General features: G+C 40.4%; 42 protein-coding genes (2 of these 42 cut by a window edge). 30 read left to right on the forward strand and 12 right to left on the reverse strand.

What is annotated here, in order from left to right; all coding sequences use genetic code 11:
* The 7 genes from L6494_RS08430 to L6494_RS08460 all read left to right on the forward strand — a co-directional run.
* Positions 1 to 734 carry the 3' portion of a hypothetical protein gene (locus tag L6494_RS08430; RefSeq protein WP_237993739.1) on the forward strand. Its footprint begins 640 nt before the window's first position, so 734 of the gene's 1,374 nt are visible here — the last part of the coding sequence; the start codon falls outside the window, past its left edge; the stop codon is at positions 732 to 734.
* Positions 731 to 2,080 (forward strand): DUF1822 family protein, encoded by a 1,350-nt coding sequence (locus L6494_RS08435; RefSeq protein WP_237993741.1) that lies wholly within the window; start codon positions 731 to 733, stop codon positions 2,078 to 2,080. Before L6494_RS08430 ends, L6494_RS08435 begins: the two co-directional genes overlap by 4 nt.
* A 297-nt stretch (positions 2,081 to 2,377) precedes the next feature.
* The gene (locus L6494_RS08440) at positions 2,378 to 4,783 is read left to right on the forward strand and encodes a CHASE2 domain-containing protein (RefSeq protein WP_237993743.1); all 2,406 of its coding nucleotides are present in this window, start codon (positions 2,378 to 2,380) and stop codon (positions 4,781 to 4,783) included.
* Positions 4,776 to 5,423: a hypothetical protein gene (locus L6494_RS08445; protein ID WP_237993745.1), complete on the forward strand. Its 648-nt coding sequence runs from the start codon at positions 4,776 to 4,778 to the stop codon at positions 5,421 to 5,423. Before L6494_RS08440 ends, L6494_RS08445 begins: the two co-directional genes overlap by 8 nt.
* Before the next feature lie 290 nt (positions 5,424 to 5,713).
* The gene (locus tag L6494_RS08450) at positions 5,714 to 6,379 is read left to right on the forward strand and encodes a DNA-binding response regulator (protein WP_237993747.1); all 666 of its coding nucleotides are present in this window, start codon (positions 5,714 to 5,716) and stop codon (positions 6,377 to 6,379) included.
* A gap of 53 nt (positions 6,380 to 6,432) precedes the next feature.
* Positions 6,433 to 9,459, forward strand: coding sequence for a CHAT domain-containing protein (locus L6494_RS08455; RefSeq protein WP_237993749.1), 3,027 nt, complete (start codon positions 6,433 to 6,435; stop codon positions 9,457 to 9,459).
* Positions 9,460 to 9,781: 322 nt separating this feature from the next.
* Positions 9,782 to 11,917 (forward strand): S8 family serine peptidase, encoded by a 2,136-nt coding sequence (locus L6494_RS08460; RefSeq protein ID WP_237993751.1) that lies wholly within the window; start codon positions 9,782 to 9,784, stop codon positions 11,915 to 11,917.
* Between the two features lie 329 nt (positions 11,918 to 12,246).
* Here L6494_RS08460 and L6494_RS08465 read toward each other — a convergent pair whose 3' ends face one another.
* A complete protein-coding gene (locus L6494_RS08465; protein ID WP_237993753.1) occupies positions 12,247 to 12,864 on the reverse strand; it encodes a Uma2 family endonuclease in 618 nt (205 codons plus the stop codon).
* A gap of 227 nt (positions 12,865 to 13,091) precedes the next feature.
* On the opposite strand from L6494_RS08465, the gene L6494_RS08470 reads away from it, so the two are divergent.
* The 8 genes from L6494_RS08470 (at position 13,092) to L6494_RS08505 (ending at position 27,775) form a co-directional block, all read left to right on the forward strand.
* Complete coding sequence (locus L6494_RS08470; protein ID WP_237993755.1) at positions 13,092 to 16,484, forward strand: CHAT domain-containing tetratricopeptide repeat protein; 3,393 nt, start codon at positions 13,092 to 13,094, stop codon at positions 16,482 to 16,484.
* 236 nt (positions 16,485 to 16,720) lie between these two features.
* The gene (locus L6494_RS08475) at positions 16,721 to 20,233 is read left to right on the forward strand and encodes a CHAT domain-containing tetratricopeptide repeat protein (protein WP_237993757.1); all 3,513 of its coding nucleotides are present in this window, start codon (positions 16,721 to 16,723) and stop codon (positions 20,231 to 20,233) included.
* Between the two features lie 321 nt (positions 20,234 to 20,554).
* Positions 20,555 to 22,813, forward strand: a complete 2,259-nt coding sequence (locus tag L6494_RS08480) for a caspase family protein (protein WP_237993759.1) — start codon at positions 20,555 to 20,557, stop codon at positions 22,811 to 22,813.
* A 105-nt stretch (positions 22,814 to 22,918) separates the two neighbouring features.
* The gene (locus L6494_RS08485; RefSeq protein ID WP_237993761.1) at positions 22,919 to 23,509 is read left to right on the forward strand and encodes a Crp/Fnr family transcriptional regulator; all 591 of its coding nucleotides are present in this window, start codon (positions 22,919 to 22,921) and stop codon (positions 23,507 to 23,509) included.
* 267 nt (positions 23,510 to 23,776) lie between these two features.
* The gene (locus tag L6494_RS08490) at positions 23,777 to 24,994 is read left to right on the forward strand and encodes an ABC transporter substrate-binding protein (protein WP_237993763.1); all 1,218 of its coding nucleotides are present in this window, start codon (positions 23,777 to 23,779) and stop codon (positions 24,992 to 24,994) included.
* A gap of 251 nt (positions 24,995 to 25,245) precedes the next feature.
* The gene (locus L6494_RS08495; protein WP_237993765.1) at positions 25,246 to 26,196 is read left to right on the forward strand and encodes a branched-chain amino acid ABC transporter permease; all 951 of its coding nucleotides are present in this window, start codon (positions 25,246 to 25,248) and stop codon (positions 26,194 to 26,196) included.
* 28 nt (positions 26,197 to 26,224) lie between these two features.
* On the forward strand, positions 26,225 to 26,827 hold the full coding sequence (locus tag L6494_RS08500) for a Uma2 family endonuclease (protein WP_237993767.1): 603 nt from the start codon (positions 26,225 to 26,227) through the stop codon (positions 26,825 to 26,827).
* 21 nt (positions 26,828 to 26,848) lie between these two features.
* Entirely contained in the window at positions 26,849 to 27,775 is a 927-nt protein-coding gene (locus L6494_RS08505) for a branched-chain amino acid ABC transporter permease (protein ID WP_237993769.1), read from the forward strand.
* Between the two features lie 129 nt (positions 27,776 to 27,904).
* Here L6494_RS08505 and L6494_RS08510 read toward each other — a convergent pair whose 3' ends face one another.
* Entirely contained in the window at positions 27,905 to 30,556 is a 2,652-nt protein-coding gene (locus tag L6494_RS08510; protein ID WP_237993771.1) for a DUF3536 domain-containing protein, read from the reverse strand.
* Between the two features lie 675 nt (positions 30,557 to 31,231).
* Between L6494_RS08510 and cax the strand changes: the two genes are divergently transcribed.
* Positions 31,232 to 32,320 carry a calcium/proton exchanger gene (cax, locus tag L6494_RS08515; protein ID WP_237993774.1) on the forward strand — a complete coding sequence of 363 codons (1,089 nt, stop codon included), beginning with the start codon at positions 31,232 to 31,234 and terminating at the stop codon, positions 32,318 to 32,320.
* Positions 32,321 to 32,481: 161 nt separating this feature from the next.
* Here cax and L6494_RS08520 read toward each other — a convergent pair whose 3' ends face one another.
* On the reverse strand, positions 32,482 to 32,898 hold the full coding sequence (locus tag L6494_RS08520) for a putative toxin-antitoxin system toxin component, PIN family (RefSeq protein ID WP_237993775.1): 417 nt from the start codon (positions 32,896 to 32,898) through the stop codon (positions 32,482 to 32,484).
* Positions 32,885 to 33,130 (reverse strand): hypothetical protein, encoded by a 246-nt coding sequence (locus L6494_RS08525; protein ID WP_237993777.1) that lies wholly within the window; start codon positions 33,128 to 33,130, stop codon positions 32,885 to 32,887. The genes L6494_RS08520 and L6494_RS08525 overlap by 14 nt, the downstream gene beginning before the upstream one ends.
* Before the next feature lie 1,351 nt (positions 33,131 to 34,481).
* Between L6494_RS08525 and L6494_RS08530 the strand changes: the two genes are divergently transcribed.
* Positions 34,482 to 35,084: a peptidoglycan-binding domain-containing protein gene (locus L6494_RS08530; RefSeq protein ID WP_237993779.1), complete on the forward strand. Its 603-nt coding sequence runs from the start codon at positions 34,482 to 34,484 to the stop codon at positions 35,082 to 35,084.
* A gap of 58 nt (positions 35,085 to 35,142) precedes the next feature.
* Here L6494_RS08530 and L6494_RS08535 read toward each other — a convergent pair whose 3' ends face one another.
* The 4 genes from L6494_RS08535 to L6494_RS08550 form a co-directional block, all read right to left on the reverse strand.
* On the reverse strand, positions 35,143 to 37,563 hold the full coding sequence (locus L6494_RS08535; protein ID WP_237993781.1) for a sucrose synthase: 2,421 nt from the start codon (positions 37,561 to 37,563) through the stop codon (positions 35,143 to 35,145).
* A gap of 311 nt (positions 37,564 to 37,874) precedes the next feature.
* A complete protein-coding gene (locus tag L6494_RS08540; protein WP_237993783.1) occupies positions 37,875 to 38,114 on the reverse strand; it encodes a hypothetical protein in 240 nt (79 codons plus the stop codon).
* A gap of 46 nt (positions 38,115 to 38,160) precedes the next feature.
* On the reverse strand, positions 38,161 to 38,373 hold the full coding sequence (locus tag L6494_RS08545) for a chlorophyll a/b-binding protein (protein ID WP_237993785.1): 213 nt from the start codon (positions 38,371 to 38,373) through the stop codon (positions 38,161 to 38,163).
* Positions 38,374 to 38,606: 233 nt separating this feature from the next.
* Positions 38,607 to 39,784 (reverse strand): IS630 family transposase gene (locus tag L6494_RS08550; RefSeq protein WP_237993788.1). Its coding sequence is split into 2 segments (ribosomal slippage): positions 38,607 to 39,352 and positions 39,352 to 39,784, totalling 1,179 coding nucleotides; the frame shifts between segments, so codons are not numbered across the junction.
* Positions 39,785 to 39,997: 213 nt separating this feature from the next.
* On the opposite strand from L6494_RS08550, the gene L6494_RS08555 reads away from it, so the two are divergent.
* Positions 39,998 to 40,969 carry an XdhC family protein gene (locus tag L6494_RS08555; protein ID WP_237993790.1) on the forward strand — a complete coding sequence of 324 codons (972 nt, stop codon included), beginning with the start codon at positions 39,998 to 40,000 and terminating at the stop codon, positions 40,967 to 40,969.
* Here the strand turns inward: L6494_RS08555 and L6494_RS08560 are convergent.
* Genes L6494_RS08560 through L6494_RS08575 form a run of 4 tightly spaced genes read right to left on the reverse strand, consistent with a single transcriptional unit; the run spans position 40,946 to position 43,097 of the window.
* The gene (locus tag L6494_RS08560) at positions 40,946 to 41,197 is read right to left on the reverse strand and encodes a hypothetical protein (protein ID WP_237993792.1); all 252 of its coding nucleotides are present in this window, start codon (positions 41,195 to 41,197) and stop codon (positions 40,946 to 40,948) included. The two genes, L6494_RS08555 and L6494_RS08560, sit on opposite strands and share 24 nt — an antisense overlap.
* 4 nt (positions 41,198 to 41,201) lie before the next feature.
* The gene (locus tag L6494_RS08565; protein ID WP_237993794.1) at positions 41,202 to 41,429 is read right to left on the reverse strand and encodes a DNA-binding protein; all 228 of its coding nucleotides are present in this window, start codon (positions 41,427 to 41,429) and stop codon (positions 41,202 to 41,204) included.
* A 13-nt stretch (positions 41,430 to 41,442) separates the two neighbouring features.
* Complete coding sequence (locus L6494_RS08570) at positions 41,443 to 41,982, reverse strand: DOMON-like domain-containing protein (RefSeq protein ID WP_237993796.1); 540 nt, start codon at positions 41,980 to 41,982, stop codon at positions 41,443 to 41,445.
* Complete coding sequence (locus tag L6494_RS08575; RefSeq protein WP_237993798.1) at positions 41,979 to 43,097, reverse strand: phosphotransferase enzyme family protein; 1,119 nt, start codon at positions 43,095 to 43,097, stop codon at positions 41,979 to 41,981. Before L6494_RS08575 ends, L6494_RS08570 begins: the two co-directional genes overlap by 4 nt.
* A gap of 344 nt (positions 43,098 to 43,441) precedes the next feature.
* Here L6494_RS08575 and aroF point away from each other — a divergent pair, with 344 nt between their 5' ends.
* The 12 genes from aroF to L6494_RS08635 form a co-directional block, all read left to right on the forward strand.
* Complete coding sequence (gene aroF, locus L6494_RS08580) at positions 43,442 to 44,542, forward strand: 3-deoxy-7-phosphoheptulonate synthase (RefSeq protein ID WP_237993800.1); 1,101 nt, start codon at positions 43,442 to 43,444, stop codon at positions 44,540 to 44,542.
* A 112-nt stretch (positions 44,543 to 44,654) separates the two neighbouring features.
* A complete protein-coding gene (locus tag L6494_RS08585; protein ID WP_237993803.1) occupies positions 44,655 to 45,242 on the forward strand; it encodes a chorismate--pyruvate lyase family protein in 588 nt (195 codons plus the stop codon).
* Between the two features lie 46 nt (positions 45,243 to 45,288).
* The gene (locus L6494_RS08590) at positions 45,289 to 46,827 is read left to right on the forward strand and encodes a class I adenylate-forming enzyme family protein (protein WP_237993805.1); all 1,539 of its coding nucleotides are present in this window, start codon (positions 45,289 to 45,291) and stop codon (positions 46,825 to 46,827) included.
* Positions 46,828 to 46,858: 31 nt separating this feature from the next.
* Complete coding sequence (locus L6494_RS08595; RefSeq protein ID WP_237993807.1) at positions 46,859 to 47,116, forward strand: acyl carrier protein; 258 nt, start codon at positions 46,859 to 46,861, stop codon at positions 47,114 to 47,116.
* Positions 47,117 to 47,249: 133 nt separating this feature from the next.
* Positions 47,250 to 49,841, forward strand: coding sequence for a condensation domain-containing protein (locus L6494_RS08600; protein ID WP_237993809.1), 2,592 nt, complete (start codon positions 47,250 to 47,252; stop codon positions 49,839 to 49,841).
* 114 nt (positions 49,842 to 49,955) lie between these two features.
* The gene (locus L6494_RS08605) at positions 49,956 to 51,680 is read left to right on the forward strand and encodes an NAD(P)/FAD-dependent oxidoreductase (protein ID WP_237993811.1); all 1,725 of its coding nucleotides are present in this window, start codon (positions 49,956 to 49,958) and stop codon (positions 51,678 to 51,680) included.
* A gap of 21 nt (positions 51,681 to 51,701) precedes the next feature.
* Positions 51,702 to 52,904, forward strand: coding sequence for a 4-hydroxybenzoate 3-monooxygenase (locus L6494_RS08610; protein WP_237993813.1), 1,203 nt, complete (start codon positions 51,702 to 51,704; stop codon positions 52,902 to 52,904).
* 55 nt (positions 52,905 to 52,959) lie between these two features.
* On the forward strand, positions 52,960 to 53,982 hold the full coding sequence (locus tag L6494_RS08615; RefSeq protein ID WP_237993815.1) for a cupin domain-containing protein: 1,023 nt from the start codon (positions 52,960 to 52,962) through the stop codon (positions 53,980 to 53,982).
* 87 nt (positions 53,983 to 54,069) lie between these two features.
* Positions 54,070 to 54,684 carry a glutathione S-transferase family protein gene (locus L6494_RS08620; protein WP_237993817.1) on the forward strand — a complete coding sequence of 205 codons (615 nt, stop codon included), beginning with the start codon at positions 54,070 to 54,072 and terminating at the stop codon, positions 54,682 to 54,684.
* A gap of 578 nt (positions 54,685 to 55,262) precedes the next feature.
* Positions 55,263 to 56,087, forward strand: a complete 825-nt coding sequence (gene ntrB, locus L6494_RS08625) for a nitrate ABC transporter permease (protein ID WP_237993819.1) — start codon at positions 55,263 to 55,265, stop codon at positions 56,085 to 56,087.
* A gap of 138 nt (positions 56,088 to 56,225) precedes the next feature.
* Entirely contained in the window at positions 56,226 to 57,053 is an 828-nt protein-coding gene (locus tag L6494_RS08630) for an ABC transporter ATP-binding protein (protein ID WP_237993821.1), read from the forward strand.
* A 34-nt stretch (positions 57,054 to 57,087) separates the two neighbouring features.
* Positions 57,088 to 57,671 carry the start of a CmpA/NrtA family ABC transporter substrate-binding protein gene (locus tag L6494_RS08635; protein ID WP_237993823.1) on the forward strand. Its footprint extends 706 nt past the window's final position, so 584 of the gene's 1,290 nt are visible here — the first part of the coding sequence; it begins with the start codon at positions 57,088 to 57,090; its stop codon lies off the right edge, out of view.

Raw genomic sequence — 57,671 nt, forward strand, 5'->3', positions numbered from 1 at the left:
GTGCTTTAGGTAATAGGGGAATATGCCCACAACCAACAACTCAACAACTACAGCAAATTGCTTTGAGGTTACAAAATCAAATCGGTCAAAATTTAGATAATCAAACTGTAATGATGCAATTACAGGAGTTGGCTAATTATTTGCGAGAATATCGCATTTACCATAAAAGTGGTTCTCTACCAACAGTTGCAGAATATTCCATTGACGTAGCTGATGTGAAAGACAGTGATGAAAATGAAAACAAACAAATAGAATTTTTACAGTTATATCGTTCTCAATTTTGGGTATGTTTAGATGAATCATTGGATATAGTTGTAACTAGCTGGGTGAAAAAATTACAACTGAAGAAGGGAAATAAAGCGCGAAACTTTTTAAAAGCACTGCAATTATTTCACTGTAAAAAAATGTCGATGACAGACATTGCTCGTAATTTAGGATTAAGGGCGCAAGATGCAGTTACTCGCTTACTAAACTTGAAAGATTTTCGTAGTGATGTTCAAAGAGAGTTTTTACAAAAACTATGCGATTGCGTGATTGATTTAGCAGGTAATTACTCTCACCCAGACAAACTAAAAAATCTCGAACATCAGTTAGCATCCATACTACACAGTCAAAGTTCTGCTTTATTTAGAGAGGCAGAAGTTGAAGCAAGAACCGTAAAAAATAACTCCCCAAATAGTATTTTTTCTAAAAAACTGTGTCGTTATCTAGATTCGTTAAATGTAGAAATATGAATAACTTATCAAGCCAAAATTTCCAATTACAGTCAGACTACGAAATTATATCTCCAGCAGCAATTAATCTGACATCTGAGCAGATTATGGAAGCGGCAAAACTCAGCCATCAAATTCCTAATTTATCACGACAATGGCAAACTTATATTAATAGTCTAGCTTTATTTGCCTTTGAAGCATGGCTAAAAGAAAGGGCAGATGCTTTGACTATTAAACGAGAAAAATGCACAGTTTTACAACCAGCATTAGCAAATGCGATCGCAGTTGTAGCTAACTTGCAAGTAGGGGAATTTAAAATCTGCTTAATTCCCACTGACAGCTTTGATGATTTAGCAGTAACTCTACCTCAATCAGTCATAGATTTACCAGAATACATTCCTCATTTTTATGTGTTGCTGGAAGTTCTAGAAGAACAAGGAACGGCTGTAATTTCTGGTTTTTTATCCTATAAGGAGTTTGTAGAAAATCAAGCAAAAGCAAATCTACAACCGAAATCAGACTGGAGTTATCAATTGCCGTTAAATTGGTTTAATTTTGATGCAAATACTTTATTATTATATTTGCATTGTTTAAAACCAGAAGCAATTAATTTACCAGCTATTCCTCAGCATCGCGCTCAAACTTTAGCAATCATGCAAACTAAATTAACAGCATTATTACCACAATTAAAATCACCTGAGCGCGAACTATGGGAAGTATTAACTTGGGAACAAGCAACTACTATTTTGACTAATCCAGATTTACTCAGTTGGATTTATAACTATCAAACACAAGCACCAGATTCTAGTCTCAAAACTAACTTAAAAGATTTATTTCAACTATGCACACAACCAGCATTAAATGTGGGACGTTGGCTGTGGGATGAATTGGATGAATTAGCTCAGGAATTTTCTTGGAAATTATTACCTAGTTTCACACCTGCGGTAATGATGCGAAGTCCGATAGAAGAATTTCAGGCAATTATTCACCAATTACAACACCAAGGTTTAGAAATTCCCTCTCAGGCGCGGGGTGCTTATCAAGATTTACTCTTAGCAGGAATTTCTTTACGTCTGTATGCTGTGACTTGGCATTTATTATCTGAGCATGATTCCCATTTATGGACATTGTTGTTAATTTTAGGGACAACTGCACAGGATACTTTACCAAATCATTTAAAGTTGCGAGTGAGTGACCAAAGTAGTGTTTTATTAGAACAGGGAATAAATAAAGAACGGGGTGATGCTTATTTATTTACTCGTCTCATTGGTAGTTGGGATGAAAAGTTTTTAGTGAGTGTGAGTTTAACAGATGGGGTAGAAATTAATTTACCGCCATTTACTTTTTCCCCTGGGAAATTTTGTTAGTAATTCGTAATTCGTAATTCGTAATTCGTAATTTGTAATTCGTAATACCGCTACGCGGAAGCAAGCTACGTAATTCGTAATTAGGAAAGATGTAGGTTGGGTTAAGCGCAGCGCAACCCAACATTGATATTGAAAACTCAACATAGATTTTGGTGTTGGGTTTCCTTACGTCAACCCAACCTACAATTTTTTTTGCTAAATCTTCTATCAAAGATGGTGAAATGAATTTACTTTTGGTATAGATATTTATATTGTCCGATAATACGAGCAGAATCGGACACACATCGAGTGTTATTTATGAATGTCTCTAGTTTTTATTTAAAGGTTCAAGAATTTGGACAAATTTGCTCTTTTGAGTTGTCTTGGGGGGAAAATCAACAGCTTGGGGTGACGTTGGTTTATCCTGATGCACTCAAGTTAAAATATCAAGAATGGCAGCGAATTTATTTATGTTTCTACAATAGTGAATTGCGAGGTAAAGTAGAAGAAATCGGTAGTTTCGCAGCCCCGCAGATTGATTGGCGCGCTCGTTTAGTGGAAGCTGAAGCACAACTTTTATCTGAGTTTCATCACTGGTTACGTAGTGCAGAATTATATGAAATTAGGGCTACTATAGCTAAAGCAATTAAGGCTGATATTTTTCTCACCTGCAATTCTCTAGATTTAGCTCGCTTACCTTGGGAAGTCTGGGAAATTACAGAATTTGCTCTTGATTCTCATCAGTTGCGTATTGTTCGTACACCTATAAATAGACGAGATACAATTGCTAAAAATACTCGTCGGGGTAAAGCGAGAATTTTAGCTATTTTAGGTGATGAATCTGGGTTAGATTTTGCAAAAGAAAAGCAGGCTATCAGTTCTTTAAAATCTTTGGCTGATGTCACTTTTATTGGTTGGCAACCTCATGTAAGTATTCCCGAATTAAAAGCTCAGATTGTTAGAGAAATTGCTGCTGAACCAGGTTGGGATATTTTATTTTTTGCTGGACATAGTAATGAAACTAATTTAACAGGTGGGGAGTTGGGAATTGCCCCAAACACAGCTTTATTATTAAGTGAAATTGCCTCAGCATTAACTATTGCTAAAAATAGAGGCCTGCAAGTAGCAATTTTCAATTCTTGTAAAGGTTTGAGTATAGCTAATAAGCTAATTGATTTAGGTATTAGTCAAGTAGCTGTGATGCGAGAGCCAATTCATAATTGCGTTGCTGAGGAATTTTTTATCAAATTTATCAAAGCTTTGAGTGAATATAAAGATACCCATGAATCATTATTAACGGCTGCTCAGTATCTCAAATTAGAAAAAAGTTTGACGTATCCTAGTGCTTACTTGATTCCTTCTTTATTTCGTCATCCAGAAGCAGATTTATTTTGTCTCCAGCCATCCGGTTTAAAACAATTATCTCAAGATTTAAAGCCTAATTGCTCTGAAGCGATCGCTCTATCATTTATATTAATTATTAGCCTATTCTTACCTCTACAAAGATGGTTATTACAACAGCGAGTATTGGTACAAGCTATCTATCGTCAACTGACAAATCAAGTTGCAACTGTAGCCAATACCCCTATTTTATTGGTGCAAATTGATGAAGCTTCCATTAGGAAAGCTAATATTTCTGATCCTAAACCGATGAATCGTCAGTATTTAGCCAGTTTAGTAGATAAATTGACCACAAATAACGCCAGAGTAGTTGGGATTGATTATCTACTAGATCGACCGCAAAAACAAGGCGATCGCATTTTGGGTAATTCTCTCAAAACTGCTGTCTCTGCACCCCAACCGACATGGTTTGTCATGGCTGCAACTCAAAGTCTCAAGGGTGAATGGTTAGAGGCGTTACCAGAAATTGCTAGTCTGAATTGGAGTTTGCAAGGCGATATTAAAATTTTGCCTTGGTATATGCAATTGTTTCCTTTTGATGATTGGCAATCTCAGCCTTGGACTTTTAGTAGTTTATTGGTTTTAAGTTACGAATTGCAACAAATTACCAACGTACCCCAGCCGCAATTAGATAGTCAAACAGATTTTCTGCAACAAATCAATACTTTTCTCAAAGATGGTAACAAAAGTCATCAGACGATTTTGGCACAAGAGCGATCGCACCTGCAACCGATTACAGCTTTGAGTTATTGGCTAAATCAAATGTGGATGCACCCTATTATTGACTTTTCCATTCCTCCCGAAAAGGTATATCGTTCCATTCCCGCTTGGAAATTACTAGAAAATCAAGGTATTCCCCAAAACTTACAACAGCAAATTGTCATTATTGCGCCTGGGGGATATCAAGAAGCCGGAATTAGTAAAGATGGTGAAGATAATTCCCATGCAGATTTACCACCAGCAATTAAATACTGGCGGGAGCAAAAAAACTCTAGTAATAGAAATAAGGTGATTACAGGGGGTGAAGTTCATGCTTATATGACACATCATTTACTGACTCGGAGATTAGTTATACCCATTCCTGATTTGTGGTTAGTTGGTATCGCTATTTTACTCGGTAAAAGCTTATATTTATTGCTAATTAGAAATAATAAATTTTGCTGGCAACGGTTATTATTAGCAATGATAATTACTGGCTTTTATGGATTGTTTAGTTTACAGGCTTACATTTATGCCGCCATAATTTTACCTTGGGTTTTACCATCAATTACATTCTGGATTTACTTTTTACCTACTAATTTGCAGAGGAAAACAAATGCGTAAATTAATTATGTTCATCTCATTAATTGCTGTTTTTTCAGCTATCTTACCTGATTCATTTGTGGTGGCTGAACAAGAAAAATCACCATCTATATGGGGGAACATTTACCGGAGTATATTTAAAAGAAGAGAGCCACCGATAAATCCCCGTAACGGTGGTTCGCGTCCTCCTAGTTCAGTTTGTATGGTTTCTCCAGATGCGCCATCTGTAACTAGAACTATTTGGAGCGATCGCCCTGTATTTATTTGGCAAGGTAAGGCTACAGAAATCAAAGTTCTGATAGATGGAAATACAGATATATGGCATCAAGAATTAAATCACAATCAGCAAAATATCACTTATACAGGCAAGCCATTAACGCCAGGTGAAACTTATGATTGGATAGTTAATAACAATCAGTTTGTTTCATTTAAAATTATGGAGCAGCAAGAGCGCGATCGCATTACTTTTGACTTAGGAAATATTGAAAATAGACTCAAATCAAATGGAGCAAATATTGAGGCAATCGCCTATGCTAAAGCCAATTATTTCGCGGATAAAAATTTGTGGTCTGATGTAATACAACAGATTTATTCTGTACCAAAACCTTCGCCTGAATTAAAACAACTTCGTCGAGATATTACTCAAAAGTTATGTCAATAATGAAAGGTTTGTAGTGTTCGCGGAGCGTCTCGTAGAGAGAACTTTAGTTCTCTCTGCGTTCTCTCCGTTCCCTGCGGGACGCTACGCGAACGCGGAGCGTGTCGTAGACAGACGCTCCGCGAACAAATAAGGACTAAAGTCCTTACTACGAACCCACCCTACGCCCTACCCCCTAATTTTTGCATAACCTCGCTAGCCCTGAGAACTATAGATGTAGAGAATGGGTGAGTGCATATCAGTGCATGATTTCCGTTCTCTGTTCCCAACTCTGGAAGGTTGACTAAAGTAAGATGAGCCAGAAAATTATAGTAACTGATTTTCACGAAATATGTATTAGTGGCACAGTTGCCATACTGCAATCTGAATATTCAACAGCCAAAATTGTCACAGCTACAACTGTTGTAGAAGCTTATGAACAAGTTTTAAATATACAACCTGATTTGATGATCACAGATATTTTTCTGCCAGAAAAGCAGGGAGCATCAGCGCAAATCACAATGGGTATACAGCTTTTACAGAATTTAATGCAAAAATATCCTCATTTAAATATTATGGTGCAGAGTGATTATATTAATAATTTGATTCAAATTAAACCACAAATTGATGCTCACATAGGAGGTTTTACAGTTGCCCACAAAAGTTGTTCTCAACAAGAGATGATCAACCGAGTTAAATGGACTTTACAGGGATTAACTCATGTCAAAGATATTCAGGGAATCCATAACGCATTAGAAGTTAAACCAGAGTGGTTGAAAATATTAAAATTAGCCTTTCGAGAAGGATTACAAGATAAGGCGATCGCTCAACATATCTGTGTGTCAGAACGCATGGTAAGGCATTATTGGGATGGCATACAAAATGCTTTAAATATTGACTGCGAAGAATTAAAAAAACAAGGTAAGAATCTCAGAATTATTACCCAAATTAAAGCTAGGGAAATAGGACTAATTAATTAAAAAAATTCACCAATTCATAGAAATCAATCAACTCTCAACGGGGAATATCAGCCATGCGTTATTCAAAAATCAGCACCACAGCATTTATCACCTTTATCTTGACTGTTTCCATACCTTTCCCAGCCAAATTACCTGCTTTCTTGCAAGTGTCGCAGGTATTGGCACAAACAGCAGATGCACGGAAAGCGGAAGCAGATAGACTATTGCAACAAGGTATTGAACAGTTTGAAACAAGTCAATTTACAGATGCGTTACAGTCTTGGCAACAAGCATTACAACTTTACAGGGAAATCAAAGACCGTCTGGGTGAGGGTCAATCACTAGGAAATCTCGGTGCTGCCTACTTATCTTTAGGAGACTACGCCAAAGCCATAGACTACCAACAACAAACATTAGCCATCGCCCGCCAAATCAAAGACCGTCAAGGTGAGGGTGCTGCACTAGGAAGTCTAGGTAATGCCTACTTATCTTTAGGAGACTACGCCAAAGCCATAGACTACCAACAACAAAGTTTAGCCATCGCCCGCCAAATCAAAGACCGTCAAGGTGAGGGTGCTGCACTAGGAAGTCTAGGTAATGCCTACTTATCTTTAGGAGACTACGCCAAAGCCATAGACTACCAACAACAAACATTAGCCATCGCCCGCCAAATCAAAGACCATCAAGGTGAGGGTCAATCACTAGGAAGTCTAGGTAATGCCTACTTCTCTTTAGGAGACTACGTCAAAGCTATAGACTACTATCAACAACGTTTAGCCATCGCCCGCCAAATCAAAGACCGTCAAGGTGAGGGTAATGCACTAGGAAATCTCGGTAGTGCCTACTTCTCTTTAGGAGACTACGCCAAAGCCATAGACTACTATCAACAAAGTTTAGCGATCGCCCGCCAAATCAAAGACCGTCGGGGTGAGGGTACTGTACTAGGAAATCTCGGTAATGCCTACAATGCGTTAGGAGACTACGCCAAAGCCATAGACTACTATCAACAACATTTAGCGATCGCCCGCCAAATCCAAGACCGTCAAGGTGAGGGTGCTGCACTAGGAAATCTCGGTAATGCCTACAATGCGTTAGGAGACTACGCCAAAGCCATAGACTACTATCAACAACATTTAGCGATCGCCCGCCAAATCAAAGACCGTCAAGGTGAGGGTAATGCACTAGGAAATCTTGGTAATGCCTACTTCTCTTTAGGAGACTACGCCAAAGCCATAGACTACCAACAACAAAGATTAGCCATCGCCCGCCAAATCCAAGACCGTCGGGGTGAGGGTACTGCGCTAGGAAATCTCGGTAATGCCTACTTCTCTTTAGGAGACTACGCCAAAGCCATAGACTACCAACAACAAAGTTTAGCCATCGCCCGCCAAATCAAAGACCGTCTGGGTGAGGGTCAATCACTAGGAAGTCTAGGTAATGCCTACTATGCGTTAGGAGACTACGCCAAAGCCATAGACTACCATCAACAATATTTAGCGATCGCCCGCCAAATCCAAGGCCGTCGGGGTGAGGGTACTGCACTAGGAAGTCTAGGTATTGCCTACTTATCTTTAGGAGACTACGCCAAAGCCATAGACTACCAACAACAATATTTAGCGATCGCCCGCCAAATCAAAGACCGTCGGGGTGAGGGTACTGGACTGAATAATTTAGGATTTACTTTCTATACACAAGGAAATCTCACTTTAGCGGAGAGTACCTTACTAGAAGGAATTAAAGTTTTAGAATCTCTACGCGGTCGAGAATTAAAAGATAGTGAGAAAGTTTCGATTTTTGAAACGCAACGTAACACCTACAACCATTTACAAAAAGTCTTAATTGCCCAGAATAAACCTGATGCCGCTTTAGAAATATCTGAACGGGGACGGGGACGCGCTTTTGTGGAGTTACTTGCTTCCCGGTTATCTGCTAACTCCCAAGAAAAATTACCCACCCCACCCACAATTACAGAGATTAAACAAATCGCCAAACAACAAAATGCCACTCTTGTTCAGTATTCAATTATTTATGATGACTTCAAAATTCAGGGTAAACAACAAGTCAAAGAATCAGAACTATATATTTGGGTAATTAAACCCACAGGTGAAGTCACCTTCCGCAAAGCCGATCTCAAACCCCTCTGGCAAAAAGAAAACACCAATCTTACAGAACTTGTTACCACCAGTCGTGAATCTATTGGCGCAAGAGGTATTCTTGTCAGCGAAAATCCTGATGCACCCAAAGTAAAACAAAAATTGCGCCGACTCCATGAACTGCTAATTGAACCCATCGCCGACTTACTCCCCAGCAATGAGAATGAGCGTGTAACCTTTGTTCCTCAAGACGAATTATTTCTTGTACCCTTCCCCGCACTCCGAGATGCAGAAAACAAATACTTGATTGAAAAACATACTATCCTGACTGCGCCATCAATTCAGGTGTTGGATTTAACTCGTCAGCAACAAGTCAACAGTAAGAAATCAGGGGAAGTGTTGCTGGTTGGTAATCCCAAGATGCCAAAAGTGGTATTAAAACCAGGTGAACCACCTGAACAATTATCTAATTTGATATGGGCAGAAAAAGAGGCAAAAGACATTGCTTCATTGTTTGGAACGCAAGCAATTACTGGCGATAAAGCCACTGAAACCGCAATTGTCCAGCAAATGACCAAAGCCCGAATTATTCATTTAGCCACCCACGGAATATTAGATAATTTTCGCGGTTTGGGAAGTGCGATCGCTTTAACACCCTCTGCTCAAGATGACGGTTTACTCACAGCTGAAGAAATATTTAACCTCAAACTCAATGCAGACTTAGTAGTTTTAAGTGCTTGTGACACCGGACGCGGACGAATTACTGGTGATGGTGTGATTGGCTTATCTCGTTCATTCATTACCGCCGGTGTCCCCAGCGTAATTGTCTCTTTGTGGGCAGTTGATGATAATTCCACATCTGTACTGATGACCAAATTCTATCAAAATATGGAACAAAATCTTGACAAAGCTACCGCATTACGAAACGCCATGCTCTCCACTATGAAAACCCATCCCTCGCCTAAGTATTGGGCAGCATTTACTTTAATTGGGGAAGTCGGGGAGTAGGGGTGTAGGGGTGTAGGGGAGGAAATCAGCTTTTTTGCTGCCCTCTCTTCGTAGGGGCTACGGTGTACACACAAGTTATCGAATCACTACTAGGCCTCGAATTACCCCACCCTAACCCTCCCCTTGGAAAGGGGAGGGAACTAGATTTTCCGGTTTCCCCCCTTTCCAAGGGGGGATTAAGGGGGGTAAAACCCGGATCTCAAAGTAACTCCGATTTGTGTGTACACCGTAGCCTACGAGGAAAGGGGCTGGGGGTGAGGTCAAGGGCTATCAAGTTAAATTTGCAACGCTGAAAAATAGTTTATTCAGAGGAAATACATCGATGAAACTTTTCACAACTTCTATTGTTTTAACTGGCTTTGTTTGGTCTAGTTTTGGTATATTTTCTCTGCCTAGAAATCGGACTGCGATCGCTCAACTTCAAAAACAGAGTGATTTATTTTACCTGTATAAAGGGCAACGTATACCTTTAAATCAACGCCAAGATGCGATCGCAGTATCTTTCAAAAATCTACCTACTACTCGCAGTCTAGGAGGGACAACTATACCTCTATATCAACAACTGCAACAAGATTTACAGCGTAATGTGCGATCAACTACACCACCAATAGTCAATCCCCTGGGTGATAACTATGCTGTGGTGACTGTAACGGGTGAATCAGGAAAGATGATACAGCAAAGCATTCAACAGCAACCCTATGTACAAAGCACTTTACCAGTTCTCAGTCGCAACAGTCAGGAAGATGTAATTATTTTACCTAATGAAATTATCCTCAGCTTTGATCCCAAGTTATCACAACAGCAACGGCAGACAATCCTAGAGCAAAATAATTTAGAGATTGTCAGAAAACTACGCTTTCAGCGCGATCGCTATCTCGTTAAATCTACGGTGGCTGATGGTACAAGAGTTCTCGGTGTGGCTAATCAACTTACTAATGTTAAAGGTGTCAGTTCAGTTACACCCAACTTTGTGCAATCTGTTAGCAATAGAAATCTAGAAATGACTGCTCAACAAATCCAGGGATTTGAGCAATGGGGACTAGATAAGAGTACACCAAAAACTGTAGCTCAAGCAAGCCAGAAGACTTTACCTGAAAGCAACTTATTGGCTTTTGGTTGGCATTTGAATAGTATCCCTCTCAAACAATGTTTGCAACAGGAAATATCTAGTTGGGCTGCATTACAAACTTGCTTACAGTCACCAACAGCCGCTACTAAATCTAGAATTACCCGCACCGATATCAGAGTTACAGAAGCATGGAAACATAGTAACGGTGGACGGGGTGTAGTAGTTGCAGTTTTAGATAGTTTAATTCAATGGGATCATCCTGATTTAGCAGATAGTTTATACAAAGTGCAAGCGGCTGATAAATGTCCCGATGAAGTCCACGGTTGGGATTTTTCTAGTGGTGGGAATCATGATGACCCTTGTAAAATTGGCGACTCTGATACTCGCGTTAATCCCACAGAACTCGCAATATTGGGTTCACAATTTCAAGACACCTTTCAACTATCAGATGCTAAATTAGTCCAGCAATATCCGCGAGAGTTCGCCTATTTGCGGCAAAGATATCCCCAAGCCTCACTAGAAGACATTGCTAACTACATTCGTTTTATCGTGAGAACTAACAAAATCGGCGGAGAATTTCATGGTACTTATGTTAGTGGAACGATCGCAGCCAAACCCAAAAACGGTCAAGGATTGCTAGGTGTTGCCCCTAACGCCAAAATTTTACCAGTGCGGGTATTTGGTTTAAATGGTAGTTTTATACCTTCCGCTTATATTGAAGCACTGGGTTACGCAGCCGATCGCGGTGCTGATATCATCAATCTTAGCCTGGGTAGTATATTACCCACAGAAGCAGAAGAAAGTGCGATCGCTGATTTACTCCAAGCCTATCCTAAATTAGTAATTGTAGCGGCGGCTGGCAATTCCAGCAACAACAGCGTAGCCTACCCCGCCGGCTATCCCGGAGTTTTAGCCGTAGGAGCAACCAACCTCATGGGACAGCGCGCGCCTTATAGTAATTACGGTCAAGGATTAGATTTAGTTGCACCAGGAGGCGACTTAGGGACACCAAACTTATTAGGAGGCATTCCCACTACAGGCGGTACTTGGTTGAACGCCTTTTGGCAAGGAATACCCGATCCTACATCACGGTGGTCTTATGTAGTTGATTCTAGAGGTAAATATTGGTGGGTACAAGGCACATCATTTGCTGCCCCTGCTGTGGCTGGAGTAGTGGCCTTAATGAAAGCAGAAGATCCTCAAAGACTATTGAAACGCGATCGTTTTATTAGTATCCTCAAATCCACAGCCAGTTATCAAGCGTTGACCATTACCGATGCAGAAGCCAAAACCTACAGTTCACAACCCGGAAAAATTCGTCAGCACCTCTTCGGTAGCGGACTTGTTAACGCTGATGCAGCCGTGCGCCTAGTGAAAAGAAGACGTTAAAGCAATTCGTAATTCGTAATTCGTAATTCGTAATTCGTAATAGCCTGCGGGAAGGGCGAAAGAAACAAGTAAAATCCTCTTTCCCCCTGCCCCCTGCCCCCTGCCCCCTGCCTTATTTCTTAGGAATCAATAGCATAACTCCTCTTCACTCCGCGTAACTTTGCGCTGACCTCAGCGAACCTCTGCGTTTAAAAAACTGCATAACCTCGAAGCTACTAGAGATATAGCAACTGACATATTAGTAGAGTGCGTCAGACTGCTAAAATGTTGTCAATAAATATACTTTTGATATCTGACACACCCTACAAGATTACTACTGTACAAAACTACTACAAAGCACCATTAAAAATCTGATTAGCAGTCAGTTGCAAATCTGGAAAAGTAGGAGATATAATCCGTTCAAAATTCCTAAATTGAGCGACTTGATATTCTTCATCTACTAAATTGTAGATAGAAATAGTTGGTTGCTTAGGATTACCGATAAATTTTCTTGCTCCCAAAGCCGCATAATCAACAATCCAATATTCAGGAATCTTCATTGCTTCATAACTCCCCAATTTGGTGTAATAATCATCTTCCCAATTTGTACTTACAACCTCAATTACCAAAGGGATGGATTCACTTTGAGTCACAGTAGATGCTTTTGACCATAATTCCTCATTCTCCAAATTAGCATCATTAATTAAAATCACATCAGGGGAATAACCCGATGATTTCCTCGGTGGTTTAACTAACGCTGTTTTCGGGATAAAGTATGGTAGTTGCAGGCGTTTATATTCAACAGTAATTTCCCCTGCTAAAAATCCTGTAACTTTTTCATGTTTTCCACTCGGCTGAGGCATTTCTACAATTAATCCGTCGTGTAATTCGTAACGCTTCCCCGTGTTTGACGGCAACCAGTCAATAAATTCTTCAAAGGTAAACAGTTTAGGTAAAGCTTGCGCCATATCAAAATCTCCACTTGTTACGACTTTACCATTTCCAGCATTGGGACTTTTTTAACCGGATGCGATTGATCGGTTCTCTAGCATTGATATTAACATTTTCATGATTTTCCATATTGAAAACATCTCATCAGCAGCCCAAAACCCTAAAAAATAGTAAAACTGCATAACCTCAAAACCACTAGAGATATATTAACTCGTAAGTAGAAACCAGTAGATTATCTAAACTTATGACTAAACGAGTAGAAATACTAGCAAAGGTGAGCCGCCACAGTTTAATATTCCTGCTGAGTGCGGTGTTGCTATCAGAGTCAGTGGGAGCAACCCAGAGAAATCAAAAGTTGCAGATAGCACAGCAACCAGGAAACGAACAACAAAATGCAACTCGCGCTGCTGCGGACAAACTTACACAAGAAGGGTTGAAACTTTTTCAACAAGGTACAGCAGAATCACTGCAACAGGCAAGAGAGAAATGGTTGGAAGCCTTAAAACTTTGGCAACAAGTTGATGATAAAACTTGGCAAGCCACCACCGTTGTTCTTATTGGACGTGTCTACGCCGATTTAGGAGAAAAGCAAGAGGCACTCAAATACTTCAACCAAGCCCTACCCCTACTCCGGGCAGTGGAGGACAGGAGAGGGGAAGCCACCACCCTCAACAATATTGGTGCTGTCTACTCTTCATTAGGAGAAAAGCAAGAGGCACTCAAATACCTAAAGCAAGCCCTACCCCTATTCCGGGCAGTGGAGGACAGGAGAGGGGAAGCAGCCACCCTTACTGGTATTGGTGCTGTCTACTCCTCATTAGGAGAAAAGCAAGAAGCACTAAAATACTACAACCAAGCTTTACCCCTAAGAAGGGCAGTGGGGGACAGGGGAGGGCAAGCCACCACCCTCAACAATATTGGCTTAGTCTACGACTCATTAGGAGAAAAGCAAGAAGCCCTCAAATACTACGACCAAGCCCTAGCCCTATTCCGGGCAGTGGGGGACAGGGGAGGGCAAGCCACCACCCTCAACAATATTGGCTTAGTCTACAACTCATTAGGAAAAAAGCAAGAGGCACTCAAATACTACAACCAAGCTCTACCCCTAATCCGGGTAGTGGGGGACAGGGGAACGGAAGCAGCCACCCTCAATAATATTGGCTTAGTCTACGACTCATTAGGAGAAAAGCAAGAAGCACTAAAATACTACAACCAAGCTCTACCCCTAATCCGGGTAGTGGGGGACAGGGGAGGGCAAGCCACCACCCTCAACAATATTGGCAAAGTCTACGCTGATTTAGGAGAAAAGCAAGAGGCACTCAACTACTACAACCAAGCCCTACCCCTACTCCGGGCAGTGGGGGACAGGGGAGGGCAAGCCACCACCCTCAACAATATTGGTACAGTCTACGACTCATTAGGAGAAAAGCAAGAGGCACTCAAATACTACAACCAAGCCCTACCCCTACTCCGGGCAGTGGGGGACAGGGGAGGGGAAGCCGGCATCCTCAGCAATATTGGCTTAGTCTACGCCGATTTAGGAGAAAAGCAAGAGGCACTCAAATACCTAAAGCAAGCCCTACCCCTATTCCGGGCAGTAGGGGACAGAGGAGGGGAAGCCAACACCCTCAACAATATTGGCTTAGTCTACGCCGATTTAGGAGAAAAGCAAGAGGCACTCAAATACTACAACCAAGCCCTACCCCTATACCGGGGAGTGGGGGACAGGGGAGGGGAAGCTACCACCCTCAGCAATCTTGGCTCTGTCTACAACTCATTAGGAGAAAAGCAAGAGGCACTCAAATACTACAACCAAGCCCTACCCCTAATCCGGGCAGTGGGGGACAGGGGAGGGGAAGCCACAATCCTTTCTAATCTAGCTAAATTAGAACGTGACAGAGGCAACCTGGAACAAGCCCGCACACACATTCAAGCAGCTATCAATATAATTGAAGATTTACGCACCAAAATCGATGACCAAAAACTGCGTACTTCCTACTTTGCCTCAGTGCAGAACTACTATAAATTCTACACCGACCTGCTGATGCAACTGCACAAAAAAGACCCATCTAAGGGCTACGACGCATTAGCACTGCACATCAGTGAACGTTCCCGCGCCCGTAGTTTAGTCGAACTGTTAACCGAAGCCCGTGCAGGTATTCGTAAAGACATTGACCCCAAACTATTAGCAGAAGAACAGCGTTTACTGCAACTCATCAATGCCAGAGAAAAACAACGATTTGAAATCCTCAATAGTCCCAAAATTCAAGAATTGCCTTATAAAAACCTCGCAGACAAACTACAAACACAAATCACAGACCTCCGCCAACAATACCAACAACTACAAACCAAAATCCGCACCACTAGCCCCAAATATGCCGATTTGATATATCCCCAGCCTTTAACCCTGCCCCAAATTCAGCAACAATTAGATAAAGACACCCTATTACTGCAATATTCCCTCGGTGAAGAACGCAGCTATTTATGGGCGGTGACTCCCGACTCTATCAACACCTACGAACTCCCCAAACGAGCAGACATAGAAGCCGCCGCCGAAAACTTCTATAAGTTGTTGCAAAATCGAGGTAATTTACTCAGTTCTACCAGAGGCATTCAACCAGTACCTACTGATATCAGCAAATCTCAACATATCAACTCTGCCACCAAACTCAGTCAACTAATTTTATCCCCAGTCGCCAATCAGTTGGGTAAAAAACGCTTAGTAATTGTAGCTGACGGGAATTTGCAAATGATTCCCTTTGCGGCATTACCTGATTTAACCCAAGTTGGGAATCAAACAGAGGAAAATTACCAACCGTTACTAGTCAACCATGAAATTGTCCATTTACCTTCCATGACCGCTATTGCTACCCAAAGAACAGCCCTCAAAGGACGCAATAGCGCACCCAAAACTTTAGCCGTCCTCGCTGACCCTGTGTTTGCAGCTACTGACCAAAGAGTCACAGGCCAGCCTGAGAAGATTGTTCCTGACCTAGATTTGAGTTTAGAGAAATTAGCCCTGCAACGAGCCGCCAAAAATCTCAATCGTGATAATTGGGGGCGCATCCCAGGTACACGCCAGGAAGCGGAAACTATTTTAAAAATGGTTGCTCCCCAACAGCGCGTACAAGCTTTTGATTTTGATGCTAATTTCGATTGGGTCACTAACCCACAACTATCTCAATATCGATTCATCCATTTGGCTACCCACGGTTTCGCTGACTCCAAGAACCCAGAATTATCAGGTATTGTTCTTTCTTTGGTGGATAAAACAGGTCAACCAATCAACAGACAATATCTGCGATTGCGGGATATTTTTAACCTGAATTTTCCGGCGGATTTGGTGGTGTTGAGTGCTTGTGAAACTGGTTTAGGTCAGAATGTCAACGGTGAAGGGTTGGTGGGGTTGACAAGGGGGTTTATGTATGCAGGGGCGGAACGTCTGGCTGTGTCGCTGTGGAAGGTGGATGATACAGGTACATCACAACTGATGCAGGAATTTTACCAGCAAATGTTGCAGCAGGATAAATCGCCGAATATTGCTTTGCGTGATGCTCAGTTGAAGATGTGGCAGCAAGATAAGTGGCGCAATCCTTATTTTTGGTCGGCTTTTATCTTTCAGGGTGAATGGCGATAATTCGTAATTCGTAATAGCCTGCGGCAAGGCTTGCGCCTACGTAATTCGTAATTATGTTGAAAAATATCCCATCGCTTGCGTGAAAATATCACATGAGTCAATGGGATAACTCCTCTTAACTCCGCGTAACTTTGCGCTTACCTCAGCGAACTTCTGCGTTTAAAAAAACTGCATAACCTCAAAACCACTAGAGATATAGTAACTCGTAAGTAGAAACCAGTAGATTATCTAAACTTATGACTAAACAAGTAGAAACACTAGCAAAGTTGAGCCGCCACGGTTTAATATTCCTGCTGAGTGCGGTGTTGCTATCAGAGTCAGTAGCAGCAACCCAGAAAAATCAAAGGTTGCAGATAGCACAGCAACCAGAAAACACACAACACAATGCAACTCGTGCTGCTGTGACCAAGCTCTGGCGAGAGGGGATGGAACGGGAGCGACAAGGGACAGCAGAATCACTTAGACAGGCAAGAGATAAATACCAACAAGCTTTAAAACTTTTACAGCAAATTGATGAGAAAAGAGGACAAGCCCTTACCCTTATTGTTATTGGCAATGTCTACTTCGATTTAGAAGAAAAACAACAAGCACTCAAATACTACAACCAAGCTTTAACCATATTCGTTACTTTGAAAGACGAGAAAGGGCAAGCAGGTGCATTCCTTATTATTGGCAGTGTCTACTCCGATTTAGGAGAAAAACAACAAGCACTCAAATACTACAACCAAGCTTTAACCATATTCCGCAAAGAAAAGGACAAGGGAAAGCAAGCCATCACCCTTAATAACATTGGCACTGTCTACGCCGATTTAGGAGAAAAGCAACAAGCACTCAAATACCATAACCAAGCACTAGCCCTACAAGATCCTGAAAAGGACAAGGGAGGGGTAGCCACTACCCTCAATAATATTGGCACTGTCTACTTCGATTTAGGAGAAAAACAACAAGCCTTAAAATACTACAACCAAGCCCTAGCCCTAGCCCGTGCTGTGATGAACAGGAAAGCGGAAGCCACTACCCTTAATAATATTGGCACTGTCTACTCGTCATTAGGAGAAAAACAACAAGCACTCAAATACCATAACCAAGCCCAAGATATATACCTTACCGTAGAAGACAAAGGAGGGCTAGCCAATACCCTTAATAATATTGGTGCTGTCTACAACTCATTAGGAGAAAAGCAACAAGCACTCAAATACCATAACCAAGCCCTAACCCTATACCGTGCCGTAGAGGACAGAGGCGGGGAAGCCACCACCCTCACTGGTATTGGTAATGTTTACGAATCATTAGGAGAAAAACAACAAGCCTTAAAATACTACAACCAAGCCCTATCCCTACACCGTGCCGTAGAGGACAAAGGAGGGGAAGCTACCACTCTCAACAATCTTGGCACTGTTCATGACTCATTAGGAGAAAAGCAAGAGGCACTTAAATACTACAAGCAAGCCATAGCCCTACGTCGTGCAGTGGAAGACAAGGGTGGACAAGCCCAAACTCTCAATAATCTTGGCTTTTTCTACGACTCATTAGGAGAAAAGCAACAAGCACTCAAATACCTAAACCAAGCCCTAACCCTATACCGTGACTTGGAAGACAAGGGTGGACAAGCCACGACTCTCAATAATCTTGGCAAAGTCTACGATGATTTAGATGAAAAGCAACAAGCCCTCTCATACTACAACCAAGCTTTACCCCTAAGTCGTGCCGTGGGGGATAGGGGTACAGAAGCCATCACCCTCAATAATATTGGCTTAGTCTACTCTTCGTTAGGCGAAAAACAACAAGCCCTAAAATACCTAAAACAAGCCCTAGCCCTCAAACGTGGTGTGGGGGACAGAGCCGGAGAAGCCACCACCCTGAATAATTTTGGTAATGTTTACGAATCATTAGGAGAAAAACAAAAAGCCTTCTCATACTACAACCAAGCTCTACCCCTATACCGTGCAGTAGGAGATAGAAGCGGGGAAGCCAATACCCTTTACAACATGGCTTACCTAGAACTCAAGCAAGATAACTTGCAACCAGCCCGCACACATATTCAAGCAGCCATCGACATCATTGAAGATTTACGCACCAAAATCGATGACCAACAACTGCGTACTTCTTACTTTGCCTCAGTTCAGACTTACTATAGACTGTACATCCATCTGCTGATGCAACTGCATAAAAAAGACCCCTCCCAAGGCTACAACGCATTAGCACTGCACATCAGTGAACGTTCCCGCGCCCGTAGTTTAGTCGAACTGTTAACCGAAGCCCGTGCAGGTATTCGTAAAGACATTGACCCCAAACTATTAGCAGAAGAACAGCGTTTACTACAACTCATCAATGCCAGCGAAAAACAACGATTTGAAATCCTCAATAGTCCCAAAATTCAACAATTGCCTGATAAAAACCTCGCAGACAAACTACAAACACAAATCACAGACCTCCGCCAACAATACCAACAACTACAAACCCAAATTCGCACCACTAGCCCCAAATATGCCGATTTGGTATATCCTCAACCTTTAACCTTGCCCCAAATTCAGCAACAACTAGATAAAGACACCCTATTACTGCAATATTCCCTCGGTGAAGAACGCAGCTATTTATGGGCGGTGACTCCCGACTCTATCAACACCTACGAACTCCCCAAACGAGCAGACATAGAAGCCGCCGCCGAAAACTTCTATAAGTTGTTGCAAAACCGAGGTAATTTACTCAGTTCTACCAGAGGCATTCAACCAGTACCTACTGATATCAGCAAATCTCAACATATCAACTCTGCCACCAAACTCAGTCAACTGATTTTATCCCCAGTCGCCAATCAGTTGGGTAAAAAACGCTTAGTGATTGTGGCTGACGGTACTTTGCAAATGATTCCCTTTGCGGCATTACCTGACTTAACCCAAGTGGGGAATCAAACAGAGGCAAATTACCAACCGCTACTAGTCAACCACGAAATTGTCCATTTACCTTCCATGACCGCTATTGCTACCCAAAGAACAGCCCTCAAAGGTCGCAAAACTGCACCCAAAACTCTAGCCGTCCTCGCTGACCCTGTGTTTGCCGCTACTGACCAAAGAGTCACAGGCCAGCCTGAGAAGATTGTTCCTGACCTAGATTTGAGTGTAGAGGAATTAGCCCTGCAACGAGCCGCCAAAAATCTCAATCGTAATAGTTGGGGTCGCATCCCAGGTACACGCCAGGAAGCGGAAACTATTTTGAAAATGGTTGCTCCCCAACAGCGCGTACAAGCTTTTGATTTTGATGCTAATTTCGATTGGGTCACTAACCCACAACTATCTCAATATCGATTCATCCATTTGGCTACCCACGGTTTCGCTGACTCCCAGAACCCAGAATTATCAGGTATTGTTCTTTCTTTGGTGGATAAAGCAGGTCAACCAATCAACAGACAATATCTGCGATTGCGGGATATTTTTAACCTGAATTTCCCGGCGGATTTGGTGGTGTTGAGTGCTTGTGAGACTGGTTTAGGTCAGAATGTCAACGGTGAAGGGTTGGTGGGGTTGACAAGGGGGTTTATGTATGCAGGTGCGGAACGTCTGGCTGTGTCGCTGTGGAAGGTGGATGATACAGGTACATCACAACTGATGCAGAAATTTTACCAGCAAATGTTGCAGCAGGATAAATCGCCGAATATTGCTTTGCGTGATGCTCAGTTGAAGATGTGGCAGCAAGATAAGTGGCGTAATCCCTATTTTTGGTCGGCTTTCATCTTTCAAGGTGAATGGCGATAATTCGTAATTCGTAATTCGTAATGGGCTGCGCTCCGCTAAGCTAACGTAATTCGTAATAGCGTGGGGCAAGGCTTAACCTACTGATAAAGATGGTGCGTTACGGCTAATTCTCACTCTCTTATTTTCCGAAATCCTTTCATAGCCGTAACACACCCTACTTAGGATTTACTTTACGCCGTGTGCAACTTTCTCTCAAACCTAACCCCCAACCCCTTCCCTACAAGGGAAGGGGAGCAAGATTTAAAGCCTCTGAATCTTAAAATTGCATATCCTCACAATTGCCCAGAAATATAAATAATCAGAAAATACTGAAGAATCACTATGACATCCATCAAACGCCGTCAATTTTTGCAATTTGCTGGTTCTGCGTTGGCAACACTGGGTATCAATCAGGGTCATATTATGCGGCAGGGCGATCGCTCTCGTCAAGTCCTCGCCCAAACTACACGCCGCAAATTAGCTCTATTGGTGGGTATTAATGATTACAGTAATAGTATTTCGCCTTTATTCGGCTGTGTCAATGATGTGCTGATGCAGCAAGAGTTATTGACTTATCGCTTTGGTTTTAACCGCCAAGATATACTGATGTTGACAGATAAACAAGCTACACGTCAAAATATCCTCACGGCGTTTGAAGAACATTTAATTAAACAAGCACAACCAGGTGATGTGGTAGTGTTTCACTTCTCTGGTCATGGTTCACGAGTACAAGATCCTGACCGCGATCGCCCAGATGGACTTAATAGTACATTTATTCCTGTAGATGGCGACTTACCACTAGGATACCCTCACCAGGGCGGGACTGTGCAACACATTATGGGTCACACGCTGTTTTTACTCATGTCTGCATTAAAAACGGAAAATGTCACCGTTGTTTTAGATAGCTGTCATTCTGGTGGTGGTACGCGGGGAATATTCCGGGTGCGCTCTGTTGACGGTAGTAAACTTCTCCAGCCTAGTCAAATAGAACTGGATTATCAGCGTCAGTGGTTGGAAAGATTGGGGATGTCATCTCAAGATTTTATCCAAAAACGCCGACAAAACATAGCTAAGGGAGTAGTCATTGCCAGTGCTAGACGTGAACAATTAGCAGTTGATTTTCCTTTTAATGATTTTAGTGCAGGTGCATTTAGCTATGTATTTACTCAGTATCTTTGGCAACGTACTCAGAATGAATCTGCCAGTAAAGCAATTTTCAATGTGCGTCAAAGTACGAACAATTTAGCTAGGGAAAAAGGGATTCTGCAAGACCCACAATTTGAATCTCATCTGACTCCAGAAAATACTAACGCACCGATATACTTCACACCACAGCAAGCACTTCCGGCTGAGGCGGTGATTACTCAAGTCAAGGGTAATGAAGTAGAATTATGGCTAGGTGGGCTAAACCCAAGCAGTTTAGAAGCTTTTACTAACGATCCCTATTTTGTGGCTTTAGATCCTACGGGTAGTCAAAGAGGATTAGTTAGGTTAAAGTCTCGTCAAGGATTAGTTGGTAAAGGTATTCTGCAAACAAATACCCGACAGGGAGAAACAATACAACAAGGAACTTTATTACAAGAACGTATCCGTAGTATTCCTGTTAATCTCACTTTAAAAATTGGTATTGATCAATCTCTGGATAGTAACACTGCTCAACAAGCAAGAGAATCTCTACAAAGATTACAGCGTATTGAACCCAAATCTGTAGGACAGGAAGATTTACAGTATATCTTGGGGCGAATGACTGAAGCTAGGTATAAAGAGTTACCAAGCAAGAAAGTTTCTCCTTTGCCAGAAGTAGGCAGTTTTGGTTTATTTTTGCCCAGTCTAGAGCAAATTGTTGTAAATAGTTTTGGTAAAGCCGATGAAAGTGTCAGTGCGGCTGTGCAACGTTTGCAACCCAAGTTAAAATCCTTGTTAGCCGCCAGAATTGTCAAACAAGTTTTAGGTAACACCAATTCATCCAGAATTAATGTTACTGCCTCTATGAATTTGGCTGATAATCAAAAATTAATTGGTGAGACTTTTACCCCTCGTGGTAGTAAAAACAACATTAACCAACAGACAAAAACACCAGTTTCTTTTGATGCTGGTATACCACAATTACCTGTAGGTTCTGAGGTGGCTTTTGAGGTGGAAAATAAGGAATCTCGTCCACTGTACGTCACCGTTTTAGTTATAGATGCAAGCGGTAATATGAGCGTAATTTTCCCCTTTGATTGGTCGGCTACGGATAAAGCTATGTTAATACAGCCGTCACAAAAGCGGGTAATTCCTCAAGTTGAGGATGGATTTAAACTCACTATTGTTGAACCTATTGGTATTTCCGAAGCACTAATTATTGCTAGTACAACCCCTCTGAGCAGTTCATTGCAAGCATTACAAAAAATTGCCGACTCTAGAGGACTGAGAAATCAACGTAGTCCCATCCCTGTTTCTGATGATATTTTGGGTTTCACTAATAATTTACTAGATGACCTGAATACAGGTACTCGTGGCGATCGCAATTCTTCATCTCTACCACTACCAGCCGGAGTACGCGGTATTGACACTGAAAAACTAGCAGCAATGGCGATCGCTTTTCAAGTCATCCGTTGAAACCCCTACTTCTTCCACCTGTCACCTGTCCCCTGTCCCCTGTCCCCTGTCCCCTATAACCTGATAATATACTACTGTTAATTTATCGATTAAGTGTAATATCCAGTGGTGTCATTAAAATCAAGCTTCATTGACTCAGCTAGTCAAAATACCAAGCTGTTATTCACACGAAAGTCACATTTGCCAGAGTATCAAAATAGCCTTTGGCAGATTGACACAGGTTTCGTCAGAACTGTTACTTATCTGGAGAATGGTACAACTGTAGCATTGGGATTGTGGGGTTCTGGCGATATTGTTGGTAGAACCTTGTCAAAATTAGAACCTTATCAGATGGAGTGTTTGACAAAGGTTGAAGCCAGAATCATACCCCTAGAAGAATCGACTTATTCTACAGAAACTCTACTGGCTCACATTCAACAGGCTGAAGAGTTAATGGTCATTCGGAGCTATAAAAAAGTAGAAACCATGCTGCTGAAGCTTTTGGCTTGGTTATCTCAAAGGTTTGGCTTAGAAGTAGAGAAGGGACGTTTAATCGATATGCGTCTGACTCACGAAGATTTGGCGGATATGATAGGTTCGACACGGGTGACTGTAACACGCATCTTGGGACAATTTGAGCAGGAAGGTTTGATTGACAGGCGATCGCTCAATAGGATAATTCTGAGAGAAGAAGATATTTGGTACTACGAGATTTAAAAGCAGAAGAGTCAGATTAATGATAGGGGACAGGGGACAGGGGACAGGGGACAGGTGACAGGTGACAGGTGACAGAGGAGGGAGAGGGAGAAAAATCTAATTCTCACTGAACTAATGACGAATGACTACTAGTTGACTGTTTTTTGGTCGAGAATAGTGATTTAATTAAACTCTTGTAAATGTTTATATAAACAGATGTTGTCCCCAAAATATAGACAAATGCTGTTAACTTTTACAAATTTTAAATTACTACATAACTATTCACGCATGAAAAGAAATTTAGCTCACAAAGTAGTATTATTATCTACCTGCGCTCTATTAATCACAGCCTGTGGAACTAATTCAGCCAGTAATTCCCCAAATAATACTTCTGACAGCACAAATACATCTAATACAGTTCCCATCGGTATTGCTGTTGCTCAAACTAGCAATGTAGCGTTGCTAGGTCAAGAACAAGTCGCTGGAGCGAAAATTGCAGAAAAGTATTTTAATGAAAAAGGTGGCATCAACGGTACACCCATTAAATTAGTATTTCAAGATACTGCTGGTGATGAAGCTGGTGCAATTAATGCTTTTCAAACTTTAATTAATAAAGATAAAGTTGTTGGTATTGTCGGCCCTACTTTGTCTCAGCAAGCCTTTAGTGCTAACCCTGTAGCCGAACGTGCGAAAGTGCCAGTAGTAGGGCCATCAAATACAGCTAATGGAATACCAGAAATTGGTGATTATGTGGCGCGTGTCTCTGTACCAGTTTCTATTGTTGCTCCTAATGCTGTGAAAGCTGCACTCAAACAAAATCCTAACATTAAAAAAGTAGCAGTTTTCTTTGCACAAAATGACGCTTTTAGCAAATCAGAAACAGAAATTTTTCAAAAAACTGTTAAAGACCAAGGCTTAGAATTAGTCACAGTGCAGAAGTTTCAAACAACTGATACTGACTTTCAAAGCCAAGCGACAAATGCCATTAATTTAAAACCAGATTTAGCGATTATTTCGGGTTTAGCCGCAGATGGTGGTAACTTAGTTAGACAGCTTAGAGAACTGGGTTACAAAGGCTTAATTATCGGCGGTAATGGAATGAATACATCAAATGTATTCTCAGTTTGTAAAGCTTTTTGTGATGGTGTATTAATAGCTCAAGCCTATAGTCCAGAACATCCTGGCGAAATTAATGCCACTTTTCGCCAGGCTTACGTAGACCAATTTAAGAAAGAACCTCCCCAATTTAGCGCACAAGCTTTTGCTGCTGTACAGGTGTATGTAGATGCGCTCAAAGCATTAGATAATAAAAGCAAAGTTAATAAATTACAGTTGCCACAATTGCGAACAGAATTGAATAAGCAAATACTGGCTGGTAAATACAATACACCATTAGGAGAAATTAGTTTTACACCTATAGGTGAAGTTGTGCAGAAAGATTTTTATGTAGCACAAATTAAAATGGAAAAAGATGGTACTCAGGGTAAATTTGCGTTTTTGAAATAGGGATTGGGGACTGGGGATTGGGGACTGGGGACTGGGAAACCAGGGGTAGAAAAAGTAATGTTTTTTTGTCCCTAATTACGAATTACGAATTAAGTAGAACGACTTGAAAAAACCAAACTATGTTAAATAATGTAAAAAGACTAGGATTGAGTTCGTAGTAAGGACTTTAGTCCTTGTTTGAGAACTAAAGTTCTCACTACAAACCTTTCATTATTTACCCTGTTCTACTTACGAACTACGAATTAAACTACATGGATTTTAGTTTGTTTCTTCAACAGTTATTAAACGGTTTATCTATTGGCAGTGTTTATGCAATTTTTGCTTTGGGTTATACATTGGTTTATTCCATTTTGGGAATTATCAACTTAGCTCATGGGGCAATTTTTACTCTGGGTGCATATTTTACCTATGCGCTAATGGGGGGTACTTTTGGATTTAATGGCTTGTTGGCTAATGCGACGCTACCGATAAATTTACCATTTGCGATCGCTTTAATTATTGGCAGTAGTTTGGCTGGGTTGGTTGGGGTCGCTATGGAACGTATTGCTTTTCAACCTTTGCGGCGTAAAGGCTCTGACCCTTTGCTCACAGTAGTCTCTAGCTTGGGGGTAGCAGTCGTAATTGTAAATTTAATTCAATATTTAGTCGGTGCAGAAAGTTATACATTTCCCGCTAATACTTTTGGGAATTTACCACCAGCGATTAATTTTGGTAGTGTAGTCAAACCGATTCCTATTCGTAGTGTGCAGTTGATTATTTTTGTGGTATCGGTGGTAATTGTGGCTATCCTCACCTACTTTATTAATCGTACTAAATACGGTAAAGCGATGCAGGCGATTGCAGAAGATGCAACTACTGCTAGTTTATTGGGTATTGATAGCGATCGCTTTATTGTCTTAACATTCTTTATCAGCAGCTTTCTCGCTGGTTTAGCCGGAACTTTGGTAGCCTCTAGCGTGAGTATAGCAGGCCCTTATTTTGGTATCGCCTTCGGGTTGCGGGGTTTGGCGGTGATTGTTTTGGGTGGTTTAGGAAGTATTCCCGGTGCTGTGCTAGGAGGTTTACTCATTGGCGTAGTTGAAGCACTTGTTCCATCTGAATTGTCTGGCTATAAAGACGCTGTAGCTTTTGGCATTTTATTTGTCATGCTATTAGTAAGACCACAAGGTTTGCTAGGTCGTCGGTTTATCCAAAAAGTGTAAAGAGTGTTGACTGTTGAGGTATAAAACTATGACAACATTTACAAAACCAAAATTAACCTTTGATCAGTTTCTTGATCAATGTCCAGAGGAAGGCTTTTATGAACTTGTTGATGGGGAAATAGTAGAAGTGCGTTCAACCAGAAATCATGATGATGTCGCTGACTTTGCGGCTGACTCTTTCAAAGATGAAATTAAACGTCTTAATCTAAATTATGTAGTCAAAAACACAGCAGTTTTTAGAACTATAACGGCGAAAGGAATAGAACAAGGTCGTAAGCCTGATGTGAGTGTCATAGATAGAGATGTATGGCGATCAAACCGTTCTGCTTATGCTGCACTTGAGCAACCTATTCAGTTAGCTGTAGAGGTGACATCAACTAATTGGGAAGATGACTATATTGATAAATTGGATGAATATCAAAGATTAGGGATTCAAGAATATTGGATTGTTGATTATTTAGCAATTGGTGACAGAAAATATTTAGGGCAACCTAAAGAGCCAACAGTATTTGTATTTCTATTAAATGCTGATGGAAAATATGAGCTTACCGCTTTTAAAGGTTCTGATTTGATCATTTCACGAACTTTTCCAGAACTGAAGCTGACAGCAGCACAAATATTAACAGCTTAAATTTTATACAAGCAAATTAAAATGGCTGAATTTTTCTCTACCTATGGTTCACTGATTGTGTCGATGGTCTTGGGCGCATTACTTGGACTATCATTATATTTACCATTAATGGCTGGACAATTATCTTTAGCTAGCCCTGGATTTTATGCTTTAGGTGGTTATATTGCGGCGATTTTATCAACCAAAGTTTTTACATCTAGTAGTGATTTATTCCCTATTCCTTTATTATTATTAGAGATGTTAATTGCGGGGGCAATTTCTGGCTTATTGGGTATAGTTGTAGGTATTCCAGCCTTAAGATTGCGGGGAATTTATCTAGCGATCGCTACGATTGCGTTTGTGGAAGTTCTGCGCGTTCTTTCCCTTAATTTAGAAATTACAGGCGGTGCGGTGGGAATTTTTTCTATCCCTCAACCTTTCCCCACTCAAATTGAATATTTATGGATTGCTTTACCATTACTCTTAATTAGTATGGTGCTATTTTATCGTTTAGAACGGGTACGCGTTGGCAGAGCTTTTACTGCTATCCGTGAAGATGAATTAGCAGCAGGAGCAATGGGAATCAACCCCACTTATTATAAAGTTTTAGCTTTTACTTTGGGGGCAATTTTAGCGGGAGTTATGGGTGCAATTAGCGCACACTTTCTTAATACTTGGAATGCACGACAAGGTACATTTGACGCTAGTATTATTTACTTGACTTTCGTGTTAATTGGTGGTTCGCGAACTTTTTTAGGTTCAGTGGTAGGTGGTATGGTATTTACAGCTTTACCAGAGGTTTTACGCGGTTTAGCTGATACGGGTGGTTTACCTAATTGGTTAGGGCAATTTCTCCGGGATGGAAGATTAATTATTTTTGGTTTATTAATAGTAATAGGTACTATTTTCTTTCCCCAAGGTTTGATAACTCCTGATATTTTTAAAATAGGTAAAGCGAAAAATAGATAAAAGCCGGAAGAGTAACTTATTACAAATCCGGCACAATCACTAAACTAGATTTATTTTTGAAGTAATGATTAATGGGTATTTACTCATTACTCATGACTCATGACTCATTACTCATTACTCATTACTCATTTATGATCCCAATTGAGTCGAAACTTTACTCACATCAACCATCAACTTCTGCCCCAACTTGAGCAGATTCAGACACTGATTAGGATCATCTTGACTAGTCAGACACAAGGGTATGACTTGACTGTGCAGACAACTAAAGTATAGTTCTTGGGATTGGTGTAATGAAATGCCAATATTTAATTGATATGCCACATCAATTAACCGTTCTAGGCATTGGATATCTGTAGCAAAACTACCATTGCTATCGTACAGCAATCTCCAGAGTAACCGCGAAATCAACTGCTCTAGGATCTGCTTACCTTCAGGAATATTTAAGTGACAACGCAGATGTTTAGCTTCAGTGGCGATCGCCTCTAATTCTACTATGTGATTCCAAACTAACGTAGGTTCGGTGATATCTTGCTCTAGCGATCGCAATGTGGTCATGCAGCGATAGCCTAAAGCAATCTCGGCTGCAACTTGCAACTCTTGCGGTACAGCGAGTTCATCACGGTGAAAGGCTACTAGTACACCATAATTATCGCGGTAGGCTTGGGTGTAAAGTTGGTCTAACCGTGTCAGGGTTTCTTGAGAAAGTAACCGCATGATGCGGTGGCGTTCTTCTGCAAACAGATTTTGCAAGTTGTAAGCTTCACCACTAAATACCTGTGTCATCACCAAGATAGTTTGGGCTGCGCTAGCTTGTTGCAGTGCGCTGAACAGCTTGTCTTTCAACTGGCTGTAGTCCCGTCGTCCGGTAAATATTTGAATGCAGCAGTGGAAATCCCAACCGCCTAAATGCAGCACAGCAAAGACTAAGTTTTCGCTTTCCCAGGTAATGTCAGAGACTAGCTTTAAATGACCAACTGCTAAAGTCAACGATCCCATCCGTTGCAATTGGTAGTCTATTTCATTGACGGTGTAGCAATAAACGTGCTTTTGGTGATTACCGGGGGATGATCCCTGACCATTAAATATAGATGTAATGGCGTAATGGGCAGCTACTTGTTTAAAACTAATTTGAGCAGTTTGTACTAGTTGGCGATATACTTCTCCGCCATGTCTAAAAGTATCAACATTACTGGGGGCTAAACCCAGGCGTTTGAGGAAACCTTTTTCTAGTTGCACACCAGCGACATCTCCCGCCAGTTCCAAAGCGCGGGAGGCGTAACGGAGAATCTGAGTTCCTTCTGGGCGGGAAAGTTCTTCAAAAAACCAGCCGCAACTGGTGAACATAAATAAAGCATGACGCTGCATTTCTAATAAGCGCAAAGCGTCTACCTGTTCGGCGGCGGTGAGTTTGTGGGTTTGATGACGAGCCAGAAAACGGCTAACATTGCTAGCAGAGCGATCGCGGATGACATTAATATATTCATCTCTTGCTAGCCAGGGATCACGGAATAATTGTTTCCCAGATTCTTCGTAAACTGCAATTAACTGATCCCGCAGCCAATTTAAAGCATTCCGCAACGGCCGCCGCCATTTTTGATGCCAGATACCGCCTTCACCACCGCAACCACAATCATCTTGCCATCTGTCTACACCGTGGGCGCAACTCCATGCAGTCACGGATTTTAACTCAACTTCCCATCTGGGTGAATTTAAGCTGAGGTAATGCGCGAAGTTTGTCACCGTCCAATCATTTTTGGGAAACTCTTCGATAAAAGCGTAGGCGATGGTTTTTTCTGTTCCCTTTTTATGGTGTCCGAAGGTTTCCCCATCTGTAGCCACAGAAATTAATTGTGACTGACGGTGATCCCCGCGCACAGCTGAACCAATGCGTCCAGCAAAGTGGTGAGAATTATAGACGACATCACTAAAACCCATATCCCGTGAAATGGGGCCGTCGTAGAAGAAAATATCAATATATGGGCATTGGGCAGTGGGAATTGGTAATTGGTCATTGAGATTGCCCTTTCCCCGATCCCCGCGCAAATAACAACGATAGGGACGGGTGGAATCAATCTGACTACCGCCAACTTCGTGCCATTCTGGTTGGGGATCATCTTCTGATGGGAAGGGACGACAACGCAGGGCTTGGGATGGTGCGAGGACAATAAAGCGAATACCTTCAGTCACCAAAGCTTCTAAGGTTGCGTAGTCTACGGCGGTTTCCGCTAACCACATCCCTTCGGGATCACGACCAAAGCGGGAACGGAAGTCTGCTTTCCCCCAGCGAATTTGGGTATATTTATCCTGTTCGTTTGCCAGGGGCATGATGATGTGATTATATACTTGCGCGATCGCGTTCCCGTGACCATGCAATCGCTGACAACTTTTTGCGTCCGCCTCTAAAATTCGTTGATAAACCTCCATATCATGGCGTTCTAGCCACGACATCAGAGTCGGGCCAATATTAAAGCTCATATATTCGTAATTATTGACGATCCCCGTCACTTCGCCTCGGTCATTTAAGACTCTAGCAAAAGCATTAGGACGGTAGCATTCCCAGTGAATGCGCTCATTCCAATCATGGAAAGGCGAGGCACTAGGTTGACGTTCAATGGCATCTAAATAAGGATTTTCCCGTGGTGGCTGGTAAAAATGACCATGCACCGTCACATATACACCTGTAGCTTTGCTCAGGCGATCGCTGTGGTGAGTATCTTTAGCAGGGTAATTGGATGTTGATGTTGAGCCAGAAATAGCTGGCCGTTCAGCAGCAGAAGTCATGTATATTTATCCAAAAAAAACTTACACTTATGCCGGAAACATTTGATTCAAACCTTTCTACACAAGCTTGAAAGCAAAATCCGGTATATATGAAAACTATGTGTACGGAATACAGCTAAATTACGACGAATGTAATCTTATTATGATATTAAATCTGCGTTATCGCCAGGCTGTTTTCCAAATTTGACGAAAATATCAGTCATGAAAACAGTTATCAGTTATCAAACCCCGTCAGGATTGCTTACTGGTTACTAGTTACTGGGTACTGATTGTTTGAACGATGTTTATTATTTGAGTTTTTTTGGTTGGCAGAAATAATGAAAAATTTAATTATCTTTTAATATATTAAAAACTATTTTTGGTGTAAAAATATTGTTTTCGATTTAGAGTTTTGCTACAGAAGATTACGAAATCATAAGAAGCTGTAATAATAGTTTACATACTCTATTAAGCTTAACATTCCTGATTAGGTTTTATAGATACTTGTGGGTATTCTGGAGTCTAGTTAGGGATTAACAAAAATAAATTACTCGATGAATGTAGGGTGGATTAGCGACAGCTTAAACCAGTTAACAGTTATCTAGATCACTGTTAATTGGAAGTCCCTGATTAAATCCTTGTATATTTTGATTTGTAAAAAATATTGGTGAGTAATCGCTCAACTAAAAGTAACAAATGTCAGCTAAAAACATTCTTTTTCTCGTTCTCTTGCTGTTTATCCCCATTTCCTTGGCGGTGCATTTTCTCGAATGGGGAGACTTGCTAGTTTTTATCACCGCAGGTTTAGCAATTCTGCCCCTGGCTGCTTGGATGGGTACAGCGACAGAAGAAATTGCGGTGGTAGTTGGGCCTAGCTTGGGGGGGCTGTTAAACGCCACTTTTGGCAATGCTACCGAACTGATTATTGCTTTAGTGGCTTTAAATGCTGGGCTAGTTAATGTTGTCAAAGCCAGTATTACCGGCTCAATTATCAGTAACTTACTGCTGGTGATGGGCTTCTCGATGCTTTTGGGTGGATTGCGACACAAAGAGCAGACATTTCAACCAATAGTGGCGCGGGTAAATGCTTCTTCTATGAATTTGGCGGTAATTGCCATGTTGCTACCCACAGCCATGAACTACACTTCTAAAGGCATTGGCGAACAAGTCCTACAAAATTTCTCTCTGGCTGTGGCTGTGGTGTTGATTGTGGTTTACGCCCTCACCCTGCTATTTTCCATGAAAACCCACGCCTATTTATATGATGTTGGTGTGGTAGAAACTGAAATTGAGGAAACCCATACCAAACCCAATATTTGGTTATGGAGTGGGGTGTTGTTAGTCTGTACCCTGATGGTAGCGTTAGAGTCAGAGTTATTGGTTGATACCTTGGAGGTGGCGACTTCCCAGCTAGGTCTGACAGCACTGTTTACAGGGGTGATATTAGTTCCCATTGTAGGTAATGCGGCGGAACACGCCACAGCCGTCACCGTAGCCATGAAAAATAAAATGGATCTTTCTGTGTCGGTGGCTGTGGGTTCTAGTATGCAAATTGCCCTATTTGTCGCCCCTGTATTAGTAATTGCAGGGTGGATACTCGGTCAGCCAATGGATTTAGATTTTCAACCCTTTGAATTAGTGGCTGTGGTTGTATCGGTGTTAATTGCTAATAGTATTAGTTCTGATGGTAAGTCTAATTGGTTGGAAGGGACTTTGTTATTAGCGGCTTACACTGTACTGGGATTCGCTTTTTACTTTCACCCACCTATTAGCGGTATTGGGTAGTAGTTCTCACAGTTGTGTTCAAATCCCCGACTTCTTCGAGGATACATCTAGCGCATAGGGGGTTAGACAGTTCGTAGTAAGGACTTTAGTCCTTAGAAAAATCAGGACTAAAGTCCTTACTACAAAAAAAGCTTATCCATCAATTTAAACTTGACACACTACTAGTTATTTGCCAAAAATTCTTGAACAGTCAGAATCTCAATGTCTCTCCACGGGTTTAGGACTAGCAGATCATCATCTCCTGTCACAATACATTCTGCTTTTCCACTGACTGCTAATTCTAGATATTTGTTATCTTTTGGATCTCGACATTCATTAATCTGTTCAGTCACTTTAATGAACTGTACAGTTTCGGACAAATCCACCAGGAAATCGTTGCGTTCTTCTGGTGTGGTGTATCGATTAAATTTAGGTCGAGCGAGTACCTGTTCTAGTTCCAGCCAAATGGACTCGGACACCAACAATTCTCCTAAATCTTGAGCTTTTTTGAGTGCGCGATTTGGTTTGCTCCCTGGTAATAATACCGCACTAATGATGACATTGACATCACATACAAACCGTCTTTCATTCGTCGTCATTCAAGATTGACTCCAAAATCTCTGGCGTTAAACCTCTTTGGGCGGCTTTTCTGCCAATTTCATCCATTGTCTGCCTGAGCTTGGCAATGGCTTCATGCTTACTTGTCATGGAAGACTTTAGTAAAACTGCAATTCGAGCTTCAATTTGTTCCCGTTTTTCTTCCGAGGCATTGCGGTATGCCTCTGCTACCTCAGACGGCACTTTGATGGTAATTTCTTCTTTAGTAATCATGCTCTGTTACCTTTCATTTTCTCATCTTTAATTATTTGACACTCCTGGACCTAAAGGTACGAGGGTTCTTGATTCATCGGCACACCTTAAAGCTAGAAGGAATTAGGCTCGCTAATTCGACTCCCTCACCAAATAACCCTACCTAAAGGTGGTATTACTCAGCTATGGCAACTAGTTCCAGTGGGCTTGCCTCCCCAAGCGTTCGGGTACTTGCTGAAAGTGCCTTAAAAAGCCGTTTCTCTCTTTCCCCACGTTCCCGTATGCCCTACGGTACGTTGTTTTTTTGGGATAGCCAATTATTGAACTTCACTGGTATCGGCACTCTTTTGAGTCCATGCGTTTTTTAAGAGGTCTTTCGCTCCTCACGCACTAGCATCACTTTACGTCGTAGGTCGAGGGCAGTACCGACGAATCCTGCCTATGCTAGACTACCTCTATAGTGTAGCACAAATATTGCCACAATGCCGAGAGAAAAAACCCTGAGAGTACGACTTTCTGAAGATGAGTTTGAGAGACTTAAAAGCTATGCTGACAGCACCAATAGGATGGTTTCAGAGGTTATTCGGGACTACATTAAAAAACTCCCTAAAAAGCCGTCCTAGAAGCGATGCACTGAGCAGTTCGACAGGCTCACTGTATCACTTGCCGAAGTGGACGGAGCTTGTATCCCATTGTTTTCGGTCAATTAGAAAACCTTGCTATCTAGCGATTTGATTTTGAGGATTTTGAGACATATATTCTGTATGAATAACTACCATCTCCAAACCCCCAAAGTCAACACCCCAGTACCGCCGTAAAGTCAAAAATCAAAGGGCGGAAAGCCATATCTACATTCCCTGGGGGACACTGCGCCAACAGCTACGTTGGGCGGTTATGCGATCGCTATTTATTTTTAGTAGTAATTTTGACATTTTTTGCAATTATTCAAACTAATTATTACAACACTGCTCCCATAAGTAATTTATAAGTCTTAAATCGAAAGATTACACATATAGATATACCGCTTAAGGTGGAATAATTTCTTTTGTATCTAGAGTTTATTATTCTTGTTAACTTTATTAGGAAATTAACCAGAAAATGCCACATTTAGGCAGTTTGGCAGTTGATCAAATGATTAACTGCTGTCATTTGCAGTATCAAAAAATCACTTAGAGTAATTTAAACTCGGCTACATAAAAAGAATCTATAACTCAAAAGTAAGAAGGGCAATATATTCTGAACTCTGAAGCGTGAATTTTAAATTTTCTGCAATTGCTCAAAATTTAACTCACGAGATTTAAGTAAGCACTATTCCGGAATCAATGAATTTTTTCTGTCAAAGGAAATATGGGTGATAGTGACATCAATTACCATGAATGATATTGTCTTGCTGGTGACGGGTGTATTAGCAATCAAGCAACCCTCTCCGTCGATTGTACCCAAGCAGCCTGTAATTCAGCTTGACAATGGCGTGAAAAAAACAACATCTGTTGAGCCATATCAGTTAGTGTCATCTGCAAAAATCACGCCACCTGAATTCGTGCCGCTAAGTGAAAAATCGCCAAATCTTAAATTAGCTTTCAATCCTGAAAATCAAAAAACTCTGGTTAAAAAAGCAGATTTAATCAAAGATGCTTATAGTGTAGATGAGTTCCAAAATTTTCAGGCTGTGAGGGTAAAAGTTCCGCGTCAACCACGCATTATAGCCCAACAAATCCGTAATGAAATTCTTATTGCCAGACGATCTAGAAGGTCTATCAGAAATGTCCCAAATCTACGTTTTGGTAATTCAGGTAGTGCTGTGAGAGTCTTGCAAAGATTATTAGTTGCCAATGGCTATAATCTGCCCGTTGATGGGGTTTATGGGGCGTTGACAGAAAGTGCAGTTAAAGCCTTTCAAGTGCAGCGTAATCTCCAAGTAGATGGCATAGTCGGAACTAATACTTGGAATTCCTTAACGGTATCTTCAAAATAATTTCTAATTCGTAATTGTAATTTTTAATTACGAATTACGAATTACGAATTACGAATTATTAGCGATATTTGTGTTGTTCTAGGAGTGCTTGCGCCCTGGGTTTGTAAATTAAATAGAATAAAGACTCAAGGTAGCGCAATAAGTCTTCGCGTTTTTCTTTGGATGTAAAGTTCCAGAAACCATAAATTCTGGCTAATGACAACAGTTTAGTAGTGTGAATTTTCCAAGTATAAGTGCTGTATACTCGGTCAATTGCTTGCTGAGAAACTACACTCCAATATTGCGGATTTTCCTCACATTTATTGACAAATTCTAAAATTCTTTGGGCTGTTTCTTCTAAATGAGTGGGGTTAATGTAAAAACCGTTCACTTTATTTTGGATGATTTCTAATGGTCCACCAAATTGGGTCGCAAACGTCGGTAAGCCAGAAATCATAGCCTCTAAAATTGTCAAACCAAAGGCTTCAAATAATGCTGGTTGGACGAATATACCTTGGTGGTCAGCAATGACTCGATATACTTCTCCAGAATCATTTTTTGATAGGCGCACACCCAGCCAGCGAATCTTACCATGCAGATTGTACTCGTCAATGATGTGGTAGAGTTTGACGATTTCATCCCGTTCTTCATTGTCGTCTGATTCTTCCACCCGCAACTTACCAGCAATTAAAATTAAGTTGCAATGTTCTTGCAGTTCTTTACTTTGGCCAAAGCATTCTGCTAAACCAGTCATGTTTTTAATGCGGTCGAGACGCGCCATTGAGAAGATAGGACGCTTGTGAGGGTCGTCAAGTTTACCGAAGATTTGGCTAGGGTCTTCTAAAGTAAATAGCATTTCGTCAATGCGTGAGCGATCGCATTCTACTCTATCTTCAGAACGTGTATAGGGAAAATAAGCATTTTCATTTACCCCAGGCGGTACGACGTTAAACTTGGGACTAAATAATTCAATCCCGTTCACCACATGGTATAACTCAGGCATAGTAAAGCATTTGTAAGATTCATACTGCCCTACACTATCTGCTTTGCCGATAATTTCTTGGTAGGTGCTGCTGATAACGAAGTTGGCTGCATTCATCGCAATCAAATCAGCAGTGAATTGCAAAGAAAAATGATATTTATCTTCTAAATCTTGCCAATACAGGTTACTAAACAAGTATTTGGATTTTTCTAAAGCGTGGGCGATATTGCATTGGGTAATTTTCATCCGTCGCGCCAACAAGAACGCCACTAAGTTCCCATCGGTGTAGTTACCCACAATTAAATCTGGTGTACCTTGGAATTCTGCCAGCAGTTCCCGTTCTGAGTCAATGGCGAAGGTTTCCAGATAAGGCCAGAACTCAAATCGGGAAATCCAATTTTGCGTCATATTCGGGTTAAATTCCCGCAGAGGGACGCGCAAAATCCAGGCGTTTTCTGTTCCGTGGACTTTTTCGAGGCGTTGGTTACAAAGAGTCCCATCACTATTGGGAATCAGACGAGTCAGAATTATGACCTTGGGTTGGACGTTTAACCCTTCCAAACCGGCAAGTATAGCATCCTCTTGTAGTTGCTTTTCTAAATTCTTAGCTTGGTCGAGGACATACACCACCTGACCACCAGTATCAGGACGACCCAAAACCCCCTCTTGTCCAAACCATCCATGTGCTGACACCAGAACGATTCTAAAAATCATCGGGACGCGAGAGATGAAGGCTTCGAGAGTTTGGGGGTCTGGTGAGTCGATTAATTCATCGAGAATGTCTAAGGTATCCCGCACACGGGAGGCTGTGTTACCCCAACCTGGTTCAAAACCCATAGTTTGCAATTGCAACCGCAATTGTTCGTAGGGTTCATAGTTGGGTCTATCACTGACAAAGTTGATAGCCTTCTTCACTTGCTGTGACAGCTGCTGTTGTGATTGAATGCGATCGTTAATTAATAACTGGACACCGTTGTAATGATGCAGACGCAGAAAGTTAAATAGGCTTTCTAGCCATTGTTTGGGGTCTTGAAAGAGTTGGCTAGATAGGTAACGGTTGAGGAACTGTACACCCTTACCGATGTTTTTCGGGTCACGGATGACTGGGGTGTAGTCGTAAAAGGGGCCAAAGTCTAACTCTAGCAGATCACCATCTTGGGGATGAAATTTATTGACGAAGCGATCGCGCAAATCTAATAATTCCTGTACCGTCATCGACTCAACATCTAAATCTGCTGTCAGTCGATAAACTTCTTGACTAGCAATCTTGGAACGAATGATAAAACACAGATTGGAGTCTTCTTGAATAATCTCTTGGGTATAGTAAATTAATTTACTCAAATGAGAAGAAGTATAAAATGTCTCTGGCTTCTCAAATTTGGTGCAGTATTCACTATATTCATTCAAGATGTCATTACGCAGTAAATAATTTTGCTCTTTTTGGCGTAATTGACTTATAAAGCTACGTAAATCACTTTTTTCTTCACTATCCAGGATCGTCTGAATCAATTCTGACATAGTATGTCAACTCCTAAATGATGATTTTGCATTCTAGGGTAGCGCAAGCTTCAACCCTATAATTTAGACACGTAAAAACTTAAACAAACACAGATAAATTAATCTAACTGTATTTTTTGTACGTATTAAATCGTGCTATTCTTTACTCAAAATAAAGAAAAATCAGTATTTTTCTGTCTAACTAAAGATAGATAATCTTGAAATTATTGATATATTTTCTATGAATAATAGCTAAATATTCAAAGAAGCCCTAGTTACAAGAACCAAGACTTCAGATAAAGTTATTAAATTTATCAGCAGAACTCAACTTTTTACCCCAAATTGCTGAAGAAAGTTGCCCACAGAGTTCCTGTTACTCCCACCGCAATTAAAACGTTGGTGAAAAATCTGCCTAATTCAGCGTCTTCTCCCAGTCCTTTATCATCTTGACCTGCACTGAAAAATAATGACCAAGCTTGGTTAGCATTGATAGTTTCAAAGTTGTTGAAATCAGGTCTAAATACAACAGTACCAATTAAATCTTTTTGAGGAAAATCAAAATCAGTTTTCATTATTTTATCTCTTGATTATTTATTGAGTGGAATAGTAAAAATTTAGTTACAGGTTTGTCAGCCATTGAATCAAGCCGTTTCCTGTGATGATTTCTACAGCGATGAGTGAAACAAAGCCAATCATAGCCAAGCGTCCATTGAGTTTCTCTGCGTATTCGGTAAAACCTGCTCTTGGGGTTTGATCTACATAAACTTTTGGTTCAATGGCAAAGTTGTTGAGTTGACCAAGTTCGTTCATGGTAAAGCCTTTGTTTGTCATGTCTTTTTTCCTTTGCTTGCTTATGTAACCAAATATAACATTATGTAAATATTTTTTGCAAGAGGTTGACAAAATAAACGTGTAGTGTAAACCGTAGTAAAGAGGTTGGGGATACCGTATTATCTAAAAAATCTGAAAATATCGGGTGATGCGGTATAAAATTCAGACTCAAAGCAGACATCATTTCACAATTCAAAATTCAAAAATTTTCAGTTCAGTAGGGTGTGTCAAGGCTAAAATAGTGCATTAGAATCACCTGTTTCATCGATTTCAAAAATTGGGTAAAGATGCTTAAGTTTGACACGAGCATCTTCAGTAGTAAAGTGCCAAATGACTTTACTAGCAGTACAGTTACGTGTGTTCTGCCAAGCAGCTAACTCAGTAGAAAGTTGTTCAGATGAAGAAATACGTTTATCTAAACATTGTTGGCTTAAGACACTTAATTCAATCTCAGCAATATTGAGCCAACTACCATTACGAGGAGTGTAATAAATCTCTAGTTTTCGGGCTAAACGATGAGCTTCAGGTGCAGGAAAAGCTTCATATAAAGAAGCGATATTATGAGTATTGAGATTATCACAGACTAATTTGACTTTGTGAGCATGAGGATAGTCTTCATCTAATAATTGACGTACTTCAATAGCCCAATCTACACGAGTGCGATGGTCGCGATTGCTCACTCTTCGCCAACCTCGATTCGGGTCGAAGAACATAAATAAAGCTTGGACTCCTTCACGAGTGTAATGATAATCTTCTTTTGCATCATGACCAGGTTCGACTGGAATCGGCTCGAAGACGTGTCCTGTTAACTGTATAGCCGCTTCATCCATACATATAAGCGGTTCTGATTCACCATGCTGTTGGCTATAAAGATCCAAAATTACTTCCATTTGGGAAATAAAACGTGCTAAGTCCCGTTCTGGGATACAAAACCTTTGTATTTTCCACGGTCGTAATTCGTTTTTTTTAAGATGTTTCTGACTGTCTCTATGGAAATTTCTGTGATGATTTTTCTGTTCTTAATTTCTTTAGTTAACAATCTTAAGCTCCAATGTGCTTGTCCTGCTGGGGGTTCTGAACAACACAATGCAATGATTTGAGCTTCTTGATGACCATCGATTTTTGCGGGAACTGGCGGACTTTTTCGTTGACTACGATTTAGGGCTGGTTCTTCACCTTGCTCCAAAAATCTTTTCCTGATTCTTCCTACTGTATTGCGATGCAAGTTGAGGGCTAAACTAATTTGTTCATCTGTCCATTTTTTCGTTGCACCCACACCTTCATCACACATTAATAGCACTTGTGCGTGCAATATTTTTTTCGCTGGAGCGTAACCATTACGACTTATCTCTTCTAGTTTTTGCCTTTGTTCTGTATTTAAAAGCACTTTGTCTCTACGACCTTTACCCATCACTTTACCCCGATTCTCTGCCTTGTTTATTGCACTATTTTAGCCTTGACACGCCAGTAGGGTGTGTTAGCGACAGCGTAACGCACCTTCCCTAAAGCCTTCGGTGCGTTACGGCTTACGCCTAACACACCCTACTTCTACTTAGATTGTTTTATAAATCAAATCGGATTCCTATATAAAGTAAGTTGTCAATCACAAAACAATCAGGTTCTCATGCTTGAGTTTTACCAACAACTAGCAGCCGCTTTAAAACAAGATGGTGTAGTTTTAGCCACAGTCACCAGCACTAAAGGTTCTGTCCCCAGAGAAGTAGGTGCAAAAATGATGATCTGCGCCGACGGTAAAACTTACGGTACAATAGGCGGCGGTGCTGGAGAAGCTAAAGTTTATCAACAAGCTTTGCAAGTCTTACAAAATGGCGAAAAGCAATTAGTCGAAATTGATTTATCAGGCGCACTGCACCGAGAAATTCAAGGTGTTTGTGGTGGCACAATGTTGCTATGGTTGGAGTTATGGTCAGGTGATGCCAGTTTAAACTTAGTGAATGAGATTATCGATAAACTTGCATCTGGGCAGACAGTATCAATTATTACACCGTTAAATATCTATGCTAAACCCTACTTAGAAACAACAAATATCCCCGAATTACCGCAACTAAAAAATCATACTTTAATTGAACCTTTACTACCACCACCAACTCTATTAATTATTGGTGCAGGACATATTGCTATTCCCCTAGCCAAGATTGCTAAGATAGCAGGATTTCAAATTATCATCCAAGACGATCGCCTAGAATTTGCTACCTCAGAAAGATTTCCCGATGCCTCATTAGTCTTAGCACAACCTATCACCTCAATTCTGGAAATTATTCAGCAAATTTCTAATTTATATATTGCTTTAGTGACTAGAGGTTATTTACAGGATGTATCAGCTTTAGAAATATTAAAGCATTGTCATGCAAAATATATTGGCATGGTTGGTAGTAAAAAACGCGTCGATACTGTTTACAAAATGTTGCAAGCTCAGGGGAATTTACCACAGATATATGCACCCATTGGTTTAGATATTGGGGCTTTAACACCAGAAGAAATTGCTGTAAGTATCTGTGCAGAATTAATTAAAGTGCGTCGTGGTGGAACTGGGCGATCGCTATCTGAAACTTCACCTAAAAATGTGCATAAATAAGGAATAACCACTAACCGCCAAAAAGAAAAATATGGTTGCAGAAAAAATGACTATATCTCTGATTATGAATAAAATCCAATCTTTTCTCAGTTCTTGTCTAAACTTAAGTTCTCGCAGATTACGCTCAAGTTTTGCGTCTTCTTCTGACTGTTTGTTTTCTGTTGAGATAATTAGTGGATTTTCACCCTTGGTAGCAATTAGCTCTGATAAATTTTTTACATCTGTCATGCTTTTAGATGCCAATAATTTCAGTTTCCAGGTTGTATTTATCGTCTGTAATCCAGAGATGTTTGCCTTTTAGCTTGGCTTCTACTGCTACTTCTAAGAGTGCAATCGCTTTTAACAATACTTCAGTATTATCTCCATTCATCTGTTGTACTAGATTGTTTATGGTTTCATATAGTTCTGGGGATAAATCTAAATTTATTTGAACTCTTTGGGGGTTATTTTGTGCATTCATTTATTTTGATGGTTCACAATTCAATAAGAAAACTTTCTCGGAGGTGAAAGTCAGCCTCTGCACCTTGATGAGCTAACGCCCAGTAGCTCACATGACTATTTTGTTGTTTAATTACAGTAGTAATTGCCACATCAATAACTTGATTTTCTGAGATAATTTTAGCTAAATTTAACTTTAACGACAGCACTAAACTATCTGATTTATTCTGAATACTAAAAGGTAATTCGGTAAAAGCTTTTTCTTCTTGCATACCTTGGCGATAGTTATCAAAGTGATATATATTCCAATGTCCAGCCGGAGAAAGATTGAATTCCCAATAACTTTGAGAATTTTTGACCCCAACAAAGAACTCAAAGCAGGTATTTTGCCATAGTTCATACTGGCGGGTTGGTGTATCTACGGGTGGGGGAATGACCACTTGTTCTAAGTCGCCTGTTAGTTGGTAGTTAATATCGAGATGATTACTATGATGGCTAATATTACCTGTGATTTTTAAATTAGGTAAATAGTCATCTGTGAGGAATGGTTGTAGAGAAAATGTTTGATGGTTCATTGCAAGTCTTGAATTATTTGACGAATCTGAGTTTGTTGAGATTCAATACTCTCAGTCAACTTAAACTGGACGATCGCTCTTGCTAAGTTATGTTCTGGATGTTTAACTTTAAAATAGACGTTCCCAGCTAAATAATCAGCAAAAAATCGCAGTCCCAACTCAAAGGCGATGAGACGAATAGCATCGTATATGTAGGCGTAATCGTTTTGGGTCAAAAATGCTTGAGCAACTGAGAGATAACCCTGTAATATTCCCTGACATAAATCAGTATCAAAATAAACGCTATCCCCATCTTCAGTTTCTTCCCCAACGGGATTGCACCCAGAACGCAAGCAGTCACCAATATCGTAATGTACTAACCCCGGCTTCACGGTGTCGAGGTCGATCATACTGACTGCCTTGTGAGTGGCGGTATCAAACATAACATTGTTAATTTTAGGGTCTCCGTGCATCAGACGCAGAGGTAATTTACCCTCAGCTTTAGCATTTTCTAGGATATAGGCAAAGGTAGTGCGATCGCTCACAAACTGCAAGCAATAATTGACTTCTGGGGATGGTTGCGGTGTAGTCCTCGCCAGCACTTCTTGATAATGGCGCAAGTAAAGCGGTGTAATATGAAAACCTTCGAGGGTGTCAGCTAGTGTTTGTGGTGGTAAGTCGCTGATCAGGTTGTGAAACATCCCTAAAGCATAGCCAATTTCTTGAGCCTGTTCGAGATTTTGCATGGTATCGAAAGATTGCGACTTTTCGATAAAGCTAATCGCTCGCCAAAAATTACCTTCAGCATCAATATAATAGTCTTGAGCCTCTTTAGTTGATAGTACGCGCGGCATTTCCCAACGACGATCTAAAGGGGTGTGTTGTAGTCTTTGGCGGATATGATCAGTAAAGGTACGCAGATTCTGCATAATCAGTTGGGGTTGGCAAAACACCTGTGTATTGATGCGTTGCAGGATAAAGTGCTTTTCCCCAGGAGAATCAATATTTACTAAGAAAGTATCATTAATATTGCCACTACCAAAGGCTTGAACATCTGTGATTTTACACTGAAGCGTAAATTGTTCAGCGATCGCCACCAGATTTTCTATACCATGCGTCCTGATAACTGTTGTCATATGCGTTTTTTCCTACTCCCCACACTGAAATTGCACAAAGGCAATAGGACAATATAGTAGCGTAAGTTTTACGTTAGGTCTGTATATAAGTGTTGCAAATATTGCGATCGCCTTTCCCGGAGTATTCCACAGGATGTTTTCTGTTCCCTTCCTACGTCAGAAAATGCTCCAAATCACAGCCGACTGCTATAGCCGCAGTTCTTAATCACCAGGAACTTTTGTATTATTTGCGTAAAACATCAGAACTAGACTGATTCATATGTATGAGGTCAACAAGCAAAACTATATAACTTAGTCACCTCAATAATTAAAGTAATTACCATATTTTTAGGTGAATTTGCACCATGATTATCGTCATGCAGCCCGGTACTCCAACGGCAGAAATTGCTGAAATTAGAGCAGAAATTAAACAGCACCATCTTGTATCAGAAATATGTACAGGACAACATAAAGTAGTGATTGGCCTAATAGGAGATACATCAGAAATTGATACACAACAGATTCAAAATCTCAGTCCTTTTATTGAGCAGGTTATCCGCATCAAAAAACCATTTAAACGTGCTTCTTTAGAGTTTCGCTATGGAGAACCTAGTGAAGTAGTTGTACCCACACCTAATGGACTTATAACTTTTGGTCAAAATCATCCTTTAGTTGTAGTTGCAGGGCCTTGTTCTGTTGAGAATGAGGAAATGATTATAGAAACTGCCCATATAGTTAAGGCTTCTGGCGCACAGTTTCTGCGTGGTGGAGCATACAAACCTCGAACTTCTCCTTATGCTTTCCAAGGACATGGTGAAAGTGCCTTAAATCTATTAGCAAAAGCTCGTGAAGCGACTGGTTTAGGGATTATCACAGAAGTTATGGATGCGGCTGATTTAGACAAGGTTGCAGAAGTTGCAGATGTCATTCAAATTGGCGCACGCAATATGCAGAATTTTTCCCTTTTGAAAAAAGTAGGTGCTACTAATAAACCAGTGCTACTAAAACGTGGTTTGTCTGCCACCATTGAAGACTGGTTAATGTCTGCTGAATATATACTAGCAGCAGGGAATCCCGATGTGATTTTATGTGAGCGAGGAATTCGCACTTTTGACCGACAATATACCCGCAATACTTTAGATATATCGGCAATTCCCGTGTTGCGATCGCTAACTCACTTACCTATCATGATTGATCCTAGTCATGCTACTGGTATATCAACATTTGTACCAACAATGGCTATGGCAGCAATTGCAGCCGGTACAGATTCCTTGATGATTGAAGTTCATCCTAACCCAGCTAAGGCTCTTTCTGATGGACCGCAATCTCTCACATTAGAAGCATTTACTCAAGTAATGCAGGAACTGGCTACTTTAGCTAAATACTTTGGGCGATGGACTGAAAATTTTTCCCATCATACTATACAAGATGCTCCTCAACCGCAACCCATAAAAGCTAAAGTTTAATTTTTTATCTGTATCGCATCTCAATTAACTTTTGATTGAATAGGTTCTCACAAATAGAACCTATTGACAATCAACTATACTCAATTTTTAGTTATTTAGTTAAGGATTAAAGATGATGAATGGTAAAACGGCTTTTTTAACTCCTATTCCCCAAAAAAATCTATCAATATCTCCACAACGTAGTTATATTGAGCCATCATTATTGAGTACATTTCAACGAATTTTATTAACTACAAATGGCACAATTACGGACATGATTGAAGCCTATGCAGGAGAGCAAATTAAACTAGTTAAACTGTCTGAAGAAATTATTAGCTTAAAGCATGATATCCCAGAGATGCAATTAAAACAAGGTGATGAAGTAGTTGAACGAAAAATTTTATTACGCGGTAGCATCAGTCAGAGAAATTATGTTTATGCCGATTCTCTACTGGTTCTCAATAGATTGGAAGAAAGTGTAAAAGAGGAGTTATTAAATACCAAAAAGCCCATTGGTAAGGTCTGGGTTGAGCAAAAAATTGCCATCTTTAAGGAAAATGTTGATTCAGGTAGAGAATCAGCTAATGACTTGGCTAATTATTTTAATATTAAGCCTCAAGAAAATCTCATATTTCGGACTTACTGTGTAATATCCAATAAGAAATACACCATGATGATTACAGAAAAGTTTCCTGAGAGTTATTTTCAGAAAGTTGTTTAATTCATTAAATATTGGCGAATTTAATTTGCTAAAAAGGAGTCATTTTATGTTAACAGACTTACTCAAAAATACGGTAAATAGCTTTCCTGAAAAGACAGCTATCGTTTATGACAAATTGAGAATTAGCTATCAAGAGCTTTATGGAAATATTCAAGGCTTAAGTAACGGGCTAAAATCGATAGGAATTGCTCAAGGTGACTGTGTTGCTTTAGTTTTACCCAACTGTCCTGAATTTGTTACTAGTTTTTATGCGATCGCGCAATTAAATGCTGTCATTTTACCTCTCAACCATCTTTTTAAAGAAGAGGAAATTAGTTATTGTATTGACGATAGTCAGGCAAAAGTAATTATTACAGATATTACAAGAGTTGATGTTTGTCAGAGTGCGATCGCTAAACTCCAACGCGATATCAAATTAATCGTGGTTGACGGCTTTCATCCCGCATCTCATTACTTCTATGACCTGATTATTCCAGCAACAACAGCAATTGATCAAGCTCAAAACTCCTCATTTACTGGCGATTTACTATATCAGTATTCTTCAGGTTCAACAGGCCGTCCAAAACGAGTTTGTCGCACTCAATCCAACCTCTATCATGAAGTACAAAACTTTACTTCTACAATTCAAATTACATCAGATGATAACTTCTTGTGTACCGTTCCTCTATATCACTCCCACGGCTTAGGGAATTGCTTATTGGCGGCTACTTGCAATGGTGCAACGTTAATAATTTTAGAGCAGGTTTTACACAAAAATGGTACTCCCATAGAAGTCCCCTTTGTCTTTCGTCGTCCCAGAGTTTTAGAACTTATTCAAAGTGAGAGTATTTCTATTTTACCTGCTGTTCCATACATTTTTAATACCTTGGCAGAAACACCAACTGATATTCAAGTAAATTTATCTAGTTTGAGACTTTGCTTTTCCGCAGGTAATTTCTTGGGAGTAGAAATTTTTGATAAATTTGTCCAGCGTTTTAATTTACCTGTACGACAACTATATGGATGTACAGAAGCAGGTTCTCTCGCCATTAATTTAAGTGCAGAACCTGAAGAAACCTACAATTCTGTTGGTTTTCCCATGCAGAATGTCGAAATTAAGATTGTCGATGATGAAGGTAAAGAAGTCCCTGCTGGCGTGATTGGCGAAGTAGTAATTAAGAGTCAAACCTTGACGGCTGGTTACTCTAATATGCCAGAACTAAATAAACAAGCATTTCCAGATGGTTGCTTCTTTACAGGTGATTTAGGCAAAAAAGATTACTTTGGTCGCCTTTATATTACAGGGCGTAAAAAACTCTTAATTGATACAGGTGGACGCAAAATTGACCCCATAGAAATTGAAGATATCTTGCTCACTCATCCTAGAGTCAAAGAGGTTGTAGTTGTGGGGATAAAAGGTAATCATGCTGGAGAAATCGTTAAAGCTGTCATTGTTCAACAGGGACGAGAACAATTTGAATCCAGAGAAATTTTAGGTTACTGCAAAGAACGACTTGCAGAATTTAAAATTCCTAAAATCATCGAATTTCGCGCGGAAATTCCTAAGAGTCCTCTAGGTAAAATTCTCAGAAAAGAACTAGTCTAAATTTTTAATTAATAAATTAACAGGAGAAACCATGATGATTACTACTGAAACCATTAAACAACAAACTCAAAAATTAGTCAGTGAAATTTTACCAGATGTCAGTCCAGAAGAATTGCCAGACAACGTTGATATTTTTAGCTTAGGTCTAGATTCAATTAATGCCATGACCCTGGTTTCTAACCTACAAGATGCTTTTGAAATTCAATTAGATGCTAGTGAAATTAGTTTTGAGAATTTTCAAAACATCGCCACTATTGTAGAAATGATTGAGAAGAAAAAAGGACTATAAACGGTTTGTCTAAAGTTCGTAGTTTTCACCTAGCATTGATCGGCGACAGGGAGCTTTAGCCATTATTTGATGAGAAATGAAGCCCTGACTACGAACTTCAAATCAAAATTTCTGATATTCCTGCCTAATTATTATGTCACTCCCAACACTTAAAATAGGGCAACACCAAACCCAATCAGCAGCAGCGCAACAAGACCTTTGGCAAGCCATTAAAAACGTTATTAGTTTACAAAATCAAGCACCGCCTTTAGTACCAGTTTCCAGAGATAATTCCTTACCCCTCTCTTTTCCGCAAGAAAGACTCTGGTTTTTACATCAACTAGAACCAAATCGTGCCTCAGCCTACAACATTCCTTTAGGATTAAGAATTACTGGAACTCTTGATATATCTGCTCTGCAAAACAGTCTCAACGAAATATTACGTCGTCACGAAGCTTTACGCACTACTTTTTCCTGCTCAGAAGGTAAACCAATTCAAGTCATTCACCCGCCTACTACCTTCGCATTTTCTATCGTTGACTTGCAAAATTTACCTCAACAACAACGAGAAACCGCAGCACTCAAATTAATTCAAGCAGAAACAAAAAAAACCTTTGACCTCACACAATTACCCCTGATTCGTGGAACTTTGTTTCAGTTAGAGGAAGAACAATATATCCTCCTGTTTACTGTTCACCATATTATTGTTGATGCTTGGTCTAAAGGGGTGCTATTTCAGGAATTGACCACACTTTACACTGCTTTTGCTAACGGTCAACCTTTACCCTTAACGGAACTAACTATCCAATATGCAGATTTTGCTTTTTGGCAACGTCAGTCACTCCCAAATGAGTTTCAAGAATTGTTACTGAACTACTGGAAACAACAACTAGGTAGTAATCTCCGTGAGTTAAATATTCCCACAGACCGTTCCCGTCCAGCTGTACCCAAATGCGGTAGTGCTTACAAAAAACTCATACTATCCCCAGAACTAACCAAAGGACTCAAAGGTTTAAGTCGTCAAGAGGGTGCAACTCTCTTTGTTACTTTATTAGCAGCCTTCAAGGTGCTACTTTATCGCTACACAGAACAAGAAGACTTGTTTGTCTGTAGTCCTATTGCCAACCGTAACCGCAAGGATATCAAACCACTAATTGGTTACTTTATCAATTTACTGATCTTCAGAACTCAGCTTAATCCCCATTCGTCCTTTCAAATCTTATTGAGTGAAGTTCGTAAGGTAGCTTCTGGCGGTTTTGCTCACCAAGATTTGCCAGTACAGCAGTTAATCAATTCTCTCAATTTGCTGCAAACGCCTTTATCGCGTGTGATGTTTGCATTGCAGAATACAGCAGTACATACTCTGCAATTACCAGGTATGGCTGTACAAAATCTAGATTTAGATTGTGCGAAAGCAGACTTTGATTTGTATCTGTATCTCATTGAAGAAGGCGATACTCTGGCGGCTGTCCTCAAGTACAACACAGATTTATTTGATGAGACAACCATTGCCCAAATGCTAGGAAATTACAAAATCATCTTAGATAATATTGTCCATGATCCAGGGCAGACTGTCTTATCATTGTTACCTCTCAGCATTGAAGAACAACAACAACTGCAAGCTAAACGAGTGAAACAGCTTGACAAGTCCAATCCTATACCAAGAACTTATATTGCTCCCCGCAACGCTGTAGAACTGAAGCTAACGCAGATTTGGAGTCAGGTTTTAGGCATTGATTCTATAGGCGTGCAAGATAACTTCTTTGAGTTGGGGGGACAATCATTAGTAGCGATGAGTTTGTTCACTCAAATTGAACAGGCTTTTGGTCAAACTCTACCTTTAGGTACTCTCATCCAAGCACCGACAATTGAGCAACTAGCTCAAATTCTTAGCCAAGCAACAGGTTCAGTCTCTTGGTCTTCATTAGTGCCAATTCAAACTCAAGGGACAAAACCCCCCTTCTTTTGTGTACATGGACAGCAGGGAAATGTCCTCAATTTTCGAGAATTAGTCCACTATTTAGGCGAAGATCAACCCTTCTACGGTTTGCAAGCGCAGGGTTTAGATGGGAAACAAGCCCCCTACTTCCGTATAGAAGATATGGCCGCCCACTACATCCAAGAAATCCGCACCATTCAACCCAAAGGGCCTTATTACCTGGGGGGGAACTCGATGGGGGGAACGATCGCCTTTGAGATGGCGCAACAACTCCAACAGCAAGGCGAAGAAGTTGCAGTGTTGGTTATGTTCGATACTTTCAATCAAGGGGCTTTTCCAAGATTATCATTCCGGCAACAGCATTATTGGGCTTATTTGTGGCAACTTGGGTTGTCTTTAGATTTATTAGCAGAATTGGGCGAATTGCTACAACGTCAGTTCCAAACGTTAATTTGCCACTTATATCTGCGTTCAGGAATGTCTTTACCTGCAAATTTGCGTCGTATGTTTGTACCAGAAGCTAATATGCAAGCCAAAAGAGCTTATACTGCCCAAGTATATAGCGCGGAACGCGATCGCATCATCCTATTTCGTGCCACTGAGCCGGCTGTCTTTTCAAAGCGGTATTTACCCACCCTAGAAGACTGGGAGAATCGCGATCCGCTTCATGGTTGGGGTGAATTAGCTGGTGCAGGACTGGAAATTCACGATGTCCCAGGCGACCACTATTCGATTTTTGCCCAACCCCATGTACAAACTTTAGCCACAAAATTAAGGGCTTGTTTAGCTACAGTGAAAAATTTATGAACTAACTGCATAAATCACTGACAACAAGGTGATAAATACGAGAAATCGGCGGCTAAAAGTTAATTCAGTTAATTAATTTTGTACCAGATATTCAACTTTAACTAGAGATATTTTATGAACAAAACTACTTATGATGTTGTTATTTGTGGTGGTGGTTTAGCAGGATCAACCTTAGCACGACAGCTAAAACTTATTATGCCTCACCTCTCAGTAGTTGTTCTAGACAGGATGGCACGCCCTTTACCAGAAGCTGCTTTTAAGGTGGGAGAATCCACGGTCGAGGTTGGTGCTTATTATCTAGCGGAGACTCTCCAGTTAACCGATTACTTGCAGAAATATCATTTACCCAAATTAGGACTGCGATTTTTCTTAGGTGATGCACACGGTAAATTTGAACAACGTCCCGAATTAGGACTAGCAGAATTTCATGCCCCATCTTCTTATCAAATTGACCGGGGAAGACTAGAAAACGACTTACGAAAGTTCAATATAGAAGCTGGTGTAGAGTTGTTAGAAAATGTCATGGTGCAAGCAATTGAAATAACTCATAACTCAGAAACTTTGCACCAAGTCACTTATACCCAAGGTAGTGATAAAACAACTCACACTATCCAAGCGCGTTGGGTCATTGATGCGATGGGTCGGCGGCGATTTTTACAAAAGCAACTGGGTTTAGCCAAAGCCAATAATTCTAAATATAGTGCGGTTTGGTTTTGGGTTGAAGGTAGGTTAGATATCAGCGATTTTGTGCCTGAAAGTAACACAGATTGGCACGATCGCGTTCCCAATCATCAACGTTATTACTCCACTAATCATTTGTGCGGTAAGGGCTACTGGGTCTGGTTGATTCCCCTATCCTCCAATTATACTAGTATCGGTATTGTCACTGATGAAGATATTCATCCTTTTGGTGAACATCATACATACGAACAGGCTTTCCAGTGGTTAGAAAAACATGAACCTGTTTTAGCATCCCATTTACAAGGGCATCAGCCCGAAAAGTTTATGAAGATGCCTAAGTATAGTTACTCTTCTAATCAAGTATTCTCTAGCGATCGCTGGGCTTGTGTCGGTGAAGCTGGTGTATTTCCTGATCCTTTCTATTCTCCCGGTACAGATTTAATTGGCTTTGGTAATTCCCTCGTTACCCAAATGATTGCACTCGACCAACAAAGCCAACTCAATCCAGAAATTATCAAAGATGCCAATCGCTTTTTATTAACCTACAGCGAAGGACTCAAAGGAAATATTCACAATATTTATTCCTGTTTTGACAACGAGCTAATTATGGCTGTCAAAGTCATCTGGGATACCTTAGCAGGTTGGGCATTTAGCGCACCCTTGATGTTTAATTCTATTTTCCTCGATGCAGACAAAAGAGCCAGAGTCAGGAAAGGTTCAGGGCAATTTTTCCTCCTAGCCCATCGAATACAGCAGCTATTCCGGGATTGGTCAGCAATGTCCTTACGCCGTGGCTCATTTGAGTTTATTGATTATTTGGATATGCCCTTTATTGCAGAATTGCGATCGCGCAATTTACAATCCCATAAAACCGAGCAGGAACTGATCGATGACCACATCGCTAGTCTGAAAATGTTTGAAGAATTAGCCCAAGTTATCTTCCTGTTGGCATTAGCAGATACTATGCCAGAAAAGTTAAATGATTTCCCTGAAGATATGTGGATAAATGCCTGGGCAATTAGTTTAACCCCAGATAAATGGGAAAAAAATGGCTTATTTAGACCCAATTCTCAACCGCGAAATCTACACCCTATTAAGGAACAATTTCAAAAAGTAATTAAGTTCCGTTCCCAAGTTAGAGCAATGGCTACTGTTTAATTATTCTTCAAAGTGTAGAGTATGAATCCTACAACAGTTTTAAAAACATCTATTTGCATTTTAGGTGCTGGTCCAGCAGGTATTTGCCTAGGTAATATTCTCCTACAAAATGGGATTGATTGTATTGTGATTGACAAATACAATCGGGAAGAAATTTATGCTAGAGGTCGAGCAGGGGCAATCGAAAGTACAACTTTTCAATTACTGCAAAAATATGGACTAGCTGATACAATCATTAAAAATGGCCGGATACAAAATAGTTGTGAATTTCGTTATCCCCACGGCAGTATTATCTTTGAATATAGCGATTTAAGTGAAGGAGATGTTCATTACATTTATCCCCAAAGCGACCTCAACGATGATTTAATTCAAAAATATATCGATGCAGGGGGGAAAATATTTTTACACCATGAAGGACAAAAAATTACTCAAACTGAAGATGGTATTACTGTTGAATGTTATGCTCAAGACCTTGATCAAAATGTCACCATTCAAGCTGACTTTGTAGCTGGTTGTGATGGATATCATGGATTAGCACGTCAATCAATTCCAGAGCAATTTGTCACTATCTACAATAAAGAATACAACTATCGTTGGTTAGCAATTTTAGCCTATGCACCACCCGCAGCCAACCATGCCATCTACGCCCTACATCCCGATGGCTTCGCCGCTTTTCTACTGCGTAGCAGCCAAGTTTCCCGGTTCTACTTACAAATTCCACTCCATGACGAATTAAAAGATTGGTCAGATAACAGAATCTGGGAAAATTTGCATAAACGTCTTGCTAAAGCAGGCTGGGAATTACCCACAGGAACAATCTTTGAAAAACGAATTATGGGATTGCGTAACTATGTCATAGAACCGTTAAGATACGAGCGATTATTCATGGCTGGCGATGCCGCCCATATTATTACACCAATGGGTGGTAAAGGATTAAATCTAGCTGTGCAAGATGCAGGTGTTTTAGCTGAAACCTTAGTAAGTTACTATCTAGAAAAACACGATATTTCATATCTAGAACGCTACTCTGAAATTCGTTTGCCCTATATTTGGCGCGCTCAAGAATTCTCCTATGGGCTACTAAATATGTTACACAAATCTGAAAGTGATAATCCAGACGATGTGCGCTTCCAACAGAAGTTAAGCGAAGCTAAATTGTTGCAATTAACTAAACCTACAACTTTTGCCAAAAACTTCGCAAGAAACTATGTCGGCATCATATAGTTTTGTACTGCAATATTCCAGAGGAGGAAGGGATAAAAACCCCTTATAACTACACATGAAATCAGCATTATTTGGTTTAATTGGTTCATTGGTTTTAACTTTGACAATTAGCTCTACTGCCAAAGCAGGCAGTATATCAGGGGCGCGACTACTGCCAGCAGAATTGATGGAGTATATTGAGAAGGCGGAAGCAGGTACTTTACCCGATCCTCTAACTCTTGGTAAAGAAACTCTCTGGGTCGCAGGTGGACGTAACACTTTTTTAGAGACAGTTGCAGACAACGGGGGTAAATATTCCGTATTTGATATATATGTTCCTCCCAATGTTGGCCCACCTCTGCACTTTCACAACCGCGAAGATGAGTGGTTCTATGTGGTAGAAGGAAATCCCAGTTTCCAACACCAAGACCATACCTTCCAAGCCAACCTCGGCACATTACTTTTCAGTCCTGAGTTTGAACTTCATGCCTTCTTGAATAAAACAAAAGACCCAGTGCGGATGCTGCTATTTTATGCACAGCCTCCAGAAAGTGATTCCACATTTGCCGGGAATATTGAAGAGTTCTTTAGGGAGGTAGGTCAAGAAGTTACCGATCCGTTTACTCCACCCCCATTTAATCCTGCTGAACTACTTATTTCTGGGCCGAAGTATGGATTATTCTTTCCTAGTACATTTGTTTTTACCGCACCTGAATTTACTAGCAACCAAGTCTCTATTCTGCGTACAGGCGCACCAGATGAAGCCGCTAGTGTAATTCTCAGTTTAGAGAATGGTCTAGATATCTCTGTAGAATTTGGTGCTGGTCAGTTCTTGCGAAATATTTCTCTCCCATTAGGCTTGGGTAATCAAACTCTCGATTTAACCTTGAAAGATCCCAGCGAAGGTTCATATCTAGGATTGCTGCAAAATAAGTCTGTTTTAAGAACTACCAGTGTCCCAGAGTCTTCATCCTCTATCGGTTTGTTAGCCTTTGGTGTCTTAGGTCTTGGTTTCTTACTCAAGAAAAAGCAACAGCAATTTAATCACATAGGTCAATTTCAATTCAAAAATGCCAAGATGCACACTTCGGAAATCTAGGAATGTCAAGGTTCTCAGACCACTTCTTAGACATAGTTAAAGCAAAATCAACCCTTCTTCAATTAATCACGACAAGAGGATATTTCCATGATTGATTTGTATACTCATAACACACCCAATGGTTACAAAATTTCGATTTGTTTGGAAGAGCTTGAACTTCCTTACTCCGTCAAAGTGGTTGATGTGCGCCAGGGTGAACAATTTAAAGATGAGTTTTTAGCATTAAATCCCAATGCCAAAATTCCGGTAATTGTTGACCATGAAACAGGACAAACAGTATTTGAATCTTGTGCAATTCTACTTTACTTAGCAGATAAAACTGGACGTTTAATTCCATCAGGTCAAGCTCGTTGGGAAGTAATTCAGTGGTTATTTTTTCAAGCTGCTTCTATTGGCCCAATGTTAGGACAACGCGCGCACTTTGCCTTGTTTGCTCCCGAAAAAATTCCTTACGCTATTGAACGCTACACCAAGGAAACTGAAAAACTATATGGTGTGTTGGAAGGTCGTTTGAAAGAACGCAAATATATCTGCGATGAATATTCGATTGTAGATATTTCCCATTGGGGTTGGATTTACACAGCTAAACGTATGGGCTTTAGCTTAGATCAATTTCCCAGTTTATCAGCATGGCACGATCGCATTGCTGAACGTCCCGCAGTTGCTAAAGGTATCACTATTCCCGCACCCTTACCCATGTAACATCAATACAAATTGACTAGCTTCACTTTCCCAGAGAGACCCAAGCAATAAGTTATACAACCCAGCCCACCTTATTACATATAGGGGCTGGGCTTTATATTAGACCTCTTGTTTAACAATTCAAAATTCAAAATTCAAAATTAAAGACAGTTGGAGTTAGGGATTTAAACCCCAACTCAACTGATACTACGTGTAGACGTAGGGGTCTTAAACCCTTGAATTTACGATAAATGCTTAAGCTGTCATGTTGAGCAATGCGAAACATCTCAAAGATTCTACATTTCATTCAGAACGACACATCTCATTTTCGGAATGCTATAAACAGGTTTATGAATCCCAGACGTAAAGTATATAAACTAACTGCATAAATCACCAAGTAATCTCTGATAAATCAATAAAGGCACGAATTCAGCCTATAAACATATATGCAGTTATCATCATAAATATAACTTATTATCCTTGCTAATGGGAACTATGATAAATCGATAGTATATCTAGTTATCATTGCCTTTGATTATCAAAAATGCCAAAATTGTTGTTAATTTTAATCGCTAGTAAAATTCAGGTAATTCAATTATATGGTGATACGCTCTAAAAGACCACTTGCTCAAAATCAAAAGCCCAAGCAACTTTTTTGGGGAATCCTCCAGCAAATATTTGCACCATTATGCGGTATTACTAGTATTTTAATACTTTGGTATTTGATCAGCCTTACTCCTGATACATCTTTACCTTCTCCTGTTGCAGTTATCAGCAATACTTGGGAATTAATTATTAACCCATTTTTTAATAAAGGTGGATTAAATAAAGGGTTCTTCTGGTTGATTCTTGCTAGCCTCAAACGAGTCATGTTTGGTTATTTGATAGCTGTAGTTATTGGCATCCCCATTGGTTTTTTGATTAGCCTGAATAAATTTTTAAGACAAGCTATAGATCCCGTCATTCAGATTTTGCGCCCTGTTGCACCTCTAGCTTGGCTACCTTTAGCCCAAGCTATATTTCTTAAACCAAATCCATCGGCTATTTTTGTAATCACTATTACTGCTATTTGGCCGATTATTCTCAATACCGCTTTGGGTGTACAAATGATTCCCAAAGATTATACTAATGTCTCAAAAATTTTAGGCCTATCATTTTTTGAGAATTTTTACAAAGTCTTGATCCCGGCAACACTACCTTACATTTTTACTGGGTTAAGAATTGCTATTGGTCTTTCTTGGTTAGCTGTTGTCGCGGCGGAAATGTTACTCGCCGATGATGGACTAGGCTTTTTTATTGTCGATGCTTATAACAATTCCAATATTAGTGAAATTATATTGGCAATTATCTATCTAGGTGTAGTTGGTCTGGTACTAGACAAAATTATGGCTTATATAGCTTTCAAAGTTACACCACAAGAATAGTCAAGTCGCTTTGCTCCAATTCAAAATTCAAAATTCAAAAAAGGTCATTAGTTATTTATTATCCTCTGTCACCTGTCACCTGTCACCTGTCCCCTGTCCCCTGTCATTGTGTACCACGATTTATTAGGAGATACTCCAATGCAGAATTTTGTCAAGATTCACAACATCAATAAAGAATATCGTGCGCCTAACGGTGAGAGAAACGTCATTCTCCAAGATATCAATTTAGAAATTAAGCAAGGAGATTTTATTTCTCTAATTGGTCATTCTGGTTGTGGTAAGTCTACCTTGTTGAATATTATTGCTGGTATGGATAAAGCTTCACGGGGTTATGTAGAAGTAGACGGTACACGAGTACAACGTCCAGGGTCAGATAGGATGATGGTATTTCAAAACTATTCGTTGTTACCGTGGTTAAGTGCTTGGGATAATGTGGCTTTAGCTGTTGATAAAGTATTATCTCATAAACCAAAAGTTGAACGCGATCGCATCATCGCTACTCACTTAGAAATGGTAGGTTTGAAAGATGCAGCCCGCAAAAAACCAGGACAACTTTCTGGGGGGATGAAGCAAAGAGTCGCCCTCGCCCGTGCTTTAGCAATTAAACCTAAACTATTGCTGTTAGATGAACCATTTGGGGCTTTAGATGCTCTCACCCGCAAAACTCTACAAGCGGAGTTGATGGATATTTGTAATCAGTCTCATATCACAACTATTATGGTGACTCATGATGTTGATGAAGCACTGTTGCTTTCGGATCGCGTGGTGATGTTGAACAATGGCCCGGCTGCTACTATTGGTCAAATTTTAGATGTCCCCTTTGGCCGTTCTCGCATTCCATCAGAAATTGTAGATCATCCTCTCTATCATGATCTGCGTCACGAATTGCTAAATTTTTTGCACCATCAGCAGCAAGTTCAATATAGAAAAGTTGAAAAGATACCGCTTGTTAAATCTGCGGTTTGAAGAAGACAAAAAACATTCTAATCACTTTTAAGATATGACAAAGTTTACTAGAAGAAATTTTATAGCAGCTGGTGGTGCAGCGTTTTTATCTACAACTCTTAGTCATCGTTCTGCGGCTATCCCATCTAATGCAGGTTTGTATGCTGGTAATGGTGATGCGCCCGAAGTAACAGGGGTAAAACTCGGTTTTATACCAGTGACTAGTGCTTGTCCCTTGATTGTGGCTAAAGCTAAGGGGTTTTTTGCCAAGCATGGAATGCCTAATGTTGAGGTGTTAAAACAACCTTCTTGGGCGGTGATGCGTGACAAACTGATGTTAGGTTCAGGTAATGAAGGGTTGGATGGCGCACATTTGCTGTTTCCAATGGTGTATTTGATGGCCACTGGTGAAATTAGCTATGGGCGTAAAGTTCCGATGTATATTTTGGCTCGGTTAAATCTTAATGGACAGGGTGTTTCTGTCACCAATGCTTATCAAGATTTAAAACTTGGGCTAGATAGTTCTTCACTCAAGTCGGTATTTGCTAAAAAAAGTTTAGGTGGGGAAAATGTGCGCTGTGCTATACCTTATCGCCGGGTGACAGGTGACTTTTTTATGCGTTGGTGGTTAGCTTATGG

The organism is Nostoc sp. UHCC 0870, from assembly GCF_022063185.1.
GTDB lineage: Bacteria > Cyanobacteriota > Cyanobacteriia > Cyanobacteriales > Nostocaceae > Trichormus.

What these genes read in the sequence shown, in the direction of transcription:
- L6494_RS08565 (WP_237993794.1), bottom strand. Translation starts at nt 41,429, where the DNA reads ATGAATGCACAAAATAACCCCCAAAGAGTTCAAATAAATTTAGATTTA.
- L6494_RS08615 (WP_237993815.1), top strand. Translation starts at nt 52,960, where the DNA reads ATGAAATCAGCATTATTTGGTTTAATTGGTTCATTGGTTTTAACTTTG.
- L6494_RS08520 (WP_237993775.1), bottom strand. Translation starts at nt 32,898, where the DNA reads ATGACGACGAATGAAAGACGGTTTGTATGTGATGTCAATGTCATCATT.
- L6494_RS08540 (WP_237993783.1), bottom strand. Translation starts at nt 38,114, where the DNA reads ATGAAAACTGATTTTGATTTTCCTCAAAAAGATTTAATTGGTACTGTT.
- L6494_RS08600 (WP_237993809.1), top strand. Translation starts at nt 47,250, where the DNA reads ATGTCACTCCCAACACTTAAAATAGGGCAACACCAAACCCAATCAGCA.
- L6494_RS08475 (WP_237993757.1), top strand. Translation starts at nt 16,721, where the DNA reads ATGACTAAACAAGTAGAAACACTAGCAAAGTTGAGCCGCCACGGTTTA.
- L6494_RS08585 (WP_237993803.1), top strand. Translation starts at nt 44,655, where the DNA reads ATGATGAATGGTAAAACGGCTTTTTTAACTCCTATTCCCCAAAAAAAT.
- L6494_RS08605 (WP_237993811.1), top strand. Translation starts at nt 49,956, where the DNA reads ATGAACAAAACTACTTATGATGTTGTTATTTGTGGTGGTGGTTTAGCA.
- L6494_RS08470 (WP_237993755.1), top strand. Translation starts at nt 13,092, where the DNA reads ATGACTAAACGAGTAGAAATACTAGCAAAGGTGAGCCGCCACAGTTTA.
- aroF (WP_237993800.1), top strand. Translation starts at nt 43,442, where the DNA reads ATGATTATCGTCATGCAGCCCGGTACTCCAACGGCAGAAATTGCTGAA.
- L6494_RS08595 (WP_237993807.1), top strand. Translation starts at nt 46,859, where the DNA reads ATGATGATTACTACTGAAACCATTAAACAACAAACTCAAAAATTAGTC.
- L6494_RS08480 (WP_237993759.1), top strand. Translation starts at nt 20,555, where the DNA reads ATGACATCCATCAAACGCCGTCAATTTTTGCAATTTGCTGGTTCTGCG.
- L6494_RS08575 (WP_237993798.1), bottom strand. Translation starts at nt 43,097, where the DNA reads ATGACAACAGTTATCAGGACGCATGGTATAGAAAATCTGGTGGCGATC.
- L6494_RS08555 (WP_237993790.1), top strand. Translation starts at nt 39,998, where the DNA reads ATGCTTGAGTTTTACCAACAACTAGCAGCCGCTTTAAAACAAGATGGT.
- L6494_RS08435 (WP_237993741.1), top strand. Translation starts at nt 731, where the DNA reads ATGAATAACTTATCAAGCCAAAATTTCCAATTACAGTCAGACTACGAA.
- L6494_RS08620 (WP_237993817.1), top strand. Translation starts at nt 54,070, where the DNA reads ATGATTGATTTGTATACTCATAACACACCCAATGGTTACAAAATTTCG.
- L6494_RS08545 (WP_237993785.1), bottom strand. Translation starts at nt 38,373, where the DNA reads ATGACAAACAAAGGCTTTACCATGAACGAACTTGGTCAACTCAACAAC.
- L6494_RS08610 (WP_237993813.1), top strand. Translation starts at nt 51,702, where the DNA reads ATGAATCCTACAACAGTTTTAAAAACATCTATTTGCATTTTAGGTGCT.
- L6494_RS08465 (WP_237993753.1), bottom strand. Translation starts at nt 12,864, where the DNA reads ATGGCGCAAGCTTTACCTAAACTGTTTACCTTTGAAGAATTTATTGAC.
- L6494_RS08530 (WP_237993779.1), top strand. Translation starts at nt 34,482, where the DNA reads ATGAATGATATTGTCTTGCTGGTGACGGGTGTATTAGCAATCAAGCAA.
- L6494_RS08505 (WP_237993769.1), top strand. Translation starts at nt 26,849, where the DNA reads ATGGCTGAATTTTTCTCTACCTATGGTTCACTGATTGTGTCGATGGTC.
- L6494_RS08590 (WP_237993805.1), top strand. Translation starts at nt 45,289, where the DNA reads ATGTTAACAGACTTACTCAAAAATACGGTAAATAGCTTTCCTGAAAAG.
- L6494_RS08630 (WP_237993821.1), top strand. Translation starts at nt 56,226, where the DNA reads ATGCAGAATTTTGTCAAGATTCACAACATCAATAAAGAATATCGTGCG.
- L6494_RS08525 (WP_237993777.1), bottom strand. Translation starts at nt 33,130, where the DNA reads ATGATTACTAAAGAAGAAATTACCATCAAAGTGCCGTCTGAGGTAGCA.
- L6494_RS08450 (WP_237993747.1), top strand. Translation starts at nt 5,714, where the DNA reads ATGAGCCAGAAAATTATAGTAACTGATTTTCACGAAATATGTATTAGT.
- ntrB (WP_237993819.1), top strand. Translation starts at nt 55,263, where the DNA reads ATGGTGATACGCTCTAAAAGACCACTTGCTCAAAATCAAAAGCCCAAG.
- L6494_RS08495 (WP_237993765.1), top strand. Translation starts at nt 25,246, where the DNA reads ATGGATTTTAGTTTGTTTCTTCAACAGTTATTAAACGGTTTATCTATT.
- L6494_RS08570 (WP_237993796.1), bottom strand. Translation starts at nt 41,982, where the DNA reads ATGAACCATCAAACATTTTCTCTACAACCATTCCTCACAGATGACTAT.
- L6494_RS08535 (WP_237993781.1), bottom strand. Translation starts at nt 37,563, where the DNA reads ATGTCAGAATTGATTCAGACGATCCTGGATAGTGAAGAAAAAAGTGAT.
- L6494_RS08460 (WP_237993751.1), top strand. Translation starts at nt 9,782, where the DNA reads ATGAAACTTTTCACAACTTCTATTGTTTTAACTGGCTTTGTTTGGTCT.
- L6494_RS08440 (WP_237993743.1), top strand. Translation starts at nt 2,378, where the DNA reads ATGAATGTCTCTAGTTTTTATTTAAAGGTTCAAGAATTTGGACAAATT.
- L6494_RS08445 (WP_237993745.1), top strand. Translation starts at nt 4,776, where the DNA reads ATGCGTAAATTAATTATGTTCATCTCATTAATTGCTGTTTTTTCAGCT.
- L6494_RS08490 (WP_237993763.1), top strand. Translation starts at nt 23,777, where the DNA reads ATGAAAAGAAATTTAGCTCACAAAGTAGTATTATTATCTACCTGCGCT.
- L6494_RS08455 (WP_237993749.1), top strand. Translation starts at nt 6,433, where the DNA reads ATGCGTTATTCAAAAATCAGCACCACAGCATTTATCACCTTTATCTTG.
- L6494_RS08560 (WP_237993792.1), bottom strand. Translation starts at nt 41,197, where the DNA reads ATGACAGATGTAAAAAATTTATCAGAGCTAATTGCTACCAAGGGTGAA.
- cax (WP_237993774.1), top strand. Translation starts at nt 31,232, where the DNA reads ATGTCAGCTAAAAACATTCTTTTTCTCGTTCTCTTGCTGTTTATCCCC.
- L6494_RS08510 (WP_237993771.1), bottom strand. Translation starts at nt 30,556, where the DNA reads ATGACTTCTGCTGCTGAACGGCCAGCTATTTCTGGCTCAACATCAACA.
- L6494_RS08500 (WP_237993767.1), top strand. Translation starts at nt 26,225, where the DNA reads ATGACAACATTTACAAAACCAAAATTAACCTTTGATCAGTTTCTTGAT.